Here is a 55979-nt window from a genome sequence, read left to right on the forward strand (position 1 = left end):
GCAGCGGGAAGAGCGCGATGAAGCTGGTGAAGGTGATGGCGGCGGCCAGCCTGGTCCAGTGCACGCGCTGCATGCGCTCCTGCGCCCGCCACAGGTGGGTCCTCATCAGCCACGTCACGGCCGGGCCGATCACCGGCAGCCTGCTCAACCAGTCCATGAGCTGCGACTACCCCGTTGCGGCGGCCGTCATCGCGGGAGGTGGTTCGTCACCCTCCTGTTGTCGCTCTCCTGGCGGAACGCCGCGTACGGGGGCGGCTCAGCGGGACGGCGCGGGCGCGGCTCAGCGGGACGGCGCGGGCGGGCAGGACAGGTCCGCCTGGCGCGGAACACCGTCCACCGGGTCCCCGAAGGGATACTCCCGCTCCAGGCGCCACACCCCGTCCGCGCCCTGCTCGTAGAGCGCGAAGCCGTCGATCGTCCAGGCGGCCTCGAAGTCCTTCAGCTCCGTGTAGGCGCGGTCCATGGCCTCCTCGGAGATGCCGTGGGCCACCGTCACATGCGGGTGGTACGGGAACTGGAGCTCCCGCGCACAGGGCCCGGACGCGGCCCGTACCCGCTCCTGAAGCACGGCACACTCCGCGTCGCCCTCGACGACCTTGACGAAGACGACCGGGGACAGCGGCCGGAAGGTATCGGTGCCCTCCAGGCGCAGGCGGAAGGGGCGGAAGGAGGCCGCGACCTCGGCGAGGTGCTCCTCGATGCCGGGCAGGTCCACCGCCCGGGCCTCGGTCGGCGGGAGGAGGGTGATGTGCGTGGGGATGGCGTGTGCGGCCGGATCCCCGAAGCCCGTGCGCTGCCCCTGAAGGAAGCTGCCGTACGGCTCCGGGACCGCGATCGAAACGCCCAGCGTTACGGTCCCCACTGCGTTCTCCCTCCTGATGTCCCTTATGCCGCTGTTCTACTGTTCTACTGCTCTGCTGTTCTGCTCTTCCGCTTGCCGCGCTGCCGCTATGTCGTCCGTTCTGTCCCTGTTGTACCGGTGCACCCGGCCGTCCCCGTGTCTCCGGCCGTGTTCCCGCTTATCAGTGTGCCGGGTCCGTCCCACTCGCGGGCGGCGACCAGGGTCCTGTTACGGAGGGGCCGGGCGGCCCTCCCGTACCGGGACCCGTGGCCGCCCCCGGGCACCCCCGGCCGGCTGCCGCCGCCGAGCGCCGACAGCCGGCACCGGGAAGCCGGAAGGCCGGAAGCCAGAAGACCGGAGACCGGACCTCAGTGCTTGGCGGGCAGGAAACCGATCTTGTCGTACGTGGCGGCCAGCGTCTCGGCCGCGACCGCCCGTGCCTTCTCGGCGCCCTTGGCCAGGATCGAGTCCAGCGTCTCGGGATCGTCCAGGTATTCCTGCGTACGGTCCCGGAAGGGCGTGACGAAGTCGACCATGACCTCGGCGAGGTCGGTCTTGAGTGCGCCGTACCCCTTGCCCTCGTACTTCTGCTCCAGCTCGGGGATGCTCGTCCCGGTGAGGGTGGAGTAGATCGTCAGCAGGTTGGAGACGCCCGGCTTGGCCTCGGCGTCGAAGCGGATCACGGTGTCGGTGTCCGTGACGGCGCTCTTGATCTTCTTCGCGGAGGTCTTGGGCTCGTCGAGCAGGTTGATGATGCCCTTGGTGGAGGACGCCGACTTGCTCATCTTGATCGACGGGTCCTGGAGGTCGTAGACCTTGCCGGTCTCCTTGAGGATGTACGGCGCCGGGACGGTGAAGGTCTGGCCGTAGCGCCCGTTGAACCGCTCGGCGAGGTCGCGGGTCAGCTCGATGTGCTGGCGCTGGTCCTCACCGACCGGGACCTGGTTGGCCTGGTAGAGCAGGATGTCGGCGATCTGCAGGATCGGGTACGTGAACAGGCCGACGCTCGTGCGGTCGGTGCCCTGCTTGGCGGACTTGTCCTTGAACTGCGTCATCCGGCTCGCCTCGCCGAACCCGGTGAGGCAGTTCATGATCCATGCGAGCTGCGCGTGCTCGGGGACATGGCTCTGGACGAAGAGGGTGCAGCGCTCGGGGTCCAGTCCGGCGGCCAGGAGCTGGGCCGCGGCGATGCGGGTGTTGAGCCGCAGTTCCTTGGGGTCCTGCGGAATGGTGATCGCATGCAGGTCCACCACCATGTAAAAGGCGTCGTGGGACTCCTGCAGCGCTACCCACTGGCGCACCGCGCCGAGGTAGTTGCCGAGGTGGAAGGAGCCGGCGGTGGGCTGGATTCCGGAGAGCACACGCGGACGATCGAGAGCCATGGCACACATTCTCTCAGGTCCGCGACCGGACCCGGCGGTGTGGTGCGCGCCGGGGCCGCCCCGCCCGCACGCCCGAACCGTACGCCCGGCCCGTACGGCTCTGTCCGCGCCGTCCGGGACCCGACGGCGGGAGGTTTCGTCACCTGCCGGACGCGCGACGATACAAAGAGGCGAAAACCCGCCCGCATACCGGACGCTCTGCCCCTGCCCAACGGGCACGACTCACGCGATGATCGGCCCAGGAATCTCCGCACGACGCCCGGCCGTCCCCGAAGCCGCCGCACGGCCTGCCGAACGGCCGGGGAAGCACGGCCTGCCGGACGGCCGGGAAAGCACGGCCTGCCGGACGGCCGGGAAAGCACGGCCCGCCGAACGACCTACGGAACGGAACGGAGTCAACGGTGACGTCCACGGAACACAGCATCGCCGCCGCCGAAGCCCACAGCGCGCACAATTACCACCCCCTCCCCGTCGTCGTGGCCTCGGCCGACGGCGCCTGGATGACCGATGTGGAGGGCCGCCGCTATCTGGACATGCTGGCCGGTTACTCCGCGCTCAACTTCGGGCACCGCAACCGCCGGTTGACCGACGCGGCCAAGGCGCAGCTCGAACGGGTCACGCTCACCTCGCGCGCCTTCCACCACGACCGGTTCGGCGACTTCTGCGCACAGCTCGCCGAGCTGTGCGGCAAGGAGATGGTGCTGCCGATGAACACGGGCGCGGAGGCCGTGGAGACGGCCGTCAAGACGGCCCGCAAGTGGGGCTACCGCGTCAAGGGCGTGCCGGACGGCCGGGCGAAGATCGTCGTCGCGGAGAACAACTTCCACGGCCGTACGACGACCATCGTCTCCTTCTCCACCGACCCCGAGGCCCGCGCGGACTACGGTCCGTACACCCCCGGCTTCGAGATCGTCCCGTACGGGGACCTCGACGCGCTGACCGCCGCCGTGGACGAGAACACCGTCGCGGTGCTGCTGGAGCCGATCCAGGGCGAGGCGGGTGTGCTGATGCCGCCGCCCGGCTATCTGGCGGGCGTACGGGAGTTGACGCGGGAACGCGGTGTGCTGTTCATCGCCGACGAGATCCAGTCGGGCCTGGGGCGTACGGGGCGTACCTTCGCCTGCGAGCACGAGGGCGTCGTACCGGACATGTACGTCCTGGGGAAGGCGCTGGGCGGCGGGGTCGTACCGGTCTCGGCGGTGGCCGCCTCGCGCGAGGTGCTGGGCCTGTACCGGCCCGGCGAGCACGGCTCCACCTTCGGCGGGAACCCGCTGGCCTGCGCGGTGGCGCTGGAGGTGATCGCGATGCTGCGGACCGGCGAGTTCCAGCAGCGGGCGACGGAGCTGGGCGACCACCTGCACAGCGAACTGGGGCTGCTGGCGGGCGGCGGCGCGGTGGACGCGGTGCGCGGGCGCGGCCTGTGGGCGGGCGTGGACATCAATCCCGCGCACGGCACCGGCCGGGAGATCTCCGAGAAGCTGATGGCCCACGGGGTACTGGTCAAGGACACCCACGGCAGCACGATCCGCCTCGCGCCGCCGCTGGTGATCAGCAAGGAGGACCTGGACTGGGGCCTGGACCAGCTCCGTACGGTCCTGGGCGCGGGCTGACGCGCACCTCGCTGACGCGCCGCCGGACCTCGCGCGCGGCTCGCTGCCGCGCGGGAACGGGTCAGGGCCGTACGGGCGCGGGACTGTGTGCCGTACGGACGCGGGGCCGGGAGGAACCTCCGGCCCCGCGCCGACGGCTCAAAGGATCAAAGGATCACGTGGGGCAGGAAGCGGGCGTAGGAGTCCGTGACCGGCCCCGCCGACTCCCGGATGCCCAGCCCCGCCGCCTCGTCCTCGACCACCCAGGCGCCGAGCACCACCCGGTTGCCGTCGAAGTCGGGCAGCGGGGCCAGCTCCTGATAGCAGCAGGGCTCCTCGCGCAGGACGGGAGGGGCCCCTGCCTCGTGGAGGGTGACGCCCGCGCCCTCCCTGCCGAGCAGCGGCTTGGCCGCGTACCCGCCGCCTCCCTCACGCGCCAGCTCGCGCGGGCCGTCGAGGTAGGCGGGCAGCAGGTTGGGGTGGCCGGGGAAGAGCTCCCACAGGACCGCCAGCAGCGCCTTGTTGGACAGCAGCATCTTCCACGCGGGCTCGATCCACAGCGTGCTGCCCGTGCCGCCGCCGTTGTCGAGGGTGTCCAGGGCGTGCGGGCCGAAGGTGTCGGTGGCCAGCCACTCCCACGGGTAGAGCTTGAAGCAGGCGCGCATGAAGCGCAGCCGCTGGTCGACGAAGCGGCCCGTGATCCGGTCCCAGCCGATGTCCTCCATGGAGATCGCCACGGTCTCCAGCCCGGCCTGCCGCGCGGTCTCCTCCAGGTAGGCGACGGTCATCAGGTCCTCGCCCAGCTCGTCGTCCGCGGAGTGCGCGAAGTGCAGCGGCGCGCCCGGGGGAGCAGCGGCGCCTGCCGCTTCCAGGCGTCCACCAGCCTCTCGTGCAGGGAGTTCCACTGGTCGGCGCCGGGAAAACGTTCCTCCATCCAGAACCACTGCGGGCTGGCGGCCTCGACCAGCGAGGTCGGGGTGTCGGCGTTGTACTCCAGCATCTTGGCCGGCCCGGTGCCGTCGTACCGCAGGTCGAACCGCCCGTACAGCGACGGCAGTTCGGCCCGTCGGCGCCAGGACTCGGCGACCAGCTCCGCCAGGCGCGGATCGTGCAGGCCGAGGTCGGCGAAGCGGCGCTCCTCGACGATGTGCGCGGCTGCCGCCAGACACATGCCGTGCAGCTCCTCGACGACCTCCTCCAGCGCCTCGACCTCCGGGAGCGAGAACTCGTAGTACGCGCTCTCGTCCCAGTACGGGCGCAGCGAGCCGTCCGGGTAGCGGGTCAGCGGGTAGATCAGTCCTTGGGCCTCGACGGTCTGCTGCCAGCCGGGGCGCGGCTCGACGCGGTGCCGCTTCACCGGCCATCCCGTACGTGTATCCGTACCCGTACCGCCCTTGTACGCATCCTCCCGGCCCTCATCCGCCGCTGGAGTGCGAGTGTCCCGAGCAGCCGAAGCCGCCGCGCTCCACGGCTGCGCTCTTGCTGAAGGACCCGTAGTCGGCGTACCGGCCCTTGACGTCCGAGCCGTAGTACCACTGCCCCTCGACGGGCTTGCTCTTGCCGAGCCCGCCGCCCGTCTGACCGGTCTTCCCGCCCTTGCCGGCCTTGCCGTACGAGCCGGAGCTCCCGCTCGTACCGCTGCCACCGCCGGACCCGCTGCTTGCGCCCGACCCGCTGCTGGTGCACGCCTTGGAGTCCAGGACCCGGTACCCCTTGACGACGTCGTAGCTGTTCTTGTCCACGCAGCGCTTGTCCGGCTCCGAACCGCAGGAGGTGAGCGCCGCCGCGAGCGCGCCCATGCTGCCCAGGATCACGGTGCTGGACCGCAGCCGTCGCCGTGCCTTCTCCGCCATCGTCCGCCTTCCCCCGTACGTACCACTGTTTGAGCGCAGCCAGCCTAGACGCCGGTCTTCTCCCGTCGGCAGAGGGCCGGGGCCCGCCCAGGGGCCCTAGAGTCGTTTCGTGCTCCTTGGGATGATCTGCGCTCTCGGTTCGGCGGTGTGCTTCGGGACCGCGTCGGTGCTCCAGGCCGTGGCGGCCCGGGCCACCGCGCCCGGCAGCCGCTCCGGTGTCGACCCCGGGCTGCTGCTCCGCGTCCTGACCCAGTGGCGCTACCTGCTGGGCCTGGCTCTGGACGGCCTCGGTTTCCTGCTGGAGCTGGTGGCGCTGCGCTCGCTGCCCATCTACGCGGTCGGCGCGGCCCTCGCCGCCAGCCTCGCCGTCACGGCGGTGGTCGCGGCGCGTGTGCTGCGGGTCCGGCTGAGCCGGGCGGAGTGGACGGCGGTGGTGGCCGTCTGCGGCGGCCTGGCCATGCTGGGGCTGGCTTCCGGGGAGGAGGGCCACCGTACGGGCTCCACCGCCCTGCGCCTGGGCACCCTGATCGTCGCGGTGGCCGTGCTGGCCTCCGGCGCGCTCGCCGGCCGTCTCCCCGAGCGCGCCCGCGCCGCCACGCTCGGCCTGGGGGCGGGGTTCGGCTTCGGCGCGGTGGAGGTCGCCGTCCGCCTCGTCGACGACCTCTCCCTCCCCGCGGTCCTGGCCAACCCCGCCACGTACGCCCTCCTCATCGGCGGCGGCGCGGCCTTCCTCCTGCTGACCTCCGCCCTCCAGCGCGGCTCGGTGACGGCGGCGACGGCCGGCATGGTCATCGGCGAGACCCTGGGCCCGGCGCTGGTCGGCGTCGTATGGCTCGGCGACCGCACCCGTCCCGGCCTGCTCCCGGCGGCCATGGCCGGCTTCGCCCTCGCCGTCGCCGGGGCCCTGGCCCTGGCCCGCTTCGGCGAGAGCCCCACCACCGCGCCGGACAGGGAGAAGACCCCGGACACCGCGCCGGACGGGGACGAGACCACCGACGCCACAACGGGCGGCCGATGACGGGTTCTTACCCGACAACGCGAATATTGGCGTTGCCGCATAGACGGCCCCGCCTGCCCCTCGTAACGTCGTACTCACCAGGTCCCAACCGGGGCCGCAAAAAAGGGGGTTCGGCATGGCACGCGAGGAACTCACCCGCTTGACCGGCAACGCGGACGACCCGGAATGCACCCAGAACGACTGCCCCAATCTCTACCGGACGGCCAAGGGATCAATCATCGTGCAGGGTGACGCGTCCGACGCCTTTACGCCCCCGGCCGGTGAGGCCCTGGTGGAAATTCCGGAAGAGGTCTTGAAGGAGGCTTTCCGTGCTCTTGGATGGTGAGGCTTGGCAGGCGAAATTCCGTGACTTCCAATCGGAGGCATGGAGGCTTGAGACGTTGCCTGCCTACAACGTCCCCCAGGAAGCCGAAGAGATCCAGCGGTTCCGGGCGGGGGAGCGAATCGACCCGCGCACCCATTCCAACGACTACACGGAAGACCTCAAGCGGGTGCGGAGGGAGGGGAAGAGCAAGGGACGCGTCCATGTCGTCACGCGCCCTCTTTCTGAATACCTCCGCTACGAGTTCATGTATTACCTGCCTCACACGTGGGCCGGGGAAGACATCCGAATCATGGACGTGACCGACCGGCCCAACCCACTGTCCGGCGTTCAGGACTTCTGGATGTTCGACAGGTCGGAAGTCGTGCTCATGCACTATGAGGCTGACGGAACACAGATCAGCCGGGAAGTGTACAAGGGTGACGTGCAGCCCTACATCGAGTACCAGCGCATTGCGCTGGCCGAGTCGGTGCCCTTTGAGGAGTACGTGAAGGGCCTTGACGCTTAACCCGGAGGAGCTGGGCCGGTCGAAGGCCGATCTGGCCGAAACACTCAGAGGGCTCCGCAAGCGGGCCGGGATCACTCAGACCCGGCTCGCTCAGCGCTGCAATCTGTCACAGACAAAGGTGAGCAACATCGAGGGCGCGAAACTTACGCCCAGCCTGGTGGATGTGGAACTGATCCTGCGAGCCCTCGATGCGCCACCCGAACTTGTTGCCCAGGTCACGGCCCTTGCCCGTGTTGCTAACACCGAATGGCAGGACGTCTGGTCTCAGCGCCGCACCGGCCTGGAGAAGAAGCAGAACGAGCTAGCCGGATTCGAGAAGACCTCGACAGAGTTCCGATATTTTCTCCTGTCCATGGTGACGGGGCTATTGGCAACCCCTGAGTACGTGAGAGCCAGTCTCGCCGGCATCCCCGGGGATCACAGCAAGGCCATGACGAAGAAGCTGGAGCGACAGGCCGTCCTCTACGACACATCTAAGCGCTTCACGTTCATTCTGACCGAACAAGCGGTTAGGTGGCCGTACGTCCATGGCGCAGCCATGGCCATGCAGCTTGACCGGCTGATCTCTGTGAGCCTCCTTCCGAATGTGCGAGTCGGAGTTATCCCGCTGGGCGGTCACATGCCCGTGTGCCCTTTGAACACCTTCACCATTTATGACGCACGTACGGCCACGGTCGAGACGTCCACCGGGGCAATGGTGTTTCGTGACCATCGAGACGTGTCTTCGTATCTCAACGAGTTCTCTGTGTACGAGGGTTACGCGCTGTTCGGTGAGCAATTCAGGGAACAGCTTACCGAGTGGGCTGCGGCGTTCCGCTCATGATCTTTACCCGACCACGGAAATATTGCGCGAACCTCTCCCCTCCTCCCTCTACCTTGAGTGCAACACGGAGAGGGCGGAGGGGAAGACGTGGGCGATCGGGCAAGCGGCAGGCGGAACGTGGTTCGCGTATTGCCGTGGAAGACGATGGATGGCAAGGAATGCTTGCTTCAGAGTGACGACGCTGGAGGCGTGCTCAGCCGTCTCGCGGATGACATGGAAGCTGCGCAACTCAGCATCGGGAAGACGGTGCTTCTCCACGCTCATGAACTCCTGACCAACCCTCGCGCCACGGAACCTGAAATGCGATACGTCGCCCGGCAGTTGACGGAGTGCCTGGGCGACGCCTTACGGGTCGCTGAGAGCCGTGGTGACCGTCTGGGAGTCGACGGCCCTGGAGACGACCAGGACGATGGCGAGGAAGGCCCGGAGCTGCCCGCAGGGGCGTTCGGGTGATCACGGAGGCTCACGTGGGTCAGAAGGTGACCGACAGTTCCGGGCGGGTCGGCATCCTGCGTGAAGTGATCAGAGATTGGGAAGACCCGGCGGAACTCCCGAACGAGCGGAAGAAGCAAACTGTGGCGTTCGTACGGCCTGAAGGCGGCGGCGTCGAGTGGATGACTTCTCCCGCGAGGCTTTCACCCGTCTGAGACTCCGGCGGGCTGAGCGACGGCGAGTCGGACAGCTCAGCAAGCCGGAACGGCGACGCTCCCGACCGGACAAGCCCTGTGCAGGAGTAGGACGTACTCCGTCTGAGCTGACGTGCTCAGGCACTCGCCCCGGTCCGCCCCTTGGCCGGGGTGCCGCTCACGCGGTGAGGGCGTAGCCGGCCGGCCCCGTTCGTTCGCTGCCCCCGTAGCGTCCGGACGGGGCCTTTCGTGTGCTCTGAGCTGCACCTTCTCCACGTTGCCAAGGTGTAGGGCCAACCGGCTGGCGGTCGTGGCGGAACTCCGCTCCACCCCACCCGCCGGCCCCGGAATTCGCTGGTGGGTCCCGGCACGACCGGCGAAGGCCCCCGGCTGCTGCACACCTACCCGTGCATCGGCTCACTCCTCCGGCGCGTCCGGCAGCACCCTCAGCAGTGCGTCCAGGGCGCCCGCGAAGGAGTGGTCCGCCGGGGCCCCGTACGCCAGGACCAGCGCGTCGCGGGGAGTGGTGCCCGCCGGCATCTGCGGGTGGGCGAACTGTGACAGGCCCTCCAGGGCCAGGCCCTGCCAGCGGGCGGCCTGGACGATGGAGCGCTCGGAGCCGGGCGGCAGTTCGAGTACGGCGTGCAGACCGGCCGCGATGCCGCTGACGGTCAGGTGCGGGGCGTGTTCGGCGAGGGCGGCGACGAGTTGGTCGCGGCGGCGCCGGTAGCGCAGTCGCATACCGCGTACGTGACGGTCGTACGCGCCCGAGGAGATGAACTCGGCAAGGGTGAGCTGGTCCAGGGAGCCGGTCTGCCACTCCCCCGTCCCCTTGAGCGCCAGCACCGGATCCACCAGCCGGTCCGGCAGCACCATCCAGGACAGCCGCAGTCCAGGGGCCAGGCTCTTGCTGGCCGTCCCCATGTAGACGACACGTTCGGGATCGAGTCCCTGAAGCGCGCCGACGGGCTGGCGGTCGTAGCGGAACTCCCCGTCGTAGTCGTCCTCCAGGATCACCCCGTCCACCGAACGCGCCCAGTCGACGACGGCGGCCCGGCGGTCGGGGTGCAGGGGGACGCCGGTGGGGAACTGATGGGCCGGGGTGAGCAGCACCGCCCGTACGGAGCTGCCGCCCACGGCCGCCGCCGGGCCCGTCAACTCCCCCGTACGCGCCCCCTGTGCGTCTATGGAGAGCGGTGCGAGGCGCAGCCCGGCGCGGGTCAGGACGTCGCGGTGGAAGTCCAGCCCGTAGGACTCCACACCCATGGCCCGGATGCCGGAGCCGCGCAGCGCCCGGCCGACCAACCCCAGTGCCTGCATGAAACCGGCGCAGATCACGATGCGGTCGGGGTCGGCCCATACGCCGCGGGCCCGCGCCAGGTAGTCGGCGAGCACGGCGCGCAGCTCCGGACGGCCGTTCGGGGCGCCGTACCCGAACGCCTCGCTGGGGGCGGCGGTCAGCGCCCGGCGGGCCGAGGCGAGCCAGGCGGCGCGGGGGAAGGAGGAGACGTCCGGGGAGCCGGGCATCAGATTGTGGCGCGGGCGGTCGGGCACGTGCGGAGAGGCCGTACGGCGGGCCGGCGGCGCGGTACGGGAAGGGGCCGCGGCAGGGGGAAGAGCCGCGGTACGGGAAGGGGCCCGTCCGCCCCTGCCCCGGGCCGTCCTCGCCAGGTGGTCCCCGGCGACGCGGGTGCCCGAGCCCTGGCGCGCGCTGAGCCAGCCCTCGGCGACCAGCTCGCCGTAGGCGTCGGCGACCGTGTTGCGGGCGATGCCCAGGTCGGCGGCGAGCGAGCGGGAGGAGGGCAGCCGGGTGCCGGGGGCCAGTCTGCCCGTACGTACGGCGTCGCGCAGGGCTCGCATCAGGCCGGCCCGTACGCCTCCCGGCCCGGCGAGGTCCAGGTGCAGGTCGCGGCCCAGATTGGCCCAGGAATTCTCCATGAAAGTGGACCATACCGATACGCCATTGGCGCCGTAGCGTCATAGCCATGACGACGGACACGACGAACACGACAGACACGACGGACACGACGGACACGACGACGAATCGGAGCAATGGCGGAACCTCCCACCCGCACGGCCCCCGGCTGGCGTTGGCCAAGCTCGCTCCCCAGGTCTACAAGGCCATGATCGCGCTGGACACGGCCGCCCGGCAGGGGCTGGACCCGGCCCTGGTCGAGCTGGTCAAGATCCGCGCCTCGCAGCTCAACCACTGTGCCTTCTGCATCGACATGCACATCAAGGACGCACGCAAGGCAGGCGAGAGCGAACAGCGCATCTACCTCCTCAACGCCTGGGAAGAAGCCACCGACTTCTACACCGAGAAGGAACAGGCCGCCCTCGCCCTGACCGAAGCCATCACCCTCCTCACCGAAGGCTTCGTCCCCGACGCCGTATACGAACGCGCCGCCACCCACTTCCAGGACACCGAACTCGCCCAGCTCATCGCCCTCATCACCACCATCAACGCCTGGAACCGCATCGGCGTGAGCACTCGTATGTCCCCGGGAAAGGCGTGAGCACGATGACGAACAGCACCTCCAGCAGCACCTCCACCCCGACTACCGACCGCATCCGCTTCTGGAAGCTCGCTCCCGAGGTCTACAAGGCGCTGCTCTCCCTCACCACGTCCGCCCGGCAGGGGCTCGACCCCGTACTGGTCGACCTCGTCATGATCCGCGCCTCGCAGCTCAACCACTGTGCCTTCTGCATCGACATGCACATCAAAGACGCACGCAAGGCAGGCGAGAGCGAACAGCGCATCTACCTCCTCAACGCCTGGGAAGAAGCCACCGGCATCTACACCGAGAAGGAACAGGCCGCCCTCGCCCTGACCGAAGCCATCACCCTCCTCACCGAAGGCTTCGTCCCCGACGCCGTATACGAACGCGCCGCCACCCACTTCCAGGACACCGAACTCGCCCAGCTCATCGCCCTGATCACCACCATCAATGCCTGGAACCGCATCAATGTCGCGGTCCGCGTACCCGTGCCCGGTGCGGCATGACGGCGGACGGCGCCACGGCCGCGCACGGCGCCACGGCCGCGCACGGCGCCACGGCCGCGGCGGCCCTGCGCGCGCTGCACCACGGCCCGCGGCTCCCGCTCGTCCTTCCCGGTCCCTGGGACGCGGCCAGTGCCAGGGTCTTCGCGGACGCGGGCTTCCCGGCGCTGGCCACCCCCAGCGCCGGGGTCGCGGCCTCCCTCGGGTACGAGGACGGCGCGACCCCGCCGGCGGAGATGTTCGCGGCGATCACGCGGATCGTACGGGCCGTGGACATCCCCGTATCGGCGGACGTGGAGGCCGGTTACGGGCTGTCCGCGCGGGAACTGGTGGAGCGGCTCATGGAGAGCGGTGCCGTGGGCTGCAACCTGGAGGACTCCGACCGGGCGGCGGGGGCCCTGCGGGACCCGCGGGAGCAGGCCGCACGGCTGGCGGCGGTACGCGCCGAGGCCGGCGAGGACCTGGTGATCAACGCCCGTATCGACACGTTTCTGCACGCGGGCGGCGCGCGGCCCCAGACCCCTGCGAGCTCCGGGCGCCTTGATGACCCGGCCCTGCTGGAGGACGCCGTGGCGCGCGGCCGGCTGTACGCGGAGGCGGGCGCCGACTGCGTCTACCCGATCTTCGCCCCGCCGCGGCTGCTGCCCGAACTGAGCCGGCGCATCGGCGTACCCGTCAACGCCCTGGCCCGCCCGGACGGCCCCGCGCCGCACGAACTGGGCGGACTGGGCGCCTCGCGGATCACGTTCGGCCCGGGGCTGCTGCACCGGACCATGGCCGCACTCAAGGACATCGCCTCGGCCGTACGCGACTCCTGAGACGACCTGGCCGTCGGCCGCGTACAGGGGGCGCGACCGACGGCCGGGTACGGACTCGGCCGTTCCGGGCACTCCGGCCGCTCCCGCCGGCACCGCCGCTCCCACCGACCCCACCGCTCCCGCCGGCCCCACCGGCCCCGGAATTCGCTGGCGGGTCCCGGCACGACCGGCGAAGGTACCCGTCATGACCACCCCTCCCACATCCCCCTTCCTGGAGACCGACCGCCTGCTGCTGCGCCGCTTCACCGAGGCCGACGAGGACAACGTGGTCGGCCTCGACGCCGACCGCGAGGTCATGCGCTTCATCACCGGTGGCCGGGCGACCCCGCGCGAGACCGTCCGCCGCCACACCCTCCCCCGGCTGCTCCACACCTACCCGTGCATCGGCGCCCCCGGATTCTGTGCCGCCGAAAAGCGGCACACGGGCGAGTTCCTGGGCTGGTTCGAGTTCCGTCCGCTGGCGGACGGCAGCGCCGCCGTGGTCGAGCTGGGTTACCGGCTGCGCAGGGCGGCCTGGCGCGGCGGCTACGCCACGGAGGGCTCCCGCGCCCTGGTCCACAAGGGCTTCACCGGCCTGGGCGTGGAACGGGTCACCGCCAACACCATGGCGGTCAACGCCCGCTCCCGCCGCGTGATGGAGAAGGCCGGGCTGCGGTTCGTCCGTACGTACTTCGACCAGTGGCCCGACTACATCGACGGTGCCGAGCACGGCGAGGTCGAATACGCCCTGACCAGGGAAGAGTGGGAGGCGTCAAGGACCTGACGGGCCGAAGAAGCGGGCCGCGCCGGGCCGGCGGCCGACCCCGCGGAACCGGCCCTCACCCGACCTCGCACCGACGACCGCCACCCGTTCGCCAACGGCGGCTACCTGTTGGCGAACCGCCGGCTGATCCCGTTGAACACCCGCTGCGCCTCAGGGCCCAGGTGCGGTCCGGCCAGCCAGGTGTGGTTCGGCGATCCGATCGAGCTGTTGGACACCAGGTACGTCTTCCCGCCGCGCGAGGCGAACCAGCCGCCCCCGGACGTGCCGCCGGTCATCGTGCAGCCGATCCGGTGCATGGCGGGCGTGCCCGGCGCCATCGTGAGCCGGCCGGGGCGGGCCAGGCAGTTCATCATCCGCGCGCCGTCGTACGGCGGCGCGGCCGGGTAGCCGAACGCCTGCATCCCGCCGATGCCCGTCGCGGACGGCGCGCCGAACCATACGGGCACGGCCGCCCCCACCGTCTCCTCCAGCGACTTGCCGCCGCCCCGCTCCGGCTGGACGCGCAGCACCGCGAAGTCGTACGCGGAGCCGGCGTTGCCCTCCTTGGTGCTGCCCATGCTGATCCACTCACCGGAGGTGGTGATCCAGTTCGCCCACCACACCCCGTACGGCGACACCTGCTGGGCCGGCGCGCCGCCGACCCGGCTCATCGGCAGTCCCTGGTCGTTGTACGACGGTACGAAGACGATGTTGCGCATCCAGCCGCCGCGCTTGCCGCTGTGCACACAGTGTCCGGCCGTCCACACCAGGTTCGACCGGCCCGGGTGGGCCGGGTCCTGGACGATCGTGCCGGAGCAGACCGCCGGCCCCGAAGGGCTGTCGAACATGATCTTGCCGATGGGCGCCATGTGCCGGTGGTACGGGCGCTCGACCTGCTGCGCGGTGACCGGGCGCGGCTCGGGGTCGGTCGCGCCGACGTCACCGCCCGCGCCACCGCTCTTGACGGTGACGTCCGGGGCCGCCTTCGCCTCCGCCATCCTGGACGGCTGCCACAGGTCCTTGATGATGGGGTTGGCGAACTCCGACGCCTCCCGCGCCCATTTATCCCAGTTCTTCCAGCCGCCCTGCTTCCACTGCTTCAGCTCGTCCAGGCTCGTCGGCACACCGTCCGGCAGCTTGATCCCGTCCGCGCCGTCACCGTCACCGCCTCCGCTGCCCGCGCCCTTCGCGCCGGCGGACGGCGAACTCCCGGGCGCGGCGGCGGCCTTGTCCTCACTCGGTCCGCAGCCGGTGGCGGTGGCGGCGAGCAGCGCGGCCACCGCCATCGCTGTCGCGGCGGAACGGCGGCGTATCGATCGCATGAAAGCGTTTCCCCCTGGTACGTCTGGTGCGTCTAGTGCTTCTGGTACGTCTGGTACGACACCGGCACATCGGCGCCGGGTCGGTCGTTGTCATGCCCCCTACCGGGACGGCCCCTACTATGCCCGCACTTCCGACCCCACCACCAACAACAGCCCCAGCTCCAGCCTCTCCCGTCCTCAGCCGGACGACAGCCCGGCCTGATGCGCCAGCAGCGCCGCCTGCACCCGGCTCTCCGTCCCCGTCTTCTCCAGAATCCGGCTGACGTGCGTCTTGACGGTACCGAGCCCGATGTCCAGCCGCCGCCCGATCTCCAGATTGGCCAGCCCCTCACCGAGCATCGCCAGCACCTCACGCTCCCGGTCGGTCAGCGCCGCCAGCCGCGGATCGGGTCCGCTCCCGGAACCCGCCGTACCGAGCCGCCCGCCCCCCTGAAGCATCCGCTTGACGACATACCCGGTGACACCCGGCGAGAGCACCGCGTCCCCGTTCGCCGCCGCCCGTACAGCATTGATCAGCTCCTGCGGCCCCTCGTCCTTGAGCAGGAACCCACTGGCGCCGGCCTGGAGTGCCCGGGTGACGTTCTCCTCGTCACCGAACGTCGTGAGCATGACGACCTGCGGCTTCGGATCGAGCCGTACGAGCCGCTCCACGGCCGCGAGCCCGTCCAGCACCGGCATCCGGATGTCGATCAGCGCGACATCCACCGGCTGCCGCCCGGCCAGCTCGACCGCCTCCGCCCCGTTGGTGGCCTCGGCCACGACGTCGATGTCCTCGGCGTGCTTGAGAATCAGCCGCACCCCGTGCCGGATCATCTCCTCGTCATCCGCGAGCAGCACCCGGATCTTGTTCCCGGCCCGGTCAGGGACCCCGAATTCAGACATACGATCACCCTACGCAGCCGCCCCGCCGTCCCGCCGCCCCACAGACCCGCGCGCCCTCGGAACCCCTCCCTACGCCCTGGCAACACCACCGCGCGCTCCACCAGCGGTCCCGGATATGGCGTCGCCACGGCTCGCAAGGTGCTCGAAGAACTCCTCCAGCAGGGCGAAGAGCCCGGCGACAGCCTGCCGGTGCTCGTCTTCCGACCACGGCTCGGCCGGCCGGCCCCCGGGAAAGACGATCAGAACAACCTGGGCGAACCAGACCAGGTTGCTCCCGACCCGCCTCGTGTCCGCGAGCCACTGCCGCAGTCCGTCCAGCAGGGCTCCGCCGCAGGCATGGTCGTCACCGTCGAGGTAGTGAGGGGATTGCGTCCGCTTACAGCGTGGAGGGGCCACGGGTACGCTCACCAGCAGGCGGGGCGTGACACATCGTCTGTCACACAGGGGAGTTGCCCGCATGATGGATAAGCGGATTTCCAAGTCGCGAGTGGCTTACGAGGAAGAGCTGAAACGGCGTCGGGAAGCGGCGGATCTCACCCAGGAGACTCTGGGGGAACTGGCGATCACGTCGCGGGGTTCGCCGACCGTGACCGCATCCGCCTGCACGTACTGCCCTTCTCCGTCGGGGTTCACTCGCTGCTCGAAAGCGGCGTCACGCTGATGTGGTTCGATGACGCGCCACCGATCGCGTACGTAGAGGGGCTGAAAACCGGGGCGGTACTGGATGCCCCGACGGCGGTACACGAGTGCCAGGCCGCATTTGACCTGGCACTGGGCGACGCCTGGTCACACGCGCATTCACTGACTTTCATCAAGCATGTTGCGGAGGGCTACGAGCATGGGCAGAAGTGAGCACAACGCCTCGGACATTCCCGAGGTGCCGATATGGCGTAAATCCAGTTACAGCGGCGCTAGTGGCGGCAACTGCCTCGAATTCGCCGCCGGGCATGAAAATGTCCCCGTTCGGGATTCCAAGGATCCCCGTGGGCCCGTTCTGCTGCTTTCTACGAGTGCCTGGACGGAGTTTGTGGGGTGGGTGGCAGGCGGTGGGACTCGGGGGCCAGAGGGGCCTGGAACGTGGTGATGTCGATGAGGATGTTGTCGCGGAAGCAGTAGCGGGTGATCTTCACCTGATCCTTGGAGGCGGGGGCTTCTTCCGCCTCTCCTCCTGAGGGGTAGGGGAAAATGCAGGTCGTGTTCGGCGGGCGGGTGGGTTCGTTGTAGGCGGCGGCGGCTTGGATGTAGTCGACGTTGCCGCTGGTCTTGCCGAGTACTTCGGTCAGGGTCATGCCGGTTCGCAGGGTCGCGTCGTGCAGGTAGTTCTCCTCCGGGCGAATGGTTTTGACGACCTGGAGGCCGAAGAGCAGCATCGCGCCGACGCCCGCCATCCCCATGACCGCCGCCGCGGCGCCCGGCAGGTGGTGCAGGAGGCGGCGCAGGGCGCCGGGCGGGCGGTGGGGGCCTGTGGTGACGTCCGGTTCACCGACAAGGGGGTCGGCGAGGGGGTCGGTACCGGTCCCGGCGGGCGTGCGGTCCGGCGAGGAAGCCGGGTGGGCGGGGACGGTGGCGTCGACCAGGAAACCGCCGAACAGGGTCGGTTCGGCGCGCAGTTCGCCGCCGAGCAGGCCGACCCGTTCGCGCAGCCCGGTCAGGCCGCGCCCGGTGCCCAGCCCGGTGGTGGCCTCCGGCGGGGCGGGTGGGGCGGCGTTGCGGATCTGTACCCGTACGCGGTCCTCGGCGTGGGTCACGGTCAGGTCGACGGCCGCGCCCGCCGCGTACCGGTGGACGTTGGTCAGCGACTCCCGTACGACACGGTGCACCGCACGCCGTACGCGCGGTTCGAGACCGTCGAGGTCGGGGCCCTCCCAGGAGAGCGCGACCGGGATGCCGGCGGCCCGGGACTCGTCGGCCAGGGCCTCGATGTCGCGCCGGGTGCCGGTCGCGTCGGTCAGCGCGTCGGTGCCGGTGTCGCGGCCGAGCGGGCCGAGTACGCCCAGGACCTCGCGCAGCTCGCGCATGGCGTCCCGGGATGCCTCGCGTACCTGGGAGGCCGCGGACTTCAGCTCGGGCGCCTGGGTGGCCAGCGCCATTTCCAGGCCGCCGCTGTGCAGCGAGATCAGGCTCAGGCGGTGGCCGACGAGGTCGTGCATCTCGGCCGCGATACGGGAGCGCTCCTCGACGCGGGAGGCGCGGTCGATCAGCCGGCGGGCCTCTTCCGCGGCGGCCGTACGGTCGCGCAGGGCCAGCACCAGGCGCTCCTGCTGGCCCGCCGAACTGCCGACGAGGCCGGGGATCAGTACGCCGATGAGGCCCAGGACGCAGCCGAGGGCGGTGCCGTAGGCCCAGGACCGTTGACCGTCCGTGACGGTGAAGGTCACGGCGGCGACCACCGGCAGCAGCGCCGCCGCGATCAGGACGACGCCGCGCCGCCGGGGAGCCTCCACGCGCCGGGCGGCGGTGTACGCGACCGGGGCCGTCAGCAGCGCGGCGCCGGGCAGCGCCCCCGCGAGGGCGGCCAGCGCCAGCAGCGCGAAGACGGGGAACCGCCGGCGCAGCACCAGGAGCACCACGGCGCCGGCCGCCAGCAACGCTTTCGCCAGGCCCTGCGGGGCACCTTTGTACCCGGCGAGGTCGGACGCCATGACGAGCATGAGGACGGACGCCGCGCACACTTCGAGTACGTACAGCAGCCGGCGCACGCCTTTGCGGCGCGGTACGGATTCAGGGCGGCCGGGGGCCGGCGGCGGCAGATAGGGCATGCCAGCGATTATCGGGGCGGTCGGTGCGTGGCCGGTGCACCTTGAGGACGAGGAGAATCCGGGCGCGTATGGCTTTGGATATACCGGATGGGTTGGTGGATTGGTGGGCCGATGCGCTGATGGGCTGTGCTGCGGAGCTACCGGGCCACGCGGAAGGCCGGGCGCGTAAGCCGGTGAAGCCGCACGCGCCCGGCCCGTGACGATGCGTCGTGCGGACCGGTTCCGGTTATCTACCGGGACCGGTGAGCCACTTCTTCCAGACGTCGGGGTGTTTGTCCACCCACCGCTTGGCCGCCTCGTCCGCCGAGAGGCCGTCGGAGGCGATCATCTGGGAGACGGCGTTCTGGTTCTCCTTCGTCCAGTGGAAATTCTTCAGGAACTTCGAGGCGTCGCTGCCGCTCTTGACGAAGTCGGTGTTGAAGTATTTCTGGAGCGGTGTCGTCGGATAGGCGCAGTCGACGGAGGTGGGGTCCTCGGCGCCCTTTTCGGCGCAGGCGTCCGTGTACTTGGGGAGTTTCACCTCCACCATCGGTACCTCGTTGAACAGCCACTGCGGCTCGTACCAGTACGTCAGGAACGGCTTCTTCGCCTTGGCGAACTGCTGGATCTGGGTGATCTGCGCCGCCTCGGAGCCCGCGAAGACGACCTCGTAGTCGAGCTTGAGGTTTTTCACCAGCGCCTTGTCGTTGGTGACGTAGGACGGCGAACCGTCCATGAGCTGGCCCTTGTTCCCGCTTTCCGAGGTGCGGAGCTGGTCGGCGTACTTGTTGAGGTTCTTCCAGTCCGTGACGTCGGGGTGGGCGTCGGCCCAGTACTTGGGGACCCACCAGCCGATGTGGCCGGTGACGCCGTTGCCGCCGCCCGCCGTGATCGTCTTCTTGTCCTTGACGTAACGCTTCTCCTGGTCGGGGTGGCCCCAGTCCTCCAGGATGGCGTCCACCCGGCCCTGGCTCAGCGCGTCCCAGGCGGGGATCTCGTCCACCTGGACGGTGTCGACGTGGTAGCCCATCTCGTGTTCGAGGATGTGCTTGGCCACGGCGACATTGGCCTGTGCGCCGACCCAGGTCTGTACGGACAGGGTGACCGACTTGGTTCCCTTGGCCGCCGCGAAGGGCGACGCCTGCTTGGTCATGTCGGCCTTGCCGCAGCCGCTGAGGGACAGCAGGACGGCGCCGGCCAGCAGGGACGTGCCGGCGACCGTGGTGCGTCTGCGGGTACGGGGTCCCATACGGGTGATGATCGTCATGGCTCAGGCCCCCTTCCCCGTCGTACGGCGTTCCGTCGGCTGGGTGACCCGGTCCAGCATCAGCCCCAGGCAGACGATGGCCACCCCCGCGACCAGCCCGAGCGCCAGGTTGCCGGTGGCCAGCCCGGTCACCACGTCATAGCCCAGGGCGCCGCCGCCCACCAGCCCGCCGATGATGACGACGGCCAGGACCAGCACCACGCCCTGGTTGACGGCCAGCAGCAGCGCGGGCCGGGCGAGCGGGAGTTGGACCTGCCGCAGTTGCTGCCAGCGGCCGGCGCCCAGCGAGCGGGCGGATTCCAGCGCGGCCGGGTCGACCTGCCGCAGGCCCTGGGTGGTGATGCGGATGACGGCGGGCAGCGCGTAGACGACGGCCGCGGCGGCGGCCGGGGCGCGGCCGACGGCGAACAGCGCGACGACCGGGATCAGGTACACGAACTGCGGCATCGTCTGCATGACGTCCAGTACGGGCCGCAGCACCGCTTCCAGGCGCTTGCTGCCGGCGGCCAGGATGCCCACGCCGAAGCCGATCACCAGCGTGACCGCCAGGGCCGCCAGCACCTGGGAGAGGGTGTTCATGGAGGGCTTCCAGACGCCCAGTACGCCGATGGCGGCCATCGCGAGTACGGCGGTCAGGGCCGTACGCCACGTACCGATCAGCCAGGCCAGCGCGGCGACGATCAGCAGCACGCCCCACCACGGCAGGGCCGTCAGGCCGTCGCGCAGCGGGTCCAGGACCCAGGAGGTGAAGCGCGCGGCCCAGTCGGCGGTGCCGCCGATGACCGGTACGCCGGAGTAGAGGTGGTCCACCATCCACTCCTTGAAGTCGTTGACGGGCCGGGCGATCGCCACCGTCCAGCCGGTGGGCCAGACCGCGGAGCCGGCCAGTCGGCCGGCGAGGGCGAGTACGGCGGTCAGCGCCGCGACGCCCGCCCAGGCGCGCCACCCGCGCAGCAGCGCGGGTCCGGTGGCTTCGGCGCGGGCGCCCATCCGTTCGCCCGCGGCGGCCGTCGTACGGTCCATGACGATCGCCAGCAGCACGATCGGGACCGCGGCGGCCAGCGCGGCGCCCACGTCCACCGAGGCCAGTGCCTGGTACACGCGGTCGCCCAGTCCGGCGGCGCCGATCATGGAGGCGATCACGGCCATCGACAGACCCATCATGATCGTCTGGTTGAGGCCGAGCAGCAGTTCCTTACGGGCCAGCGGCAGCCGGGCGGACAGCAGCCGCTGCCGGCCGGTCGCGCCGAGCGAGGAGACCGCCTCCAGTACGCCGGGATCGGCGCCGCGCAGGCCCAGCGCGGTCAGCCGGGCCATCGGCGGCGCCGCGTACACCACGGTCGCCAGCAGCGCGGCCGGCACGCCGATGCCGAAGACCAGCACGACGGGCAGCAGATAGGCGAAGGCGGGGAGCACCTGCATGGTGTCCAGTACGGGCCGCAGCAGCCGGAACAGCCGGTCCGAGAGCCCGGCGGCCAGTCCCAGCAGCGCGCCGACGACGACCGAGGCGAGCACCGCCACGATCATCAGCGCGAGCGTCTGCATGGTGGGCACCCACATCCCCAGCACGCCGCTGACCAGGAAGGACACAAGTGCCGTGAGGGCGATGCGCGGGCCCGCGACGCGCCAGGCGACGAGGGTGACACCGGCCGTGACACCGGTCCAGCCGAGTGCGAGCAGCAGCAGGTAGACGCCGCGTACGGACAGCACCACGGCGTTGCTGAGGTGGCCGAGGAAGTAGACGAACAGCGGGTGGCTGTCGCGGTTGTCGATGATCCAGTCGCTGGTACGGCCCAGGGGCCCGGTCAGGTCGACGGTCAGCGCGTCGGGCCAGGTGCCGCTCGCCCATTTGGCGTGCGCGATCGGTACGAGGACCGCGGCGAGGGCGGCCAGCAGGAGGAGTTTGTGCAGGGCTCGGTGGCGCAGCAGCGCACGGAGCGGGCCGGGGACGGCGGACAGGGGGGCGGTGGCGGACGGTGTGGGGGCGGCGGTGCTGCTCATGCGCGGCCCCGCTTCACCGTGCCGGCCGGCACGCTCGCCGCCGCCGCGCGCTGTGCCGCGCGCCAGCGCCGTACCAGCGCCACCCGCCATCGGGTGATCAGGGCCGGGGCGCCGGACGGACCCGAGGCCGGGCTCAGGGCGGATGACGGCGCAGGCACGACCGGGACTCCTTCGCCCGCCGTACGGGCGGCGGCGCCCCAGGAGACCACGTACGTGGCCAGGGCAGGTATCGCGGGCATCAGGCAGCCACCTCGCCGCGCCCGGCGTCACCGATCCCGGCGACGACGTTGAGCAGGCAGGCGTGGTCCACGATGCCCAGGCAGCGCCCGCCGTCCACCACCCGCGCCGCACCGCCGGTACGGGCCACGGCCTCGATGGCGTCGCAGATCAGCGTGTCCGGCGTCAGCGCCGCGCCCTCGTCCGCCTCGCCGGACCGCGCCGGGCGCATCGCGCGCCGTACGGTCAGCACCTGCTCGCGCGGTACGTCGCGGACGAAGTCCCGTACGTAGTCGTCGGCGGGCGAGCCCACGATCTCCTCCGGGGTGCCGAGCTGGACGATTCGGCCGTCCCGCATCAGGGCGATCCGGTCGCCGACGCGCAGCGCCTCGGCGAGGTCGTGGGTGATGAAGACCATCGTGCGGCCTTCCTCGCGGTGCAGCCGGACGACCTCTTCTTGCATGTCGCGCCGGATGAGCGGGTCCAGCGCACTGAACGGCTCGTCGAACAGCAGGACTTCGGGGTCCACGGCCAGCGCGCGGGCCAGCCCGACGCGCTGCTGCTGGCCGCCGGAGAGCTGTCCGGGACGGCGCTGTTCCAGGCCCGCCAGTCCGACCTTGTCCACCATCTCGGCGGCCCTGACGCGGCGTTCGGACCGCCCCATGCCCTGGATCTCCAGGCCGTAGGCGACGTTGTCCAGGACGGAGCGGTGCGGCAGCAGCCCGAAGTGCTGGAAGACCATGGCCGCGCGGTGCCGGCGCAGCTCGCGCAGCGCGGTGCGGTCCATGGCGCGGACGTCCTCGCCGTCCATCTCCAGCACGCCGCTGGTCGGCTCGATGAGCCGGGTCAGACAGCGTACGAGGGTGGACTTGCCGGAGCCGGACAGGCCCATGACGACGAAGGACTCGCCCTTGTGGACGTCGAAGGAGACATCGCGGACGGCGGCGGTGCAGCCGGTGCGCTCGCGCAGTTCCCGGGCGGACAGGCCGGTCAGTTCGGTGTTCCCGGGGATGCGCTCGGCCTTGGGGCCGAAGACCTTCCACAGGTTGCGGACGGAGAAGACCACCTCGCGGCCGTCCTGCTCCCGCGCGGCACCCGTCTCCCGTACGTCACGAGACTCCCGTACGTCACGAGACTCCCGTACGTCGCGAGACTCCCGTACGTCGTCACCTACGTCAGGTGCGCCATGCATGTCACGCGAGTCACGTACGCCCCGGTCTTCGCGCCCGGACCCGTCCGTGCCCTCGACGGCGGACCCGGTACGCGGCCTGGGTATGCCGGACGCGCCGGCGGCGGTGGCCTTAGTCATCACGCATCACCCCCCTGGGCCGGGGTCGCACGGAGAATCTCCGCGCACTTCTCCCCCACCATCAGGACGCCGATCATCGGGTTCACGGCGGGCATCGTCGGGAAGACGGACGCGTCCGCGATCCGGATGCCCTCAAGGCCCCGCACGCGCAACTCCGGGTCCACGACGGCCATTTCATCGCTCGCCGCGCCCATGCGGCAGGTGCCGGCGGGGTGGTAGACGGTGTGTGCGACCTTGCGCGCGTACTCGCTGATGTCCTCGTCGGAGGTCACCTCCGGGCCCGGGCACACCTCGCGCTTGAGCCAGCCCGCCAGCGGCTCGGTCTTCGCGATCTCGCGGGCGATCTTGATGCCGTCGACCAGGGTCCGGCCGTCGTAGTCCTCCTCGTCGGTGAAGTACCGGAAGTCCAGCGCCGGCTTGGTCTCGGGGTCGGCGCTGGTCAGGTACAGCCGGCCGCGGCTGCGCGGCTTGGGGATGTTCGGCGTCATCGACACCCCGTGCTCGGGCTTGGTGTAGCCCACGCGCTCGGGGTTGTCGGTGAAGGGGATCTGGTAGAAGTGGAACATCAGGTCCGGGCCGCGCGACCCGGGGTCGCGGCGCACGAACAGCCCGGCGTCCGAGTCCATCGCGGAGTTCTCGGGAATCGGGCCGTCGGTCTCCCAGACGATGACCGACTCGGGGTGGTCGAGCAGGTTCTCGCCGACGCCCGGCAGGTCGTGCTTGACCGTGATGCCCAGGGCCTCCAGGTCCTTGGCCGGCCCGATGCCGGAGTGCATCAGCAGCCGCGGGGTGTCCACCGCGCCCGCGCACACCAGCACCTCGCGCCCGGCCTTGACGAGGATCTCCTCGCCCTCCTTCGTACGGACGTGGACGCCGGTGACCCGGGTGCCGTCCACCTCCAGCTTGTACGCCCAGGTCTCCAGCATCAGGTGGAGGTTGGGCCGGTCGCCCGCCTCCATGTGGGGGTGGAGGTAGGCCACCGACGCCGAGGAGCGCTTGTTGTTCTCCGGGTGGTAGGCGAGGTCGAAGAAGCCGACACCGTCGTGGAACGGCTTGCTGTTGAAGCCCTCCACGCGCGGCACGCCGGTCGCCTTCTGCGCCGCCTCCACGAAGTCGCGGGCGATGGCGTTCCGGTCCTTCTCGTCCACCGGGACGATGTTGTTGCGCAGCTTGGCGTAGTACGGGTCCATGGACTTCGCGTCCCAGCCCGTGGCCCCCGCCTCGGCCCACTCGTCCCAGTCGCCGGGCAGCGGCTTGAAGGAGATCAGGGTGTTGTGGGAGGAGCAGCCGCCGAGCACCTTGGCGCGGCTGTGCAGGATGTGCGAGTTGCCGCGGTGCTGCTCGGTGGTGGGGTAGGCGTAGTCGAGTTCGCCGCCGAGCAGGCCGAGCCAGCGGCGCAGGGTCAGGACGTCCTCGCGGCCGAGGTCCGAGGGGCCGCCTTCGATGACGACGACGGAGGTGCCGGGGTCCTCCACGAGCCGGGAGGCGATCACCGAACCGGCGGTGCCGCCGCCGACGACGACGTAGTCGGCTTCGACCGTGCGGGATGGAGTGCCGAGCGAGGAGTTGGGGGTGGTGGTGGCGGGCATGAGGTTGTGCTCCTTTGGCGAGGTGCGTGCGTCTCGTGGCGTACGTGCGTTGTGTGGGCTGTACCAACGGCCGTGCGCACGCGCATGCGTACTGCTGGGAAAGACCGGGCGTACTCGGCCACTCAGCCCGCGAACCAGCGGACCGGCTCGGGCCGGAGGTTCTCGTAAACGTGCTTGGTCTCGCGGTACTCGTCCAGACCCGCGGGGCCCAGTTCCCGGCCGATGCCGGACTTCCCGAAGCCGCCCCACTCCGCCTGCGGGAGGTAGGGGTGGTAGTCGTTGATCCAGACGGTGCCGTGCCGCAGCCGCGCGGCGACCCGGCGCGCGCGGGCGGTGTCGGCGGACCACACCGCGCCCGCCAGGCCGTATTCGGTGTCGTTGGCCAGCGCCACGGCCTCGTCCTCGGTGGTGAAGGTCTCCACCGTCAGGATCGGGCCGAAGGTCTCCTCGCGGACGACCTTCATCTCGCGGTGGCAGCCGTCCAGGACGGTCGGCGCGTAGAAGTAGCCGCTCGCGGGCCGTACGTCGCTGGGCTCGGGCCGTACGCCGCCGCAGCGCAGCCGTGCGCCCTCCTTCAGGGCGGAGGCCACGTACGCCTCGACCTTCTCCAACTGCTGCCGGGAAACCAGCGGTCCGCACTCGACGCCCTCGGCGGTGCCGCGGCCGAGCTTGATGCGTTCGGCGCGGCGGGCCAGCTCGGCGACGAAACGGTCCCGCACCGACTCCTCGATGATCAGCCGGGCACCGGCCGAGCAGACCTGGCCACTGTGGATGAACGCGGCGTTCAGCGCCTGGTCGACGGCGGTGTCGAAGCCTTCCTCGGTGGCACAGGCATCGGCGAAGACGACATTGGGATTCTTGCCGCCCAGCTCCAGGGCGATCTTCTTCGCCCCCGCCACGGCCGCGGCCCCGGCCTTGGTACCGCTGGCCAGACCACCGGTGAAGGAGAACAGGTCCACGTCCGGGTGCTCGGCCAGCCGTGCCCCCACCGGCACCCCGGCCCCGGTGACGATGTTCGCGACACCCGTCGGCAGCCCGGCCTCCACCAGCAACCGCACCAGATACACCGTCGACAGCGGAGTGATCTCACTCGGCTTGATCACAAAGGTGTTTCCGGCGGCCAGTGCCGGGGCAACCTTCCAACTGGCCTGGAGCAGCGGATAATTCCAAGGGGTGATCATCGCGCACACACCGACCGGCTCGTGCACGACGACGCTGTGCACATCCGCCGATCCCGCGTCCACGACCCGCCCGCCGCTCTCCCCCGCCACCAGATCGGCGAAGTACCGGAAAGCATTGGTGACGTCGTCGACGTCGACGCGCCCCTCCTCCAGCGTCTTGCCGGTGTCCCGGCTCTCGATGAGCGCGATTTCCTCGCGGTCCCGCTGAAGCAGTTCCGCCACCCGCCGCAGCAGCGCGGCCCGGTTCGCCACGGACGTACGCGGCCAGGCCCCCGCCCCGCCGTCGAACGCCCGGCGCGCGGCCTGAACCGCCGCGTCCACGTCCTCGACGTCCCCTTCGGCGACGACCTGGAGGGTGGTGGCGTCGGCGGGGTCGAGGACCTCCCGCGTGGCGCCGGATGCGGCCGGGCGCCACACCCCGTCTACGTGAATGGTCTCGACTGCCGACACGTCTGCTCTGCCTTTCGGTTTCCGATTCGTTCCCACTGGTTCACACCAGCAACGAGGACCCCTCCCCGGAAGCCCCTCGCCTATGCCCAAACCTCCAGGGAAAGTGACCCGACTCACTAAATGTGCAGCCGAATGCCCGAAAATGTGGCATTACGCCCCATTGCATCGCCCGTACGGCCGCGCAATGCACCCCCTCTTCATCGAGAGCGCAAAGAGCACCCTCTTCCCGAACCGCGGCACCTCACCGCCGCCACCGGGGGCGAATACCGCGATCCGGTGAGCCGCGATGTGGTGAGCCACGACGTGGCGAGCTGCGACGCCAAGAAAGGACCGGGGAAGGACCAACCCAACCTGTCCCTACCGTTGTTCGTACGGGAACCCATGCGTCACCTGATCAGGTGACGGAGTGGCAGATGGGTGAGTTGGCGCGGTACGTTCGCGCCACAAGGTCACAAGTCCACAAAAAAACTTCGGCCCCCGGCGGGACTGGCATCCCGGCTCCGAGGGCCTGATCAACAGGAAGAAAGCCAGCCTTCCCGATGACTTCACGTCAGTCTAGCGCGTGTCCTTCCGCGCGCGTCCAGCGTCCGCCGACATCGTCCTCCGTGTCCCGGGTTTCCGGTGTCACCATCGTCCGGTACCGGCACAAGAGCCACTTCACCGTTGTCGGCAATCACCTGGCCCAGCATCCGAACCTGTCCGCCACCGCGATCGGTATCGCGCTGTACATCCAGTCCCTGCCGGAGGGGTCCAAGGTCAGCGTGAAGGCCCTGGCCGAGCACTTCCCGGAGAGCGAGTACCGGATCGCCGCCGCACTGCGGGAACTGGAAGCGGCGGGCTATCTGCTCCGGGAGAAGGAGCGTACGCAGGGGCAGCGGATCGTCACGCGGACGACCTATTTCGAGTGCCCGGGGGCGGAGGTGCGGCGACAAGCGGCGGCTGTCGAGGAGGAGTTGGCGCCCGTGCGAGTTGTCGCGGAGGTGGCGGCGCCTGTGCGTGCTGCTGTTGCTCCGGCCCCGGCCCCGGCGCCTGCTCCCGCCCCTGTTCCGGCTGTTGCTGCGGATGTGGACGTGGAGGTGGCGGGGTCCGCGGCGTTTGCGCTGCTGGCCGGACTGCGGCGGGTGGATACGCGGTTGACGTTGCCCGAGCGGGCCGTTGAGCGGCTGGTGCCCGCGGTGGAGGTCTGGCTGGAGCGTGGAGTACCGGCTGAGCGGGTGGTACGTACGCTCAGTGGGGATCTGCCCGCCGGGCCCATTCCCCATCCGGCTGGTCTCCTCACGTACCGGCTGTCCAGTCTGCTGCCGCCCGAGCTGCCGGTGGTCACACCTGCGCCGCCCGGCCCGTCGCGGCTGCCCGTGCCGTTGCAGAACTGCGAGGGCTGCGACCGGGCGTTCCGGGGGCCGGCACCGGGCCGGTGCAGGGACTGCCGGGAGGAGCGGGGAGAGTGGGAGGAGCGGGAGGCTGGGGCAGATGGCGGTTCCGGTGGTCCTGGGGGCTGATGCCTCGTACGCGCTTGAAGGCCGTGCTCAGGGCGAAGGAACTGCCGTAGCCCACCCGGCGGGCCACCGCGCCGATCGTGAGGTCCGGCTCGCGCAGCAGGTCGGCGGCGAGGTCGAGGCGCCGGTGCGTCAGGTAGGTCATGGGTGGTTCGCCGACGAGCCGGGTGAAGCGGCGGCCCAGCGCGGCGCGTGAGACGCCGGTCGCGGCGGCCAGGGCGGAGACGGTCCACGGACGGGCCGGGTCCTCGTGCAGGAAGCGGAGCGCCCGGCCGACCACGGGGTCGCTCTGCGCCCGGTACCAAGGCGGCGCCTGGGCCTCCGGGCGGGAGAACCACAGGCGCAGGGCGGCGACGAGCAGGAGATCGAGGAGCCGGTCCAGGACGACGTCCTGTCCGGGTTCGTCCCGGCCGATCTCCTCGGCCAGCAGCGACAGCAAGGGGCCCAGCGAGGGGTGCGCGGCGACCGCGGGCAGGAGCGCCAGGGCGGGCAGGGCGCGGAGCAGCGGCTGATTGATCTCACCGTGCAGTTGGTATGTGCCGCTGAGCATGATCGCCGAGTCGGACGCCGCCCGCTCTTCGGGGGACTGCGGCGCGTCGCCCCAGGTACGGATGCCCAGGTCCATGGCCTCACACAGCGGGTCGCCCTCGGGGGTGGCGGAGATCTGGCCCGGGTGGATGATGACGCGGGGCGGCCGGGCGGCCGTTTCCGGACTGTCGGCGACGGTGTACGGGTCGGGGCCGCGCAGGATCGCCAGGTCACCGGGGCGGAGCCGTACCGCGTCCGGCGTCGGGGACCGGTCGCCGGGGACGGTGACGCAGGCGTCGCGGTGGGACATGGTGAGGAGGGTGAGGGGTGCCCGGTCCTCGACCCGTACGGACCAGGGCGGATCGAGGACCGAGCGGAGCAGGAAGGCGCCGCGGGCGCGCGGCCCGTCCAGGAGGTCCGCCAGTGGGTCCATGGGGCTCAGCGTAGGCGAACTCCTGGACGGCTGTGGACGACGGAACATGGGGGTGAGCGGGTCGGCCATGGCCCGGGCCCGTACGCGGCGGTTGACTGCCAGCCATGTACGAGTCGATCAGGAACGCGGCGCTGTTCGCGGCCACCGCCACCATGGGGCTCAGCGCGGGGCTCTTCTACGCCTTCGCCTGCGCGGTCATGCCCGGTCTGCGGCAGACGGATGACCGGGCGTTCGTCGAGGCGATGCAGCGGATCAACGTGGCGATACAGAACGGGTGGTTCAGCATCGCGTTCGGCGGGGCGCTGATCTTCACCGTGGCCGCCGTCGCCCTTCATCTGCGGGCGGACGGGCGGTCCCTGCTGCCGTGGCTGGTGGCGGCGCTCGTGCTGTACGGGGTGGCGCTGGGCATCACCTTCGCCGTCAGCATTCCGCTCAACGACCGGCTGGAGGCCGCCGGGAACGCGGCGCGGCTTCCGGACGCGGCGCTCTCCGTGGCGCGCGGGCAGTTCGAGGCGGCGTGGGTCCACTGGAACGTGGGGCGTGCGGTGGCGAGTACGGGCGCGCTGGCCTGTCTGGTGTGGGCGTTGATGGTACGCGGGCGGTCGTAGCGCCGGGTGGTGCGACGGCGGTTCAGGAGGTCGAGGACGCGTCGAAGAACTGGAGCGCGATGCGCTGGATCTCCTCCTGGCGCGGCCAGTCGGCGTCCGGGCCGCCCGCCAGTACGGCGAACTGCCGCCCGTCCGGGACGCCGAAGGCGCGGTCGGTGACCCGGCAGCGTACCCCCAGCTTCTCGCTGTCGTACGCGTAGACGAGCTGCGCGGCGGGTGGGGAGCCGGTGTCGGTGGAGTCGGTGTCCGATCCGGGTGCGGGTGCGGAAGCGGTTTCGGATTCGGAAGCGGTTTCGGGTCCAGGGATCTGTTCGAGGGTGATCTCCTCGTAGCCCGGATTGCCCGCCAGGTTCTTCGAGGTCAGCCGCAGTGCTTCGTACGGCGTGATGTCCGGCTCGGTGATCTCGAAGATCTGGAGCAGGCTGCGGTGATCCGGTGACCGGTAGAAGACGCCGTCCTTCTCCAGGCTGCGGGTCCAGTCCTCGGGCACCGCGAGCGTGAAGCCCTGGCTGTCCCTGGTCAGCCGGTAACCCTCCGGCACCGGGGCCGCGGTGCCGGAGGGGGCCGAACCGGACGTGCCGGGAGAGGGGCCGGCGGGTGAGGTGCCGGGCGCGCCGTCCGTGCCGCGTGCGCCGTCCGTGTCGGCGGGCGTCTGCCGGCCGGCGGACGGGGAGGCCGACGCCGGGGGCCGGGCGCCCGTACGGTCGCCGCCGTCGCGGCCCCACAACAGCCAGCCGCCGGTGAGGCCGGCGGCCACGACGGCGACGGTGACGCCCACGACGATCGGCGTGGACCACGTACGCGGCCGTGAACCGGAAGGTGGGGCGTCGGGCGGTACGGGGAGTGACGCGCCAGGCGGTACGGGTGATGGTGCGTCCTGGGGCCACGTCGCCTCGTGGGGCCACGTCGCGTCGTGGGTCCACGCCGCGTCGGACCACGGGGTGCCGGGCTCCGGCGTGCCGCCGGTCCGCGACACGTCGCCGGTCCGTGGCGCGGTCCGTGGGCGCGGTGGCGGCGGCCCGGTGTACGGCGCCGGGGCCGGGCCGCCGTCGTCCCAGCTCTGTGTCTCCTCGTTCCAGCGCGCCCCGCCGCCGCCCGTGCTCATCTCATCCTCCCAGCAGCCCGGCCACCGCCTGGCCGACCGCGGCGCCCGACGCCAGCATCCCGGTCACCGCGCTCGCGTCCGTCAGGGCCGTACGCAGTCGTGTCAGCCGGCCCGGAGCCGGGCGGCCGGTGGTCTCCATCTCCTCTTGCGCGTCGGCGAGTTCGGCGCCGAGGACGGTGGTCTGCGGGGTGCCGATCAGCCGGTCCAGGTCGGCCCTCAACTGGCTCACGGCGGCGTGGAGTTCGACGTGTTCGGCGTCCGGGCCGGGCCGCTCCTGTCCGTCGCCGGTCCGGTTGGTGACCGTGTTGTGGTCGCCGATGGCGAAGGCGCCGTGCACATCGCCGATGTGGATGCCGCCGTCCCTCTCGTCAGCTCCTGTCACGATTGCCTCCCGTGTCCGGGGACTCGCCGCCGCGGCCCGCCGCCCCGCCCGGCCGTCCTGTCCTGTTGGTCCGGCCGTCATGACCGGCCTGGTGGTTGGTGATGATGTTGTGGTCGCCGATCCCGACGGCCCCGTGCGCGGTCTCGATGAAGGTCCCGCCGTTGCTGACGTTGACGATCCGCTGCTCGAACTCCTCGGTCTGCCAGCCCGCTTCGTGCAGTGCCAGCCGTACGCCGCCGGCCACCCGGTCCTGGATGCTCTTCAGGTAGCGGCTGACGTCCATGTCCTGGAAGAGCGAGGCGCCGCGGGCCATGGCCAGTTCCCGTACGGAGACCGCCGGGCCGTCGGGCAGCGCGCCGCCGTGGCCGCCGGTGGCCATCCGCCATACGGAGACGAAGCCCCGCCACAGGGTGAGCAGCGCCCGGCCCGCCGAGCCGGGCATCCGCGTCAGTACCCAGACGGCCTTCCCGAAGGGGTGGTTGTTGCGGTACCGGTGGGCGATCCGGTCCGCGTTGCGGAACAGCGGGCGCAGCGGCAGGAGGACGTGCGGGGCCACCTCCAGCATGAACATGCCGCCCTGGGTATGTACCCGTACGAAGACCGTGGTGACGATTCCCTCGCCCCAGCCGCCGACCCTGATCCGCAGGAAGTGCCGCCGGGTCTCACCGCCCTCCTCGACGGCGCGTGCCCGGTGGGCCTCGAACGCCTCCGGTTCGTACGGGGCGTCGGCGCGCCGCGGCAGCCCGTCCACCGGCAGGAAGACGCACTGGTCGATCTCCAGGCCGCGCAGCCGGTCGCGCACCGCGGCGGCGGCCTGTGGCGAGCCGTGGGGGGCGGGCACCCGCAGCGCCTCCACCAGCGGGATGATCCGCGCCAGCACGGCACTGTTGTCCATCGGCTCCGGCCTGCGGCCCTTGCGCGGGCGCAGCTCGACCGACAGCGACCACGGCTCGTACGGGACGCCCGCGCCGCAGAAGGGGTTGGCGGGCGCGTACATCACCATCGGGCCGTGCTGTTCGGTACGGATGCGCTGCCGCAGCCGCTGGAAGCGGGCGCCCTCCGCCCGCTCGGCGGGATCGGCCATGACGTCGGGGAACCGGGTCCGGGAGAGCTCCCCGGTCAGGGCGCGGGCGAACTGGCCGCGCTGCGCGCCCACCGCGCAGGCCAGGACGAGGGGCAGGGCCAGGGCGATCCAGGCGTGGAAGGGGCGGGCTCCGGTGGCCCACCCCATGAGGGCGTCGGGGATCAGCGCCAGCGGGCTGCCCGGACCGTCGTACGTGACGTCTGACGACGGCCCGGAGCCGAAGCCGGAGCCGAAGCCGGTGCCGGAGCCGCTGCCGGAGCCGAGCGGTCCGGTCTCCTCGCCGGCCAGTGCTGCCACCAGGAGCAGCACGCCGACCAGGAGGAGGGACAGCCGGGCGTACCAGCGCAGCACGAATGCGGTGACGCGGCGGTACCAGGGCGGCCGGTCGGCGCGTCCGCGGACGAAGGAGGCGACCGCCAGGATCAGCACCGGGGGCAGGAAGGCCAGGATCAGGCCGGAGGTGAGCGGCACGGCCACGACCCACAGCAGCAGGATCGCGCCGGCCCAGGCGGTTTCGATGCGCCGGGCGCGCAGCGCGTGGGCCAGGACCCGGGCCGCGTTGTGGCCCAGCGACGGGGCGGCGAGGCGCTCCTCGTGGACGTACAGCTCCTCGATCACCGCGTCCCGGAACTCTTCGTCGAGGTACGTGCCGGCGCACATGAGGCGGGTGGCCTCGCTGGCGCTCGGAGCGACCGGCGGCACGGCGGCCGGTACACCCTCCGGGCCGCCGGGCTGCTGAGGCACGTACGTCTGAGTCACCGGCTTCCCCCAAGGCCCGACTGCCCATTACGGCACGTGAGTTGTGCGACGTGGAGGCCGCAGCATAGGGCAGCCCGACGGCCCGTGTCAGGCGACTTGGGGAACGGGCTGAGCGCCGGCGTCAGGCTCCCACGGAAACGCCGCGAACAACCGGAAGCCCGTACGGAACTCGCTGTTCCGTACGGGCTCGGGTGGCACTCGGATGACGGCCGTCGCCGCCGTCAGCAGCGGGTGATCGCTGTGACGGAGGCGGCAGCCGCAGGTGTCAGACCAGACCAGGTCAGTCCAGGTCAGACCAGGTCAGGACAGATCAGGTCAGGTCAGATCAGGCCCAGGCCGCGGACCGCTTCGCGCTCCTCCGCCAGCTCCTTGACCGAGGCGTCGATGCGCTCGCGCGAGAAGTCGTTGATCTCCAGGCCCTGGACGATCTCGTACTTGCCGTCCTTGGTGGTGACGGGGAAGGAGGAGATCAGGCCCTCCGGGACGCCGTAGGAGCCGTCCGAGGGAATACCCATGGAGGTCCAGTCGCCGTCCGCGGTGCCGTTGACCCAGGTGTGGACGTGGTCGATGGCGGCGTTGGCGGCGGAGGCGGCCGAGGAGGCGCCACGGGCCTCGATGATCGCGGCGCCGCGCTTGGCGACGGTCGGGATGAAGGTGTCGGCCAGCCACGCCTGGTCGCCCACGACCTCGGCGGCGTTCTTGCCGGCGACCTCGGCGTGGAAGATGTCCGGGTACTGGGTCGCGGAGTGGTTGCCCCAGATGGTCAGCTTCTTGATGTCCGAAACCTGCGCGCCGGTCTTCTGCGCGAGCTGCGAGATGGCGCGGTTGTGGTCCAGGCGGGTCATCGCGGTGAAGCGCTCGGCCGGTACGTCCGGGGCGGCGGCCTGGGCGATCAGGGCGTTGGTGTTGGCGGGGTTGCCCACGACCAGCACCTTGATGTCGTCCGCGGCGTGGTCGTTGATGGCCTTGCCCTGCGGCTTGAAGATGCCGCCGTTGGCCTCCAGCAGGTCGCCGCGCTCCATGCCCTTGGTACGGGGACGGGCACCGACCAGCAGCGCCACGTTCGCGCCGTCGAACGCCACGTTCGGGTCGTCGGTGATCTCGATGCCGCGCAGCAGCGGGAAGGCGCAGTCGTCGAGCTCCATGGCGGTGCCCTCGGCGGCCTTCAGGCCCTGCGGGATCTCCAGGAGGCGCAGCTTGACCGGCACGTCAGCGCCGAGGAGGTGACCGGAAGCGATGCGGAAGAGGAGTGCGTAACCGATCTGGCCGGCCGCGCCGGTGACGGTGACATTGACGGGAGTGCGGGTCATGGCGATCTCCTGCGCGCTGTTTTCTGGGGGCAAGCCCCCTGACCCCATTGCTGGCGGAGGGTGTCCCTGCCCATTTACCGAGGTCTCTTGGTATCGAGAGACTCGGCCGTCAGGCTATCGGACGGGCGCTCCGCACAGGAGACGGGCCGGTGTGGAACGCCTCACCGGCTCGGCCGACCGGGTCCGTACGGCCGGGTGCTCCGATGCCTCCCACGGGCGTGCTCGCGGAAGTGGGCGACCGCCCGCCGGAAGTGGGGGGAGGCGGGCGGTCGCCGGGTTGTGCGCACCCGTGGGGTTAACGGCCGCCTGCCCTCGATCCGGCGGGGCAATCCTCCTTCGTACGTTTTTTTGGACGCGGGTCCGGGACGGCCGGTCCGGACCGGCACGGCGGGTCGGGCCGGGCCGGGCCGGGTTGGGCCGAGTCGGATCGGATCGGGTCGAGTCGGATCGGATCGGGTCGAGTCGGATCAGATCGGGTCGGGTCGGGTCGGGTCGGGATCAGCGTGCCGTGGGCCTGGTGCAGCCCTTGGCGCCCGTGGTCGTCGTCCCGCACGCCTTGACTTTCTTCGGGTCGCCGGTCACCGGCACCATCGCCGTATAGGCGTCGCCGTCCCGCCCGGCCCCGGCCTTCTCGCTGCGGCCCGCCGCGGTGACGGTGGTCTGGTCGCCCGGCGCCGCACCGGTGATCCGCGCCCACGCCGCACTGCACACCTTGCTGTACCTGACCTCTATCAGCGCGCCGCCCGCCAGGCCCCGGGACGGGCTGGTGGCGTACTGGCCGCCGCACCCCATGACTTCCGGGTCCTTCCCGGCACAGGCCGTGCCGTTGCACTTTACCCCGGCGGGCAGGACGGGCTTCTTGCTCGCGGACGGGGACGGTGAGGGCGACGGGTGCGCCGCCCTGCCGAAGGGCTCGCCGCCCTTCAGGTCCAGCAGCAGTACGGCGGCGGCGATGACGAGCAGCGCCCCGACGAGCCCGGACAGGAACATCGTCGCGCGGTGCCGGCGCCGCTGCCGGTCGGTGGCTCCGGGGCGACCCCCCTTGCCCGTACGGTCCGTATCCCTGCCCGCACCTCCTGGGGCGGGCGAGGTGGCGGATGAGGCGCCCGGGCGGCTCGGGGTGTCCGTGGCGCCTGGCGCACTGGTGACGCTGTTGGCGTCGACGGCACCGTATCCGCGCGCGGCGTCCGTGGGACCGCGCGCGCCGGATATGCCGGCCACTACGGACCCGGGCGGGGCCGGGGGCGGCACGGCCGTCGGCCACCGCAGCGGCGGCGAGGCGGATGTGGCCGCGGTGGCGGACGGGGGCGGTGAGGCGGAAGAAGCCGGGGGCGGGGGCGAGGAGGGGAAGGCGTCGGCGGTGCCGGTGCGCGGGCCGGGGGCGTGGCGGCCGGTGGGGGTGCGGCCATGCCGGGGAAGTCCGTACGGGAGGGCGGCTCACCGCCGTAGCGGTCCGCGCTCCTGCCCTGACCGACCCCGCCTTTGTCCCTCCTGTCGCCTTTGCCCTCCCTGCTCGCGTGGCCCCCCTTGTCGTTCTTGTCGTTCTTGTCGTCCTTGCCGACTCTCTCCCTGCGTCGGCCCTTGGCCTTGGCGGGCGGAGGACCGAATTCACCCAGCGCGGCCCGCGCCTGCGCCACCCGGGTGGCCTCCATGGTGATGTCGTGGCGCGCCTCCGAACGGCTCCACGCCCGCTCCGCGAGCTCCCACATGGTGGTGAGGTGTCCGGTGTCCGCGCCGGTCACCTCGGCCAGCGCCACGACCGCGCGCTGCGGCGGCAGCAGCCGGCCGTTGAGATAGCGCTCCCACGACGTCTTGCTGTAGCCGGTCCGGTCCGCGACGGTGGCCACGCTCAGACCGCTGCGCTCCACGAGCGTGCGCAACTGACTGGCGAACTCCCGCACCCTCGGGTCGAGTTCTTCCGGTAGCGCCCTCCAGCGAGGCATTGCCTCCCCCTATCCCCCCGTATACGCGGCATGCGCCGTTCAGTGCGTACTGCTGCTAGTCCGGGTCGCGCCCCCGCGTGCCGTCCGCGTGGTCGCTCGGTTACTCGTAGGGATGCCGTAGCCAGGATGCCAGTTCCGCTCTCAGGGGCGCATGGAAGCGTTCGGGCCGTGACCCGTCCGGCGCACGCCGTCTTTCGTCGCCTCTCGCGGACCTTCGCGGACTGTCGCCGCCTTCCGCGGTCACGTGCTGGGCCGCTCCTGGGCCTCCGGGGTCTTCGCCTCGCCCGTGCCGGAGGGCGGCACCGAGGAAGGGGGCGAGAAGCATTCGCGTTTCGCGCCGGTCGCGGGCGAGAGGCAGACCGTCGCCCGGCCGGGGTCCCCGGTCGCCGTCATCGCCGTCGAGCGGTAGACCTCGGTGTCCCGCTGGCCGACCGCACGAAGCTTCTTGGGATCGGCGCCCGGCAGCGACAGTTCGACCTGGTCCCCGACCCGCAGGTTCATCGTCCGCGCCCACACCGCGCCGCACTTCGCGCCGTACCGGATCTCGACCCGCTGACCGCCCGCCGCCGTGCGCTTGAGCAGGCTCACCGCCAGGCCCTGCGCGCCGCACCCCATCTCGTACGCGTCCTGCCCTTCGCACTCCCGGCCCGTACAGCCGGGCTGGAAGGACTGCTCGTATGTGGGGCCGGGCGGCGGCGCGGACGCGGCGGGGGTCCGTTCGTCCGCCGAGTGCCTCCCCGGCGCCGACGTGAGCAGCAGCGGTACGACGACGGCCGCCACGACGACGGCCGTGGCGGAGGCGAACAACGCCCCGCGGGGCCACGGACGCCCGAACGCATGCCCGAAGACGCGGCCGGTCGCCCGGTGGCCGGACGAGTCGCCGTTCCGGGTCTCCTCTCCCGTACCTGTACTCGCACCTGTGTCCGGGCCCGGCCCCGTACCCGCGCCCGGCCCCGCCTCGGCCCCCGCTCCGGCTTCCGGTCCGGGCCGGGCCCCGCCGCCCGTCCCGGCCACCGTCCCGGCAGTCGTCCCGTTCCGGCCGCTCCACGCCTGTTCCGCCAGTTCCCACAGCGCCAGCAGCCGGCCGGCGGGCTCCCCCGCCAGCCGGCACAGCGCCTCCACCGCCTGCCTGGGCGGCAGCTTCTTCCCGTTGAGGTACCGCTCCCAGGACGACTTGCTGTACGGGGTGCGCCCGGCCAGCCCGGCCAGGCTCAGCCCCGTACGCTCCCGCAGTTCACGCAGTCCGGCGGCCAGCCGTACGCACTCGGCCGACGGCGGATGTTCCGTCCTCACCGGCGCAGCTCCTCCCAGGTGTCCGGTCCGACGATGCCGTCGACGACCAGGTCACGGGCCTTCTGGAAGCGTTTGGCGGCGCTCTTGGTACGCGGGCCGTACGAGCCGTCGGTGACGCCCGGGTCGTAACCGTGGTGGCGCAGCAGGCACTGCGCCTCCAGGACCTCCCAGCCCGAGCTCTTGAGGTCCATCAGGGTCTCGCGGGTCGGGCTGTACCCGGCCCGCAGCTCGCTGCCCTTGCGTTCCACGTCGCACGGGTGCGAGCGGCCCTGGACGAAGACGAACGGCGGCAGGCTGTGCTGCTCCCCTCCCCGTCCCTGGCCCTGGCCCTGGTGCTGCTCCTGGCCCTGCGCCACGCCCGGGCCGCCGGGCCGCGAGTCGTCCTGCCAGGGGCGGGCGGTCAGCAGCCAGGCGGCGAGGGCGGCCAGGGCCACGGCCACGACGGCCACCAGTACCTGCGAGCGGCGGAACCGTCGCCCCGCGCGGCCCTCACCGGCTTCGCCGGATGCACCAACTGCATCCGGTACGCCGGATCCGTCCGGCTTGCACAGCTCTCCCGACCCGCCGGACCCGCCAGGCCCGACGGAACTGTCGGATTCGCCCGACCCACCGGACCTGCCAGCCTCAGGGGCCTCAAGAGTCTCCACGGCCTCATCAGCCCCACCGTTCTCAACGGTCGCATCCGGCCATGCCTCGGCCGCGAGTTCGTGCAGCACCAGCAGCCGGGTCGGCTCCGTACCGCACACCCGCGCCAGTTGTTCCACCGCGTCCCTGGGCGGCAGTTGCTTCCCGTTGAGGTAGCGCTCCCAGGAGGAGCGGCTGTACGTGGTCTTGGCGGCCAGCGAGGCCAGGCTCAGCCCGCTGTGATCCTTCAACCGTCTGAGCTGTCCGACCAGTTGGCGTACCCGCTGATCCAGCGAGGCAGGCAGTTCCCTCCAACGCGACATGTTCCACCCCACACGCGCTCTGCGTTCCCCCGAGGCGAGAGCCCCCTATGCGCCCATCATGGCGACGCCCCGGCCGCCGCTTCCTGTTTCCGCCACCCCCCGGAACCGCTTTCGGCCACCTCTTCCGCGTCGGGGCGTCCCGTCGATCCCTCATGGGACGCCGCATCGTCGCAGGTGGTGGCGTGGGACGTCCCACGGTGGTCCATTTTGGCAGCCGGCGGTGGCTGTTGGCGATGTGGCGCGTCAAAGTCGGTGCTGCCAGCCGGGCGGTGCGGTCCACCCCGCGCCGCCCTCACCGCAACGGGGAGGAACCCGGACCATGAACCCACGCAAGCACGTAGCGATCGCCACGGCGACCCTGGCTTTCGGCGCGCTGGTCGCCGGCGGTACGGCCCCCGGCGCCTTCGCGTCCTCACAGGCCCAGAAGGCGCCCACCGCCGTCGCGAAGCAGACCACGGCCGGCCAGTCCGCCGCCGGGGCGTCCGTCGCCCTCGCGCGTCCGGCGTGCGACTACCCGCAGGTGTGCTTCTACAAGGGCGACACCTTCCTCGCGGGCTACAAGGACTACGGCTACCAGGGCCTCGGCCCCAAGGCGAAGAAGGCCAACTACATCTACAACAGCCGCAACGACGACGGCGCCCGCATCTACGTTCATTACAACGGCGGCCAGAAGCACTGGGAGTGCTGGTACCCCAAGGAGGGCGCCGGCCTGAACCCGGGCTGGAAGGTCTATGCGATCGACATCCGCAAGAGCGCGACCTGCAAGTGACCGATCGGTCGATTGAGCGAACGGGCGATTGACCGGACCGTCAGTTGAGCGGACATACAGTCGGCCCGTCATCCGGTGATCCGGTGATCCGGTGATCCGTTCGGTCCGTCATTCGGTCGGCCCTCATCCGTACGCACAGCGGCCCGTCCTCTCACGGGGAGAGGACGGGCCGCCGTCGTGCCTACGCTCAACCAACCCTGATCAGACCTGCCGGCCCTGATCCGCCATCTTCTTCTGAAGGTTGGCGTCCAGCGCGTCCAGGAACTGCTCGGTGGTCAGGTACGGCTGGTCCTTGGAGATCAGCAGGGCCAGGTCCTTGGTCATCTGACCGCCCTCGACGGTCTCCACGCACACCTGCTCCAGGGTCCGGGCGAACTCCGTGACCTCCGGTGTGCCGTCGAGCCGGCCGCGGTGGGCCAGTCCCCGGGTCCAGGCGTAGATCGAGGCGAGCGGGTTGGTCGAGGTGGCCCTGCCCTGCTGGTGCAGGCGGTAGTGGCGGGTGACCGTACCGTGCGCGGCCTCCGCCTCGACGGTGCGGCCGTCGGGCGACATCAGGACGGAGGTCATCAGGCCGAGCGAGCCGAAGCCCTGCGCGACGATGTCGGACATGACGTCACCGTCGTAGTTCTTGCAGGCCCAGACGTAGCCGCCCTCCCACTTGAGCGCGGAGGCGACCATGTCGTCGATCAGCCGGTGCTCGTACGTCAGTCCGCGGGCCCGGAACTCCTCGGCGAACTCGGCGTCGAAGACCTCCTGGAAGAGGTCCTTGAAGCGGCCGTCGTACTTCTTCAGGACCGTGTTCTTCGTGCCCAGGTAGACCGGGTACGCGCGCTCCAGGCCGTACCGGAAGGAGGCGCGCGCGAAGTCGCGGATGGCCTCGTCGTGGTTGTACATGGACAGCGCGACCCCGGCGCCGGGGAACTCGTGGACCTCCAGTTCGACCGGTTCGCCGCCGTCCTTGGGCGTGAAGGTCATGGTCAGCGTGCCCTCGCCGGGGACCTTCAGCTCGGTGGCACGGTACTGGTCGCCGAAGGCGTGCCGGCCGACGACGACCGGCTTGGTCCAGCCGGGGACCAGCCGGGGCACGTTCTCCATGAGGATCGGCTCGCGGAAGACCACGCCGCCGAGGATGTTGCGGATCGTGCCGTTGGGCGAGCGGTACATCGCCTTGAGGCCGAACTCCTCCACCCGCGCCTCGTCCGGCGTGATGGTCGCGCACTTCACGCCGACGCCGTACTTCTTGATGGCCTCGGCCGCGTCGACCGTCACCTGGTCACGTGTGGCGTCGCGGTGCTCGATGCCCAGGTCGAAGTACTTCAGGTCGACATCGAGGTACGGGAGGATCAGCTTGTCCTTGATGAAGGACCAGATGATGCGGGTCATCTCGTCGCCGTCGAGCTCGACTACGGGGTTGGCTACCTTGATCTTGGCCATAAGCTGAAATGTCCCTCTCGCGCGGTTCGGACCCCCCTGTTCATGGCAGGAGGGCAGGCAGCGTCGGCGACTCGTCGACTTATCTCGGCATCAAGATACTCGACAACAAGATTCTTGGGCGGCCCTTTCCCGCGCGGTGTCGGCGTGCCGCCGGTCCGGTCGGCACGATGGCCCCGGCCCGGCGGTTCCAGAGCGGCGGTCCCAGCGGCGGACCCGGCCCGGCGGTCCCGGGGCGGCTGCGCCGACCGGCTCAGCGCACGGTGAAGTGCACCACGTCGTCCAGGAACGGGATCGACAGCCACGGCTTGGGCTGGGCCATCAGCGCCAGCATGACGATGGCGAACCCCAGCCCGCCGTACGTGGCCATGTCCGTGAAGCGCGACCGTACGGCCAGCATGCCCACCGTCGGCAGCACCCGCCGCAGCACGGCCCCCGCCAGCAGGGACAGCCCGACCAGGATCGTCCCGATACGGAAGGCGTCGAAGGCGGTGATCAGCAGCCCCAGCGCGACACCGCCGCCGACCGCCAGCAGCGGCCACTGCCGTACGGGGGCGGCGGCGTCCCCCGGGGCGGCCCGGCCGCCGCCCTCCGGCCGGGCGGTGTCCCTCGTGATGAGCGGAAAACGGCGTGATCTGCGCTGTGGCGCGGACGCGCCGTCCGAATGCGCTTCGGCACCCATGGGTGGCAGTCCTTCCTCCGGTCAGCCCGCCGCGCGCTCGGCGGCCTCGACCACGTTGACCAGCAACTGCGCACGGGTCATCGGACCGACGCCACCGGGGTTGGGCGAGAGCCAGCCCGCGACCTCCGCGACGCCCGGGTGCACATCGCCGACGATCTTGCCGTTCTCGTCCCGGCTGACGCCGACGTCCAGCACGGCCGCGCCCGGCTTGACGTCCTCGGGCTTGATGATGTGCGGCACGCCGGCCGCGGCGACGATGATGTCCGCCTGCTTGAGCTGCGCCGACAGGTCACGGGTGCCGGTGTGGCACTGGGTGACGGTGGCGTTCTCCGACTTGCGGGTCAGCAGCAGCGGGATCGAGCGCCCGACCGTGATGCCGCGCCCGACGACGACCACGTGCGCCCCGTTGATCTCCACACCGTGGTGGCGCAGGAGCTGGATGATGCCGTACGGGGTGCAGGGCAGCGGCCCCTCCTCGTTGAGCACCAGCCGGCCCAGGCTCATCGGGTGCAGCCCGTCGGCGTCCTTGGCGGGGTCCATCAGTTCGAGGACGCGATTGGTGTCGATGCCCTTGGGAAGGGGGAGTTGAACGATGTAGCCCGTGCACTCCGGGTTGTCGTTGAGTTCCCGTACGACCGCCTCGATCTCCTCCTGCGTGGCGGTCTCGGGCAGTTCGCGCTGGATGGAGGCGATGCCCACCTGCGCGCAGTCGCGATGCTTGCCGTTGACGTACCAGCGGCTGCCGGGGTCGTCCCCGACCAGGAGGGTACCGAGGCCGGGCTGCACGCCCTTGGCCTTCAGTGCCTCGACACGAGTGACGAGTTCGGACTTGATCGCGGCGGCGGTGGCCTTGCCATCGAGAATCTGGGCGCTCATGCCCCCATCCTCCCGGATGAAGCCATCCCCGTTCCAATCAGGGCACGCCCTGTTCCCCCTGACTCCTCTCGGGCTTCTCTCAGACTCCCCTCAGGTTCCTCTCACGCTCCTCTCAGGACCGCACCGGCCGCGGAACGGAATCGATCATTGCGCTTGCACAACGCCGGTAGAGCTTGACTGGACAACAATATTGCGCAACTAGAAAGATTGCCGGGCAGTGCCGCAGGCATCGTCGGGGGCGGGCCACTGAATCCCTGTTTTTCCTCCGAAATCGCCGCGTCGTCCCCCACTGAACACAACGGAGGAAAACCACTCATGAGTTTCGGTGACCCGAACAATCCGTACGGTCAGCCGCCCCAGGCGCAGCCCGGCCCGTACGGACAGCCCCCGCAGGCGCCCTACGGCCAGCCGGCGGCGCCCCAGGACGGACAGCCGGGCTACGGCTACCCCCAGCAGGCCCCGCCCGCCCAGCAGCCCTACGGCTACCCCCAGCAGCCCCAGCAACCTCAGCAGCCGTACGGCTACCCGCAGCAGGCGGCCCCGTCCCCGTACGGCGCCCAGGGCGGCATGCCGGGCCCGGGCATGGGAATGGGCGCGCCCCAGGGCTACGCGAGCTGGGGCGCCCGGGTCGGCGCGTTCCTCCTGGACTACCTCATCGTGGGTCTCATACCGACCATCTGTGGCTCCCTGGCCTTCTTCACGGCACTCGGCGCAGCCCACGAGGCGATCCCGGACACCTCCTACTGCCGTGACCCCCAGTGCGTCACCGACGCCTTCGACCGGGCCGCCGCATCCTCCTCGACCGCCGGCTTCACCATGGGCGCCCTGCTCCTGATCCTGCTCGGCAGCCTCGCCGGCCTGATCGGCGGGATCTTCATCCTCGTCAAGGAGGGCTCGACCGGCCAGACGCCGGGCAAGAAGGCGATGAACATCAGGCTGGTCAGCGAGGCCACCGGCCAGCCGATCGGCTTCGGCATGGCCTTCCTGCGCCGCCTGTGCCACATCGTGGACGCGCTCCCCTGCTACCTCGGCTTCCTGTGGCCGGCCTGGGACGAGAAGGGCCAGACCTTCGCCGACAAGTTCGTCGGCACGGTGGTCGTCCGTACGCAGTGAGCCGGCGCGGTGGCCCCACCACCGCGGCCGATACGCAAGCCGAGCCAACGGCACCAGGGGCCCCTTCGCACCGCTCGCGCAAGGGCCCTTGCGAATCCACGCCGCATAACCGACATGCAGCCGTATGGAGAGACATGTACCCGCATGCGCTCCTACGGGTTTGTATGAACCCCGTCACGAAAACCGGGTCGGGCGGATTCGGAGTGGACATCCGCGAACCGGCCCGCCGATCATGACGAAGTCTGTTGGCTTTTAACGTCCCCTTATATTCGCTGACATCCGCTCAAGACGCCTGAAGGACACCGCTCGTGAGTTACCCCAATCAGAACAACCCCTACGGACCTCCGCAGGGCCAGCCCGGCTACGGCTACCCGCAGCAGCCCATGCAGCCGATGCAGCCGCAGCCCTACGCGGCGTACCCGGGCGGCGGGATGATGCCCGGCGGGATGCCCGGCATGCCGATGACGATGCCCGGCGGCGTCAAGGCCGCCCGCGTCCTGCTCTTCGTCATCGCGGGCCTGGGCCTGATCGGCCTGATCTTCGCCGTCATCGGCCTGAACAGCGTCAACAAGGCTTCCCACACCGTCTCGGCCTACGGCTCCGCGGAAAGCCAGTCGGTGTTCAACTTCGGCAAGGGCCTGCTCATCTTCATGATCATCGCGATCGTGCTGTTCGCCGCGACCGCGATAGTCCTGGGCCTTCAGTTCGCCAAGGGCGGAAACGGCGTACGTATCGGAACGATCATCTTTGGTTCGGTGGTCGTCCTGTTCAGCCTCTTGAGCTTCCCCGTCGGCATTCTGCACATGGTGATGGGAATTCTGATCATCGTGTTCGTCTCCAAGGCGGACGGCGGGGCCTGGTTCAACCGCCCGCGTTACTGATCCGCCGGCCGGCAGCACAGCCGAAGACCTCCGTCCCGCGCACAGCGGGACGGAGGTCTTTTCGTTCGGCCGGTGCATACGGCTGACGGGTACGGCCGACGGTTACGGCCGCCCCGGGAATCAGTGGAAGAAGTGCCGGGTCCCCGTGAAGTACATCGTCACGCCCGCCGCCTTCGCGGCCTCGACGACCAGCTCGTCACGGACCGAACCGCCCGGCTGCACCACGGCCTTGACGCCCGCCTCCAGCAGCACCTCCAGCCCGTCGGGGAAGGGGAAGAAGGCGTCGGAGGCGGCGTAGGAGCCACGGGCCCGCTCCGCACCGGCCCGCTGCACCGCCAGCCTGGCGGAGTCCACCCGGTTGACCTGGCCCATGCCGACGCCGACCGTCGCACCGTCCTTGGCGAGCAGGATCGCGTTGGACTTCACGGCACGCGCAGCGCGCCAGGCGAAGGCCAGTTCGGCCAGTTCACCGGCGGACAGTGCCGTGCCGGTGGCCAGCGTCCAGTTGGCCGGGTCGTCACCCTCGGCCTGGAGGGCGTCCCTGACCTGCGCCAGGCCACCGCCGTCGATCGGCTTGAACTCGGCCGGCGGCTGCGGCGCGTCGGGGCAGCGCAGCACGCGGATGTTCTTCTTGCGGGAGAGCACCTCCACCGCGCCGTCCTCGTAGTCCGGCGCGACGATGACCTCGGTGAAGATCTCCGCGACCTGCTCCGCCAGCTCCACGGTGACCGGGCGGTTGACGGCGATGACGCCGCCGAACGCGGACAGCGGGTCGCAGGCGTGCGCCTTGCGGTGCGCCTCGGCGACGTCCGCCCCGACGGCGATGCCGCACGGGTTGGCGTGCTTGATGACGGCCACGCAGGGCTCGGCGTGGTCGTAGGCGGCCCGGCGCGCGGCGTCGGTGTCCGTGTAGTTGTTGTAGGACATCTCCTTGCCGTGCAGTTGCTCTGCCTCGGCCAGACCGCCGCGGCCGGCGGTGTAAAGGGCGGCGGGCTGGTGCGGGTTCTCGCCGTACCGCAGGACGTTCTTGCGCTCGTACGTGACGCCGAGGAAGCCCGGGAAGTCCTCGTCCCCGCCGGTGTAGTCCCCGGCGAACCAGGAGGCGACCGCCACGTCGTACTCGGCGGTGTGCTGGAACGCCTCGGCGGCCAGCCGCTTGCGCGCGCCGAGGTCGAAGCCGCCGTCCGCCGCGGCCTTGAGCACGTCCGGGTAGCGGTCCGGGTTGACGACCACGGCCACCGACGGGTGATTCTTGGCCGCGGCGCGGACCATCGACGGGCCGCCGATGTCGATCTGCTCCACGCACGCGTCCGCGTCCGCGCCCGAGGCGACGGTCTCGCTGAAGGGGTAGAGGTTGACGACCACCAGGTCGAACGGCTCCACGCCCAGCTCGGTGAGCTGCCGCCGGTGGTCCTCCAGCCGCAGGTCGGCCAGGATGCCCGCGTGCACCTTCGGGTGAAGGGTCTTGACCCGCCCGTCCAGGCACTCCGGGAAGCCCGTCAGCTCCTCGACCCTGGTGACCGGGACGCCCGCGGACGCGATCCGCGCCGCCGTCGAACCGGTGGAGACGAGCTGGACGCCTGCCGTGTGCAGTCCGCGGGCCAGGTCTTCCAGGCCCGTCTTGTCGTACACGCTGACCAGCGCGCGGCGGATGGGTCGCTTCGTACCTTCGGCGGTCACTGCGGTGCCGGCGGTCCCGGCAGTCTCGGCGGTCACAGGATCTTTACCTTTCGTCCCTCAATGCGGTAGCCGTTACGGGCCAGACGCCCCACGACCTCGACGAGCAGCGCTCGCTCGACTTCCTTGATCCGCTCGTGCAGCGCGGATTCGTCGTCCTCGTCCCGGACCTCGACCACGCCCTGGGCGATGATCGGGCCGGTGTCGACGCCGTCGTCGACGAAGTGGACGGTGCAGCCGGTCACCTTCGCGCCGTACGCGAGCGCTTCGCGCACTCCGTGGGCGCCGGGGAAACTGGGCAGCAGCGCGGGGTGCGTATTGATCAGACGCCCCCCGAAGCGGGCCAGGAACTCCTTGCCCACGATCTTCATGAACCCGGCGGAGACCACCAGGTCCGGCTCGTACGCGGCGGTCGCCTCGGCCAGCGCCCGGTCCCAGGCATCCCGGGACTCGTAGTCCTTGACCCGGCGGACGAAGGTGGGCAGACCGGCCCGCTCGGCGCGCTCCAGGCCGGCGATGCCGTCACGGTCGGCGCCGACGGCCACGACCCGGGCGCCGTACCCGGCGGGATCGGCGGCGACGGCGTCCAGCAGCGCCTGGAGATTCGTACCGGAACCGGAGACCAGCACGACCAGGCGGGCCGGGCGGGCGAAGGGGGGCGGGGAGGCCACGGCGGGTCTCTTTCTCGCGGGGCGGTGCGGTTTGTATGGTCGTACGAACTCGGCGTACCCCAGAATCCGGGGGACTCTACGAAGCCGCCGACCGCCAGCAACGATACCGGCACACCGAGCGGCCCCCACGGGACGGGGGCAGGTGCGGGAGGTAGCGTCTGGACAGAGCGAATCCGTGCACACCACTGCATTCCACAGGCGCACTCCACAGGACCTGCGGAGTGCAGGGTGACGACACAAGGGGAAGACACACTCCACATGCCGGACCGACGCCGCCGCGCGGCTCTCCTCCTCCCTCACCCAGCTACCGCTGGGTGGTGCCTCCGACCCGCGACCGCACCAGGGGCGGTCCTGCTGCCGCGCGAGCGCAAGCCGTCCTCCTCGCCCGTCCCTGGGAGCTCGGGGGGTTCAGGGAGCCCGGGGAGCCCGGGAGCTTCAGGGTCGGAGAATCCGGACAATCTAGAGAATCCGGAGAATCCGGAGAGCCCTGCGAAGCCCAGGAAGTCGCCCGCCCAGCAGGACAACCCCTTCGCGCCGCCGCCTGCCGACGCCCCCGACCGTGTCTGGCGGCCCCGGCACCCCTCCCCCCACGGGTCGGGTCAGGGCCAGGGTGGGGATGAGGGCCGTGGTGAGGGGCAAGGCCAAGGCCAGGGTCAGGGACAGGGCCACGAGCAGGAGCAGCCGCCGGTCTGGGGCAGCCAGTGGAGCGCTCGTCAGCCGGGCCGTCAGAGCGGCGGCTTCGGTACGGGCCCGGGCGGCGGACGCGGCAATCCGCAGCACCAGCAGAACGGGCCGGGCGGCCCCGGCGGCCCGGGGCCCGGCGGACTGCGCTGGGACCCGACCGACCCGGCCCAGCGCCGGGCGCGCTATGCCCTGCTGTCCGGAATGTGGGCCTTCTTCTTCGTCCTGTTCAGCCTGCCGGAGGTCTCGCTCCTGCTCGGTGCGCTGGGCCTCTACTGGGGCATCAGCTCGCTGCGGGCCGAGCCGCGCGCACCCCGTACCACCGCCGCCGACATCTCCGGCGGACAGCCATCACGTACGCAAACGCCGTCCCCCGGAGTCGGTGGCCCCGGTGGAGCTGGTGGCGCTGGTGGAGCTGGTGGCGCCACCGGGACCGGGGTGACCGGCAAGCCGCAGACGACGGCGGCGATCGGTGGTCTGGTCACCGCGTCGCTGGCGCTGGTGATGGTGGCCGCGACCTTCACGGTCCAGCTCGTCTACCGCGACTACTTCACCTGTGTGAACGACGCTCTGACGCGCTCGGCCGCTCAGTCGTGCGAGAACCTCCTCCCCAAGCAGCTCCGCCCGCTGCTCAGCACCCAGCAGTGACCGCGGCCGGCCCGCGAGGTGTGACCACGACGTAAGCGCTCCCCGAACCTCCGCCCCGGCGCGAACGGCCATGGTCACGTAGGACGTCTCCCGCCCGGGACACCGGCGTCGGCGTGCTGCGACGCGGCGCACCTCGCGGAACTCGCCCGGATGCGGCACTTCCTCCTCGCCGCGGTCGTTCTGGCCGGGCTCGCGCTGCTGTGCCGCGCACAGTGGACGGTGGTGTCGCGGCTTCTGGCCGCCGGAACACTGGCGGTGCTCCTCGCGCTCGCACAGCACGACTACGACCGTGGCCATCCGGGCCCCGCACCCACGCCGAGCGCGGATTACCAGCCCGGCTACAGCGGCAGCGAACGGTGTCATTGAGTCAGTTCGGTTGCTTGGGTTACTTGGGCTGCTCGGGCTGCCCGGTCGCTTGGATCACCTGAGTCGCCCGGGCCGGCCGGTACGCCCTCGGCGGTCCCCTGCCGACCGTACGAGCCGCAGGTCGCGGTCGTCGCGGTCGTTCTCGGGCGCGGCTGCCTCATGCGGCGTACGGGCGTCGGGGGCGGTGTGCGCCTGTGCCGCCTGCGTCCCGTCGGCATCGTGCGACCTCTGCGCACCGTGTGCCTCTTGTGCGTCGCGTTCGCCGTGTGCGCCGGGTGTCCCTTTCGGCGGCCGGTCCGTGGTCGCGGAAGACGGTTCGAAGTCCGCCATCAGGCCGCCGGAAGTCTCACGGAGCGCCGCCCAGCGCTCGTGCAGGGTGCTGGTGTCGTGCCAGGGCGCGGCACGGCTTTGGTCGTCGCCGTCGCCGCTGCGGCGCGCCGGGGAGGACGGCTTCGTACGCCCAGAGTGCGGCCGGGAGCGCGGGTCCGGTTCCGGCCGGGGGCGCGGCCGGGGTGCCGGGCGCGAACGGGGCCGGGGCCGCGGCCAGGGGTCCGGGGGCGGTCGCAGCGCCGCCACCAGCTTCTGGTGCAGCGGCAGGGGGCGGCGTACCGCGCCTGGTCTCGTACGCTGCCTGGTGTACTGGGCCAGCCGCGCGGCACCGCGCCACCAGATGTGCAGCACCAGCGCGACGGGGACCCCGACTGCCGCCGTCCAGACCACCGCCGCGGCACCCGTGAGCCAGCCGTCGGGCCCGAAATCGGCGAGCCGCGCCCGGCCCACGGCTCCGCCCGCGAGTTCCGAGAGCACCGACACCGCCATTCCGCAGCCGACGGCCCCCAGACCGGCCGCCGATACGGTGGCGCGCCATCCCCACCGCTGCTTCCGCCGCATGAGCGCTTGTGGCCGCATGCGCGCTTGTGACCGCATGAGCGCTGGTGACGGTCCCGGCCGGTCCGGCGCCGGCCAGGCGTCCGTACGGGCCCGGTCCCTGACGGGGCGTACGGCGTACCAGGCCAGCACCGTGCCCGCAGCCACCGGCGCCACGGTGGTCGCCCAGCCCAGCAGCCCCGCCGCGCCCTCCTGCGGCAGCAGTCCGAAGAGCGGGAAGGGCGGCAGGTCGGGGTACCCGGCGGCGCCGAGCGGCCCGACCGTACTGCCCGCTCCCAGGGAGAAACCCGGCCCGAGCCCGTAGGCGCTGCCCCAGACGGCGGCGTTCGGCAGCAGTACGAGGCTCAGCAGCACGACCGCCGAGCGGCCCGCCCAGTCCTGGGCGAGGCCCAGGAACTCGTCCCGTACCGCGCCCGCGTGCGCAGCGAACGCGAGCAGTGCGAAGAGCGCGCCGCACAGCAGCAGGGCGGTGACGGCCGCCGCGCATGCGCGCAGCGCGACGGCGAGTGCGGGGCGGGCCAGGACGGCGCGGACGGCGGGCGGCAGGCCGTCCCGGGCCCGCTGGACGGGGGCGGGCAGCGGGCCGGCGAGGACCCCGGGGCCCATGGTGCGCCAGCCGGCGGCGGCCAGCGTGAGCACGGTGACGAGCGGCACGAACAGCACGGCGCTGAACGGCGCCACGCGCAGCGGTCCGGCGGAGGCGTAGAGGACGGCGATCAGGGCGACGAGCAGATAGCCGGCCAGCAGCCAGCCGAGCAGGGCGAAGGGGGTGAGCGGCTCGGTGGGGGCGGTGGGAGCGGGGGGCTCGGTGGGAGCGGGGATGGCGTCCGGGGCATCTGTGGTCTTGGGGACTTCTGATGGCCCTTCGTGGTCTGTGGGCTCTGATGGGTCCTCTGGTTCTGCTGGGGCGGATGGTTGTGCTGAATCTTCTGGTCCGGCGGTGGCGGTGGTGGTGGCAGGGGCCGAGGAGATGAGGACCGCCGAGGAGACGAGGACATGGCGGGCGGCCCGGTACAGCAGCCAGACCGGCAGGAGGGTGAGGAGCAACGGCGTCACCCCTACGGGAACCGGGGCGCCGGAGAGCGTACCGATCCGTACGAGATCGGCGCCGTGCGCGAGAAGCCACAGGTCAGCGGCGAGGTGCAGAGCCCCGGAGGGGTCCCTGCCGGGTAGGGGGAGGCGATCCAGAGAAGGATCACGAGCACGGCGAGCGCACCGAGACCGAGCCCCGCGGCCACCGCTCCGCCGAAGAACGCGGTGCCGATCGCCGAGGAGCGCTGGGCGGAGGCATGGCTACGCGAGGACAACGACGTGCCGCGACCAGTCCATTGACTCACAGCGCCATGCTGCCAACAACACCCGTTTCATCCATGGAGCAGGCGAATGCCGGACGTGTCGCGCAATATGAGCTTATGCGCTTTCTGACACAGGTGAGACGTATGTCCCGCGTCCGCCTCCCGGACCACCGTGCGGGGGTGCCGACATGACGCGGCGCCAGGCCCGCGGCACGGCCACGGTCCCCGGCGAGCGCACTCCGCAGGCCGTACATCCTCCGGCCGATCCCCCGTCAGGTACGAGCGGGGCCCGGGCGGCTGACGCGGCATCGAGCGAGCCGCGGACCGCCCCCGTCGCCGCCTTCGAAGCCCTTTACGCACGTCACGCCGATGCGCTGACCCGTCAGGCGCTACTGCTGACGGGCCGTCCGCCGCTGGCGCACGAGGCCACCGTCCGCGCGTTCCGGTCGGCGTGGCAGCGCTGGCCCGAGGTGGCCGTCGACCCGGACCCGGCCGGCTGGGTCCGGGTCCTCGTACACGAGTACGCGCTCTCGCCCTGGCACCGGCTGCGCCCGGGCTGCACCGCCTCATCCACGTCCACCACCCGGCTCACCTCTCTCACGTCTCTCACTTCTCTGACATCTCTCGCCTCGACGGCCTCTTCCGTCTCGTACGCCCCTTTGGATCTCAGCTCCGAGGACCGCGACCTGCTGGACGCGGTCGTGAGCCTGCCGTCCCCGTACCGCCGGGTCCTGCTCCTGCACGACGGCCTCGGGCTGGGGCTGTACGAGACCGCGGCGGAGGCGGAGGCCAGCACGCCGGCGACCGCCGGGCGTCTGATTCACGCCCGCCGGGCCCTCGCCGTACGGCTGCCCGGTCTCGGGCTGATGGGCCGGCCGGCCCTGCGGCAGGGGGAGATCCTGCACGAGCGGCTGGTGACGCTGGCCGCCGCGCTGCCGGTGGCGCCGCCGACGGCCACGGCCGTACGCATCGGGGGCGAGCTGGGTACGCGGCGGATGACCCGCGGCGCGTTCGGGCTGACCGCGCTGATCGCGGCAGCGACCGCCTTCACCCTGATCCACTCGCCGGACCCGTTCGCCCCTCCGGCCGGCCGGCCCGCCATGGCCGCGGCCGTGGCCGATGCCCCGCTGCCGTCGCACCGGCCCGCACCCGCCGTCCGGCAACGGCACGAACATCACCGAGCTGCGGAGATCACCCCTTCGGCGGCGGCGGACGAGACGGGAGAAGGGGCGCGCCGAGAGAAGCACGCGGGTCCCGAGAGGCCGCACGTGGGCGAGAGGACCGAAAGGACCGAGCACGCCAAACATGCCGAGCACGTCAAGAACGGCAAGAAGCACAAGGAGGGTAAGAAGGGGAAGAAGAAGCGAAAGAAGGGCAGGAAGCACAGGAGGAAGGGGATGAAGGTCACATGGTGGGAGCGGACCGGGCAGTCCAGGAACAAGCGGTCCGAACGGTCCGAGCCCGCCGAGCCCACCAAGCCGGCCAGGACAGTCGAGCCGGCCACGACAGTCAAGACGGCTGAACCGGCTCAACCAGCCAAAACGACGAGGACGGCCGAACCGGGCCACCGGGCAACCCAGCGCCCCGCCGGTTCGCCCACCGGTCGGCCCGCCCACCCCCTCCCGTACAAAGGCGCGGGCCCCCACCCCGACCGGGATGAGGGCCCGCGCCCGATGCGCTGATGCGCCGAGCGGAGGAAGGTCAGCCGCCCAGGATCTCGCGCGCCAGGCGCGCGGTCTCCGACGGGGTCTTGCCGACCTTGACGCCGGCGGCCTCCAGGGCCTCCTTCTTCGCCTGGGCGGTGCCGGAGGAGCCGGAGACGATGGCGCCGGCGTGGCCCATGGTCTTGCCCTCGGGCGCGGTGAAGCCCGCGACGTAGCCGACGACCGGCTTGGTGACGTTGGCCTTGATGAAGTCGGCCGCACGCTCCTCGGCGTCGCCGCCGATCTCACCGATCATGACGATCAGCTCGGTGTCGGGGTCGGCCTCGAACGCCTCCAGGGCGTCGATGTGGGTGGTGCCGATGACCGGGTCGCCACCGATGCCGACGGCCGAGGTGAAGCCGATGTCGCGCAGCTCGTACATCATCTGGTAGGTCAGCGTGCCGGACTTCGACACCAGACCGATGCGGCCGGGCTTGGTGATGTCGCCCGGGATGATGCCGGCGTTGGACTGGCCGGGGCTGATCAGGCCGGGGCAGTTCGGACCGATGATGCGGGTCTTGTTGCCCTTGCTCTTCGCGTACGCCCAGAAGGCGGCGGAGTCGTGGACCGCGATGCCCTCGGTGATCACGACGGCGAGCGGGATCTCGGCGTCGATGGCCTCGACGACGGCGGCCTTGGCGAAGGCCGGCGGCACGAAGAGGACGGAGACGTCCGCGCCGGTCTTCTCCATCGCCTCCTTGACGGAGCCGAAGACCGGGACCTCGGTGCCGTCGAAGTCGACGGTGGTGCCGGCCTTGCGCGGGTTCACGCCGCCGACGATGTTGGTGCCGTCACCGAGCATCAGCTTGGTGTGCTTCATACCGGTGGCGCCGGTCATCCCCTGGACGATGACCTTGCTGTCCTTGGTGAGGAAGATAGCCATGGTGTTGGAGTCCTCGTCCCTTACTTCGCAGCCGCGAGCTCGGCGGCCTTGTCGGCCGCGCCATCCATGGTGTCCACGCGCTGCACGAGCGGGTGGTTCGCGTCGGAAAGGATCTTGCGACCCAGCTCCGCGTTGTTGCCGTCCAGGCGCACGACCAGCGGCTTGGTGACGTCCTCGCCCTTGGACTTCAGCAGCTCCAGGGCCTGGACGATGCCGTTGGCGACCTCGTCACAGGCGGTGATGCCACCGAAGACGTTGACGAAGACGGACTTGACGTCCGGGTCGCCGAGGATGATCTCCAGGCCGTTGGCCATGACCTCGGCGGAGGCGCCGCCACCGATGTCGAGGAAGTTGGCGGGCTTGACGTTGCCGTGCGCCTCACCGGCGTACGCGACGACGTCCAGGGTGCTCATGACGAGACCCGCGCCGTTGCCGATGATGCCGACCTCGCCGTCGAGCTTGACGTAGTTCAGGCCCTTGGCCTTGGCGGCGGCCTCCAGCGGGTTGGCGGCGGCCTTGTCCTCCAGCGCCTCGTGCTCGGGCTGGCGGAAGTCGGCGTTGTCGTCGAGCGAGACCTTGCCGTCCAGGGCCAGGATGTCACCGGAGGCGACCTTGGCGAGCGGGTTGACCTCGACGAGGAGCGCGTCCTCGGCGACGAAGGTCTTCCACAGGGTCACCATGACCTCGGCGACCTTCTCGGCGACGTCCTCGGGGAACTTCGCCTGGGCGACGATCGCGCGGGCCTTCTCGATCGTGACGCCCTCGTTGGAGTCGACCGGGACCTTGGCGAGCGCCTCGGGGGTCTTCTCGGCGACCTCCTCGATGTCCATGCCGCCCTGCACCGAGGCCATGGCCAGGAAGGTGCGGTTGGCGCGGTCGAGGAGGTACGAGACGTAGTACTCCTCGACGATCTCGGGAGCCGTCTCGGCGATCATCACCTTGTGGACCGTGTGGCCCTTGATGTCCATGCCGAGGATGTCCGTCGCGCGGGCGACGGCCTCGTCCGGGGTCGCCGCCAGCTTCACGCCGCCGGCCTTGCCCCGGCCGCCGACCTTCACCTGCGCCTTGACGACGGACTTGCCGCCGAGGCGCTCGGTCGCCGCGCGTGCCGCTTCAGGCGTGTCGATGACTTCACCGGCCAGCACCGGTACACCGTGCTTGGCGAAGAGGTCCCTCGCCTGGTACTCGAACAGGTCCACGCGCGTCCGTCCCTTGTCTACTCAGAATCGCCGTAGTGATCGCGGTTCGTTGTCTGCATGGGCGTGCCGCGAAGGGCAACGTGACGGCGGTGTCACAGGGGAGGCGTAACGGTGTCCGGTACGCGGCATGTCCGTCTCGCAGGTTATCGCCGCGGGACCTGGCTCCCTAAATCGCAGATCACACTGCGGCGGTGATAACAGTCACACGGCCGTCAACCGATCTTCGGTACGGCGCGCCGCCCGCTTTCCCGCCGTTTCCTTCTTACGGCTCTCCCTTTTCCTTCTCGCGGCTGCCCTTTCGGGCCTCGATTCGGGTCTTTTTCCCGGTTTCGGTTCGGGTCTCGCTTCGAGTCTCGGTCCGGGCGTCCCTCCGGGTTTTCCCCGCAGCCGTACGGCGCGACTCCTCGCCGTGCTGCGGATGGGGGCTGGCCGGATGAGGCGTGCGTCACTGATGTGTGCCTCTGTATGCCTCACCATGACTGTGCCGTGTCCGGTATCGGCAGCGGCCTCTTCTCGATCGCGGCGGCCATCACCTCCGGGAACGCGTCGGGCGTACAGGCGAACGCGGGAACGCCCAGCGCCGCGAGGGCCGCCGCGTGCTCACGGTCGTAGGCGGGCGCGCCCTCGTCCGACAGCGCCAGCAGCGTCACGAACCGCACTCCGGACGCCTTCATCGCCGCGACGCGCTTGAGCATCTCGTGCCGGATGCCGCCCTCGTACAGGTCGCTGATGAGGACGACGACGGTGTCGGCCGGGCGGGTGATCCGGGCCTGGCAGTAGGCCAGCGCGCGGTTGATGTCCGTACCCCCGCCGAGCCGGGTACCGAAGAGGACGTCCACGGGGTCCTCCATCCGGTCGGTCAGGTCCACCACGGCGGTGTCGAAGACGACCAGGCGGGTGGTGAGCGCACGCATCGACGCCAGCACCGCGCCGAACACCGACGCGTAGACGACCGAGGCGGCCATCGACCCGGACTGGTCTATGCAGAGGACCACCTCCTTCTTCACGGTCCGCGCGGCCCTGCCGTAGCCGATCAGCCGTTCGGGGACGACCGTGCGGTGCTCGGGCAGGTAGTGCTTCAGGTTCGCGCGGATCGTGCGGTTCCAGTCGATGTCGCCGTGACGAGGTCTGACGGTCCGGGCCGAGCGGTCCAGGGCGCCGGTCAGCGCGGCACGCGTACGGGGCGCCAGCCGCTTCTCCAGCCGCGTGAGGACCTTGCGGACCACGGCCCGCGCGGTCTCCTTCGTCGTCTCCGGCATGATCTTGTTGAGGGTGAGGAGCGTCCCGACCAGATGGACGTCCGCCTCCACGGCTTCCAGCATCTCCGGCTCCAGGAGCAGCGTGGACAGACCGAGCCGCTCGATGGCGTCCCGCTGCATGACCTGGACGACGGGGGCCGGGAAGTACGTACGGATGTCGCCGAGCCAGCGTGCGACACCCGGCGCCGAGGCCCCGAGCCCGCCCGGACGCCCGGCTCCCTCCCCCGGTCTCCCCCCGCTTCCGGACCGGCCCTCCCTTCGGCCGTAGAGCGCCTCCAGCGCCCCGTCCATGCCCGCGTCCCGCCCCTGCAGCGCGCAGCCGGTTCCCTCGGCGGCCCCGCCCCCGAGCACCAGACGCCACCGTCGCAACCGCTCTTCTTCCGCTTCCACCCCGCCACTGCTCCCTCCGCCAAGCTCCCCCGGCCCTGTCACGCCGGCGGCGCCGTCATCCCGGCCCCGTTGCCCCGGCTACGTCATCTCTTCGCCTCTTCGCCCCTTCGCCCCTTCACCTCCGCTTTCTCTCCTCCCTCTCCTCACTCTCCTCCCTCGCTTCCCTACTCCTCCGGCTCATGGGCCGGGTCCGTCACGTTC

At 71.0% G+C, this 55979-nt stretch carries 51 protein-coding genes and 5 pseudogenes (2 of these 56 running past the window's edge); 21 read left to right on the top strand and 35 right to left on the bottom strand.

Annotated elements, in window-relative coordinates; all coding sequences use genetic code 11:
- The 3 genes from KGS77_RS12850 to trpS all read right to left on the bottom strand — a co-directional run.
- A protein-coding gene (locus KGS77_RS12850; protein WP_242581067.1) for a YihY/virulence factor BrkB family protein crosses the window boundary here: on the bottom strand, positions 1-157 show its 5' end (the start). The gene continues 833 nt to the left of window position 1, outside the view; only the first 157 of its 990 coding nucleotides appear in the window; it begins with the start codon at positions 155-157; the stop codon falls past the left edge of the window.
- 123 nt (positions 158-280) lie between these two features.
- Entirely contained in the window at positions 281-862 is a 582-nt protein-coding gene (locus tag KGS77_RS12855) for a 2'-5' RNA ligase family protein (RefSeq protein WP_242581068.1), read from the bottom strand.
- 347 nt (positions 863-1209) lie between these two features.
- Positions 1210-2223 (bottom strand): tryptophan--tRNA ligase, encoded by a 1014-nt coding sequence (gene trpS / locus KGS77_RS12860; RefSeq protein ID WP_242581070.1) that lies wholly within the window; start codon positions 2221-2223, stop codon positions 1210-1212.
- Positions 2224-2624: 401 nt separating this feature from the next.
- On the opposite strand from trpS, the gene rocD reads away from it, so the two are divergent.
- Complete coding sequence (gene rocD, locus KGS77_RS12865) at positions 2625-3833, top strand: ornithine--oxo-acid transaminase (RefSeq protein ID WP_242581072.1); 1209 nt, start codon at positions 2625-2627, stop codon at positions 3831-3833.
- Between the two features lie 146 nt (positions 3834-3979).
- Here rocD and KGS77_RS12870 read toward each other — a convergent pair.
- Positions 3980-5169, bottom strand: a pseudogene (locus tag KGS77_RS12870) (glutathionylspermidine synthase family protein).
- A 58-nt stretch (positions 5170-5227) separates the two neighbouring features.
- Positions 5228-5665, bottom strand: coding sequence for a hypothetical protein (locus tag KGS77_RS12875; protein WP_242581074.1), 438 nt, complete (start codon positions 5663-5665; stop codon positions 5228-5230).
- A 121-nt stretch (positions 5666-5786) separates the two neighbouring features.
- Between KGS77_RS12875 and KGS77_RS12880 the strand changes: the two genes are divergently transcribed.
- The 6 genes from KGS77_RS12880 to KGS77_RS12905 all read left to right on the top strand — a co-directional run bounded on the left by KGS77_RS12880 (position 5787) and on the right by KGS77_RS12905 (position 8983).
- Positions 5787-6683, top strand: coding sequence for a hypothetical protein (locus KGS77_RS12880; protein WP_242587444.1), 897 nt, complete (start codon positions 5787-5789; stop codon positions 6681-6683).
- A 115-nt stretch (positions 6684-6798) separates the two neighbouring features.
- On the top strand, positions 6799-7008 hold the full coding sequence (locus KGS77_RS12885) for a hypothetical protein (protein ID WP_242581076.1): 210 nt from the start codon (positions 6799-6801) through the stop codon (positions 7006-7008).
- On the top strand, positions 6992-7513 hold the full coding sequence (locus KGS77_RS12890) for a DUF6879 family protein (protein WP_242581078.1): 522 nt from the start codon (positions 6992-6994) through the stop codon (positions 7511-7513). The genes KGS77_RS12885 and KGS77_RS12890 overlap by 17 nt, the downstream gene beginning before the upstream one ends.
- A complete protein-coding gene (locus tag KGS77_RS12895) occupies positions 7503-8336 on the top strand; it encodes a helix-turn-helix transcriptional regulator (RefSeq protein WP_242581080.1) in 834 nt (277 codons plus the stop codon). Before KGS77_RS12890 ends, KGS77_RS12895 begins: the two co-directional genes overlap by 11 nt.
- Positions 8337-8636: 300 nt before the next feature.
- Positions 8637-8789 (top strand): hypothetical protein, encoded by a 153-nt coding sequence (locus tag KGS77_RS12900; protein WP_242581082.1) that lies wholly within the window; start codon positions 8637-8639, stop codon positions 8787-8789.
- A gap of 14 nt (positions 8790-8803) precedes the next feature.
- Positions 8804-8983 (top strand): hypothetical protein, encoded by a 180-nt coding sequence (locus KGS77_RS12905; protein ID WP_242581084.1) that lies wholly within the window; start codon positions 8804-8806, stop codon positions 8981-8983.
- Between the two features lie 396 nt (positions 8984-9379).
- Here KGS77_RS12905 and KGS77_RS12910 read toward each other — a convergent pair whose 3' ends face one another.
- Positions 9380-10900 (bottom strand): PLP-dependent aminotransferase family protein, encoded by a 1521-nt coding sequence (locus tag KGS77_RS12910; protein WP_242581087.1) that lies wholly within the window; start codon positions 10898-10900, stop codon positions 9380-9382.
- A gap of 47 nt (positions 10901-10947) precedes the next feature.
- On the opposite strand from KGS77_RS12910, the gene KGS77_RS12915 reads away from it, so the two are divergent.
- The 4 genes from KGS77_RS12915 (at position 10948) to KGS77_RS12930 (ending at position 13544) form a co-directional block, all read left to right on the top strand.
- A complete protein-coding gene (locus KGS77_RS12915) occupies positions 10948-11478 on the top strand; it encodes a carboxymuconolactone decarboxylase family protein (RefSeq protein WP_242581088.1) in 531 nt (176 codons plus the stop codon).
- A 5-nt stretch (positions 11479-11483) separates the two neighbouring features.
- A complete protein-coding gene (locus KGS77_RS12920) occupies positions 11484-11966 on the top strand; it encodes a carboxymuconolactone decarboxylase family protein (protein ID WP_242581089.1) in 483 nt (160 codons plus the stop codon).
- Positions 11963-12781, top strand: a complete 819-nt coding sequence (locus KGS77_RS12925; protein ID WP_242581090.1) for an isocitrate lyase/phosphoenolpyruvate mutase family protein — start codon at positions 11963-11965, stop codon at positions 12779-12781. Before KGS77_RS12920 ends, KGS77_RS12925 begins: the two co-directional genes overlap by 4 nt.
- 184 nt (positions 12782-12965) lie before the next feature.
- A complete protein-coding gene (locus tag KGS77_RS12930; RefSeq protein WP_242581091.1) occupies positions 12966-13544 on the top strand; it encodes a GNAT family N-acetyltransferase in 579 nt (192 codons plus the stop codon).
- A gap of 101 nt (positions 13545-13645) precedes the next feature.
- Here KGS77_RS12930 and KGS77_RS12935 read toward each other — a convergent pair whose 3' ends face one another.
- The 3 genes from KGS77_RS12935 to KGS77_RS12945 form a co-directional block, all read right to left on the bottom strand.
- Complete coding sequence (locus KGS77_RS12935) at positions 13646-14845, bottom strand: hypothetical protein (protein WP_242581092.1); 1200 nt, start codon at positions 14843-14845, stop codon at positions 13646-13648.
- Between the two features lie 177 nt (positions 14846-15022).
- The gene (locus KGS77_RS12940; protein ID WP_242581093.1) at positions 15023-15727 is read right to left on the bottom strand and encodes a response regulator transcription factor; all 705 of its coding nucleotides are present in this window, start codon (positions 15725-15727) and stop codon (positions 15023-15025) included.
- Positions 15728-15796: 69 nt separating this feature from the next.
- On the bottom strand, positions 15797-16135 hold the full coding sequence (locus tag KGS77_RS12945) for a hypothetical protein (RefSeq protein ID WP_242581094.1): 339 nt from the start codon (positions 16133-16135) through the stop codon (positions 15797-15799).
- 165 nt (positions 16136-16300) lie between these two features.
- Between KGS77_RS12945 and KGS77_RS12950 the strand changes: the two are divergent.
- Positions 16301-16579 (top strand): annotated as a pseudogene (locus KGS77_RS12950) (Scr1 family TA system antitoxin-like transcriptional regulator); the annotation flags it as partial.
- A complete protein-coding gene (locus tag KGS77_RS12955) occupies positions 16566-16811 on the top strand; it encodes a DUF397 domain-containing protein (protein WP_242581095.1) in 246 nt (81 codons plus the stop codon). The pseudogene KGS77_RS12950 and the gene KGS77_RS12955, both read left to right, overlap by 14 nt.
- Here KGS77_RS12955 and KGS77_RS12960 read toward each other — a convergent pair.
- The 7 genes from KGS77_RS12960 to KGS77_RS12990 all read right to left on the bottom strand — a co-directional run bounded on the left by KGS77_RS12960 (position 16732) and on the right by KGS77_RS12990 (position 26478).
- Positions 16732-18486, bottom strand: coding sequence for a histidine kinase (locus tag KGS77_RS12960; protein ID WP_242581097.1), 1755 nt, complete (start codon positions 18484-18486; stop codon positions 16732-16734). The genes KGS77_RS12955 and KGS77_RS12960 overlap by 80 nt on opposite strands.
- Positions 18487-18712: 226 nt before the next feature.
- Positions 18713-19714, bottom strand: a complete 1002-nt coding sequence (locus KGS77_RS12965; protein ID WP_242587446.1) for an ABC transporter substrate-binding protein — start codon at positions 19712-19714, stop codon at positions 18713-18715.
- Positions 19715-19735: 21 nt separating this feature from the next.
- Complete coding sequence (locus tag KGS77_RS12970; RefSeq protein WP_242581099.1) at positions 19736-21733, bottom strand: ABC transporter permease subunit; 1998 nt, start codon at positions 21731-21733, stop codon at positions 19736-19738.
- Complete coding sequence (locus KGS77_RS12975) at positions 21730-21972, bottom strand: hypothetical protein (protein WP_242581100.1); 243 nt, start codon at positions 21970-21972, stop codon at positions 21730-21732. Before KGS77_RS12975 ends, KGS77_RS12970 begins: the two co-directional genes overlap by 4 nt.
- Positions 21972-23258, bottom strand: coding sequence for a glycine betaine/L-proline ABC transporter ATP-binding protein (locus KGS77_RS12980; protein ID WP_242581101.1), 1287 nt, complete (start codon positions 23256-23258; stop codon positions 21972-21974). Before KGS77_RS12980 ends, KGS77_RS12975 begins: the two co-directional genes overlap by 1 nt.
- Positions 23258-24847: a GMC oxidoreductase gene (locus KGS77_RS12985; protein WP_242581102.1), complete on the bottom strand. Its 1590-nt coding sequence runs from the start codon at positions 24845-24847 to the stop codon at positions 23258-23260. Before KGS77_RS12985 ends, KGS77_RS12980 begins: the two co-directional genes overlap by 1 nt.
- Before the next feature lie 122 nt (positions 24848-24969).
- A complete protein-coding gene (locus KGS77_RS12990) occupies positions 24970-26478 on the bottom strand; it encodes an aldehyde dehydrogenase family protein (protein WP_242581103.1) in 1509 nt (502 codons plus the stop codon).
- Positions 26479-27017: 539 nt separating this feature from the next.
- Here KGS77_RS12990 and KGS77_RS35000 point away from each other — a divergent pair.
- A pseudogene (locus KGS77_RS35000) lies at positions 27018-27311 on the top strand (helix-turn-helix domain-containing protein); the annotation flags it as partial.
- 487 nt (positions 27312-27798) lie between these two features.
- Here KGS77_RS35000 and KGS77_RS13000 read toward each other — a convergent pair.
- Entirely contained in the window at positions 27799-28935 is a 1137-nt protein-coding gene (locus KGS77_RS13000; protein ID WP_242581104.1) for an AraC family transcriptional regulator, read from the bottom strand.
- A 104-nt stretch (positions 28936-29039) separates the two neighbouring features.
- Here KGS77_RS13000 and KGS77_RS13005 point away from each other — a divergent pair, with 104 nt between their 5' ends.
- Entirely contained in the window at positions 29040-29543 is a 504-nt protein-coding gene (locus tag KGS77_RS13005; RefSeq protein WP_242581105.1) for an anthrone oxygenase family protein, read from the top strand.
- Between the two features lie 22 nt (positions 29544-29565).
- Here KGS77_RS13005 and KGS77_RS13010 read toward each other — a convergent pair whose 3' ends face one another.
- From KGS77_RS13010 to KGS77_RS13045, 8 genes are all read right to left on the bottom strand, one after another.
- Positions 29566-30648, bottom strand: coding sequence for a hypothetical protein (locus KGS77_RS13010; RefSeq protein WP_242581106.1), 1083 nt, complete (start codon positions 30646-30648; stop codon positions 29566-29568).
- Between the two features lies 1 nt (position 30649).
- Positions 30650-31030, bottom strand: a complete 381-nt coding sequence (locus tag KGS77_RS13015; RefSeq protein ID WP_242581107.1) for a hypothetical protein — start codon at positions 31028-31030, stop codon at positions 30650-30652.
- Positions 31017-32858 (bottom strand): hypothetical protein, encoded by a 1842-nt coding sequence (locus tag KGS77_RS13020; RefSeq protein ID WP_347404487.1) that lies wholly within the window; start codon positions 32856-32858, stop codon positions 31017-31019. The genes KGS77_RS13015 and KGS77_RS13020 overlap by 14 nt, the downstream gene beginning before the upstream one ends.
- A 335-nt stretch (positions 32859-33193) precedes the next feature.
- Entirely contained in the window at positions 33194-34183 is a 990-nt protein-coding gene (locus tag KGS77_RS13025; protein ID WP_242581109.1) for a malate dehydrogenase, read from the bottom strand.
- Positions 34184-34681: 498 nt separating this feature from the next.
- Positions 34682-35173, bottom strand: a complete 492-nt coding sequence (locus KGS77_RS13030) for a DUF2690 domain-containing protein (protein ID WP_242581111.1) — start codon at positions 35171-35173, stop codon at positions 34682-34684.
- 230 nt (positions 35174-35403) lie between these two features.
- Positions 35404-36126 carry a helix-turn-helix transcriptional regulator gene (locus tag KGS77_RS13035; RefSeq protein ID WP_242581113.1) on the bottom strand — a complete coding sequence of 241 codons (723 nt, stop codon included), beginning with the start codon at positions 36124-36126 and terminating at the stop codon, positions 35404-35406.
- Between the two features lie 240 nt (positions 36127-36366).
- Positions 36367-37419, bottom strand: coding sequence for an XRE family transcriptional regulator (locus KGS77_RS13040; protein WP_242581115.1), 1053 nt, complete (start codon positions 37417-37419; stop codon positions 36367-36369).
- A complete protein-coding gene (locus KGS77_RS13045; RefSeq protein ID WP_242581117.1) occupies positions 37416-38366 on the bottom strand; it encodes a helix-turn-helix domain-containing protein in 951 nt (316 codons plus the stop codon). Before KGS77_RS13045 ends, KGS77_RS13040 begins: the two co-directional genes overlap by 4 nt.
- 319 nt (positions 38367-38685) lie before the next feature.
- Here KGS77_RS13045 and KGS77_RS13050 point away from each other — a divergent pair, with 319 nt between their 5' ends.
- The gene (locus tag KGS77_RS13050) at positions 38686-39135 is read left to right on the top strand and encodes a hypothetical protein (RefSeq protein ID WP_242581120.1); all 450 of its coding nucleotides are present in this window, start codon (positions 38686-38688) and stop codon (positions 39133-39135) included.
- 201 nt (positions 39136-39336) lie between these two features.
- Here KGS77_RS13050 and KGS77_RS13055 read toward each other — a convergent pair whose 3' ends face one another.
- From KGS77_RS13055 to KGS77_RS13065, 3 genes are all read right to left on the bottom strand, one after another.
- Complete coding sequence (locus tag KGS77_RS13055) at positions 39337-40569, bottom strand: NADP-dependent isocitrate dehydrogenase (RefSeq protein WP_242581122.1); 1233 nt, start codon at positions 40567-40569, stop codon at positions 39337-39339.
- Between the two features lie 250 nt (positions 40570-40819).
- A complete protein-coding gene (locus tag KGS77_RS13060; protein ID WP_242581124.1) occupies positions 40820-41248 on the bottom strand; it encodes a DUF3017 domain-containing protein in 429 nt (142 codons plus the stop codon).
- Between the two features lie 21 nt (positions 41249-41269).
- Entirely contained in the window at positions 41270-42124 is an 855-nt protein-coding gene (locus KGS77_RS13065) for a bifunctional methylenetetrahydrofolate dehydrogenase/methenyltetrahydrofolate cyclohydrolase (RefSeq protein ID WP_242581126.1), read from the bottom strand.
- 315 nt (positions 42125-42439) lie between these two features.
- On the opposite strand from KGS77_RS13065, the gene KGS77_RS13070 reads away from it, so the two are divergent.
- Both KGS77_RS13070 and KGS77_RS13075 read left to right on the top strand, forming a co-directional pair.
- Complete coding sequence (locus tag KGS77_RS13070) at positions 42440-43237, top strand: RDD family protein (protein WP_242581128.1); 798 nt, start codon at positions 42440-42442, stop codon at positions 43235-43237.
- Positions 43238-43545: 308 nt separating this feature from the next.
- Positions 43546-44118 carry a hypothetical protein gene (locus tag KGS77_RS13075; protein WP_242581130.1) on the top strand — a complete coding sequence of 191 codons (573 nt, stop codon included), beginning with the start codon at positions 43546-43548 and terminating at the stop codon, positions 44116-44118.
- A 120-nt stretch (positions 44119-44238) separates the two neighbouring features.
- Here KGS77_RS13075 and purH read toward each other — a convergent pair whose 3' ends face one another.
- Positions 44239-45798 carry a bifunctional phosphoribosylaminoimidazolecarboxamide formyltransferase/IMP cyclohydrolase gene (purH, locus tag KGS77_RS13080; RefSeq protein WP_242587448.1) on the bottom strand — a complete coding sequence of 520 codons (1560 nt, stop codon included), beginning with the start codon at positions 45796-45798 and terminating at the stop codon, positions 44239-44241.
- A 32-nt stretch (positions 45799-45830) separates the two neighbouring features.
- Complete coding sequence (gene purN, locus KGS77_RS13085) at positions 45831-46466, bottom strand: phosphoribosylglycinamide formyltransferase (RefSeq protein ID WP_242581132.1); 636 nt, start codon at positions 46464-46466, stop codon at positions 45831-45833.
- A 258-nt stretch (positions 46467-46724) separates the two neighbouring features.
- On the opposite strand from purN, the gene KGS77_RS13090 reads away from it, so the two are divergent.
- Together KGS77_RS13090 and KGS77_RS13095 are read left to right on the top strand one after the other, a co-directional pair.
- Complete coding sequence (locus tag KGS77_RS13090; RefSeq protein WP_242581134.1) at positions 46725-47795, top strand: hypothetical protein; 1071 nt, start codon at positions 46725-46727, stop codon at positions 47793-47795.
- 150 nt (positions 47796-47945) lie between these two features.
- Complete coding sequence (locus tag KGS77_RS13095) at positions 47946-48161, top strand: DUF6234 family protein (protein WP_242581136.1); 216 nt, start codon at positions 47946-47948, stop codon at positions 48159-48161.
- 54 nt (positions 48162-48215) lie between these two features.
- On the opposite strand, the pseudogene KGS77_RS13100 reads toward KGS77_RS13095, so the two are convergent.
- Positions 48216-50314: pseudogene (locus KGS77_RS13100) on the bottom strand (DUF6350 family protein).
- A gap of 368 nt (positions 50315-50682) precedes the next feature.
- Between KGS77_RS13100 and KGS77_RS13105 the strand changes: the two are divergent.
- Positions 50683-50898: pseudogene (locus KGS77_RS13105) on the top strand (RNA polymerase subunit sigma-24); the annotation flags it as partial.
- Positions 50899-52045: 1147 nt separating this feature from the next.
- Here KGS77_RS13105 and sucD read toward each other — a convergent pair.
- The 4 genes from sucD to KGS77_RS13125 all read right to left on the bottom strand — a co-directional run.
- Positions 52046-52930, bottom strand: coding sequence for a succinate--CoA ligase subunit alpha (sucD, locus tag KGS77_RS13110; RefSeq protein WP_242581138.1), 885 nt, complete (start codon positions 52928-52930; stop codon positions 52046-52048).
- A 20-nt stretch (positions 52931-52950) separates the two neighbouring features.
- A complete protein-coding gene (sucC, locus tag KGS77_RS13115; RefSeq protein ID WP_242581140.1) occupies positions 52951-54129 on the bottom strand; it encodes an ADP-forming succinate--CoA ligase subunit beta in 1179 nt (392 codons plus the stop codon).
- A 470-nt stretch (positions 54130-54599) separates the two neighbouring features.
- Positions 54600-55820, bottom strand: a complete 1221-nt coding sequence (locus KGS77_RS13120) for a VWA domain-containing protein (RefSeq protein WP_242581142.1) — start codon at positions 55818-55820, stop codon at positions 54600-54602.
- A 122-nt stretch (positions 55821-55942) separates the two neighbouring features.
- On the bottom strand, positions 55943-55979 hold the final stretch of the coding sequence (locus tag KGS77_RS13125; RefSeq protein WP_242581144.1) for a DUF5682 family protein. 2567 nt of this gene lie beyond the right edge of the window; 37 of the gene's 2604 nt are visible here — the last part of the coding sequence; its start codon lies off the right edge, out of view — the gene reads right to left on this strand; its stop codon occupies positions 55943-55945.

Origin of the sequence: Streptomyces sp. MST-110588 (genome assembly GCF_022695595.1) — a bacterium.
In the GTDB taxonomy this organism is placed as follows: domain Bacteria; phylum Actinomycetota; class Actinomycetes; order Streptomycetales; family Streptomycetaceae; genus Streptomyces.

What these genes read in the sequence shown, in the direction of transcription:
- KGS77_RS13025 (WP_242581109.1), bottom strand. Translation starts at nt 34,183, where the DNA reads ATGACCCGCACTCCCGTCAATGTCACCGTCACCGGCGCGGCCGGCCAG.
- KGS77_RS13035 (WP_242581113.1), bottom strand. Translation starts at nt 36,126, where the DNA reads ATGCCTCGCTGGAGGGCGCTACCGGAAGAACTCGACCCGAGGGTGCGG.
- KGS77_RS13070 (WP_242581128.1), top strand. Translation starts at nt 42,440, where the DNA reads ATGAGTTTCGGTGACCCGAACAATCCGTACGGTCAGCCGCCCCAGGCG.
- KGS77_RS12975 (WP_242581100.1), bottom strand. Translation starts at nt 21,972, where the DNA reads ATGCCCGCGATACCTGCCCTGGCCACGTACGTGGTCTCCTGGGGCGCC.
- KGS77_RS13095 (WP_242581136.1), top strand. Translation starts at nt 47,946, where the DNA reads ATGCGGCACTTCCTCCTCGCCGCGGTCGTTCTGGCCGGGCTCGCGCTG.
- KGS77_RS12970 (WP_242581099.1), bottom strand. Translation starts at nt 21,733, where the DNA reads ATGAGCAGCACCGCCGCCCCCACACCGTCCGCCACCGCCCCCCTGTCC.
- KGS77_RS13010 (WP_242581106.1), bottom strand. Translation starts at nt 30,648, where the DNA reads ATGAGCACGGGCGGCGGCGGGGCGCGCTGGAACGAGGAGACACAGAGC.
- KGS77_RS13055 (WP_242581122.1), bottom strand. Translation starts at nt 40,569, where the DNA reads ATGGCCAAGATCAAGGTAGCCAACCCCGTAGTCGAGCTCGACGGCGAC.
- KGS77_RS12985 (WP_242581102.1), bottom strand. Translation starts at nt 24,847, where the DNA reads ATGCCCGCCACCACCACCCCCAACTCCTCGCTCGGCACTCCATCCCGC.
- KGS77_RS12880 (WP_242587444.1), top strand. Translation starts at nt 5,787, where the DNA reads ATGATCTGCGCTCTCGGTTCGGCGGTGTGCTTCGGGACCGCGTCGGTG.
- KGS77_RS13060 (WP_242581124.1), bottom strand. Translation starts at nt 41,248, where the DNA reads ATGGGTGCCGAAGCGCATTCGGACGGCGCGTCCGCGCCACAGCGCAGA.
- KGS77_RS12960 (WP_242581097.1), bottom strand. Translation starts at nt 18,486, where the DNA reads ATGCCCTATCTGCCGCCGCCGGCCCCCGGCCGCCCTGAATCCGTACCG.
- KGS77_RS12910 (WP_242581087.1), bottom strand. Translation starts at nt 10,900, where the DNA reads ATGGAGAATTCCTGGGCCAATCTGGGCCGCGACCTGCACCTGGACCTC.
- KGS77_RS13045 (WP_242581117.1), bottom strand. Translation starts at nt 38,366, where the DNA reads ATGTCGCGTTGGAGGGAACTGCCTGCCTCGCTGGATCAGCGGGTACGC.
- KGS77_RS12915 (WP_242581088.1), top strand. Translation starts at nt 10,948, where the DNA reads ATGACGACGGACACGACGAACACGACAGACACGACGGACACGACGGAC.
- KGS77_RS13000 (WP_242581104.1), bottom strand. Translation starts at nt 28,935, where the DNA reads ATGGACCCACTGGCGGACCTCCTGGACGGGCCGCGCGCCCGCGGCGCC.
- KGS77_RS13050 (WP_242581120.1), top strand. Translation starts at nt 38,686, where the DNA reads ATGAACCCACGCAAGCACGTAGCGATCGCCACGGCGACCCTGGCTTTC.
- sucD (WP_242581138.1), bottom strand. Translation starts at nt 52,930, where the DNA reads ATGGCTATCTTCCTCACCAAGGACAGCAAGGTCATCGTCCAGGGGATG.
- KGS77_RS12940 (WP_242581093.1), bottom strand. Translation starts at nt 15,727, where the DNA reads ATGTCTGAATTCGGGGTCCCTGACCGGGCCGGGAACAAGATCCGGGTG.
- KGS77_RS12955 (WP_242581095.1), top strand. Translation starts at nt 16,566, where the DNA reads ATGGGCAGAAGTGAGCACAACGCCTCGGACATTCCCGAGGTGCCGATA.
- KGS77_RS13065 (WP_242581126.1), bottom strand. Translation starts at nt 42,124, where the DNA reads ATGAGCGCCCAGATTCTCGATGGCAAGGCCACCGCCGCCGCGATCAAG.
- trpS (WP_242581070.1), bottom strand. Translation starts at nt 2,223, where the DNA reads ATGGCTCTCGATCGTCCGCGTGTGCTCTCCGGAATCCAGCCCACCGCC.
- KGS77_RS12965 (WP_242587446.1), bottom strand. Translation starts at nt 19,714, where the DNA reads ATGGGACCCCGTACCCGCAGACGCACCACGGTCGCCGGCACGTCCCTG.
- KGS77_RS12920 (WP_242581089.1), top strand. Translation starts at nt 11,484, where the DNA reads ATGACGAACAGCACCTCCAGCAGCACCTCCACCCCGACTACCGACCGC.
- KGS77_RS13005 (WP_242581105.1), top strand. Translation starts at nt 29,040, where the DNA reads ATGTACGAGTCGATCAGGAACGCGGCGCTGTTCGCGGCCACCGCCACC.
- KGS77_RS12885 (WP_242581076.1), top strand. Translation starts at nt 6,799, where the DNA reads ATGGCACGCGAGGAACTCACCCGCTTGACCGGCAACGCGGACGACCCG.
- KGS77_RS12875 (WP_242581074.1), bottom strand. Translation starts at nt 5,665, where the DNA reads ATGGCGGAGAAGGCACGGCGACGGCTGCGGTCCAGCACCGTGATCCTG.
- KGS77_RS12900 (WP_242581082.1), top strand. Translation starts at nt 8,637, where the DNA reads ATGCGATACGTCGCCCGGCAGTTGACGGAGTGCCTGGGCGACGCCTTA.
- KGS77_RS13030 (WP_242581111.1), bottom strand. Translation starts at nt 35,173, where the DNA reads ATGTTCCTGTCCGGGCTCGTCGGGGCGCTGCTCGTCATCGCCGCCGCC.
- KGS77_RS12925 (WP_242581090.1), top strand. Translation starts at nt 11,963, where the DNA reads ATGACGGCGGACGGCGCCACGGCCGCGCACGGCGCCACGGCCGCGCAC.
- KGS77_RS12935 (WP_242581092.1), bottom strand. Translation starts at nt 14,845, where the DNA reads ATGCGATCGATACGCCGCCGTTCCGCCGCGACAGCGATGGCGGTGGCC.
- KGS77_RS12980 (WP_242581101.1), bottom strand. Translation starts at nt 23,258, where the DNA reads ATGACTAAGGCCACCGCCGCCGGCGCGTCCGGCATACCCAGGCCGCGT.
- KGS77_RS12930 (WP_242581091.1), top strand. Translation starts at nt 12,966, where the DNA reads ATGACCACCCCTCCCACATCCCCCTTCCTGGAGACCGACCGCCTGCTG.
- KGS77_RS13090 (WP_242581134.1), top strand. Translation starts at nt 46,725, where the DNA reads ATGCCGGACCGACGCCGCCGCGCGGCTCTCCTCCTCCCTCACCCAGCT.